This is a genomic window from Halomonas denitrificans (assembly GCA_019800895.1).
GTDB lineage: Bacteria > Pseudomonadota > Gammaproteobacteria > Xanthomonadales > Wenzhouxiangellaceae.
Map to the genome: position 1 here is coordinate 917,930 of JAHVKF010000002.1, position 57,671 is coordinate 975,600.

General features: G+C 69.0%; 52 protein-coding genes (2 of these 52 running past the window's edge). 33 read left to right on the forward strand and 19 right to left on the reverse strand.

Features of this window, described 5'->3' with window-relative positions; translation table 11 throughout:
• The 8 genes from katG to aceK all read left to right on the forward strand — a co-directional run.
• Nucleotides 1-1,546, forward strand: partial view of a catalase/peroxidase HPI gene (gene katG / locus KUV67_08105; protein ID MBY6204840.1) — the 3' portion only. Its footprint begins 692 nt before the window's first position; only the last 1,546 of its 2,238 coding nucleotides appear in the window; the start codon falls outside the window, past its left edge; its stop codon occupies nt 1,544-1,546.
• Between the two features lie 210 nt (nt 1,547-1,756).
• Nucleotides 1,757-2,395 (forward strand): class I SAM-dependent methyltransferase, encoded by a 639-nt coding sequence (locus KUV67_08110; GenBank protein ID MBY6204841.1) that lies wholly within the window; start codon nt 1,757-1,759, stop codon nt 2,393-2,395.
• Nucleotides 2,392-2,769, forward strand: coding sequence for a VOC family protein (locus KUV67_08115; GenBank protein ID MBY6204842.1), 378 nt, complete (start codon nt 2,392-2,394; stop codon nt 2,767-2,769). The genes KUV67_08110 and KUV67_08115 overlap by 4 nt, the downstream gene beginning before the upstream one ends.
• Before the next feature lie 90 nt (nt 2,770-2,859).
• Nucleotides 2,860-3,309 carry a nuclear transport factor 2 family protein gene (locus KUV67_08120; GenBank protein MBY6204843.1) on the forward strand — a complete coding sequence of 150 codons (450 nt, stop codon included), beginning with the start codon at nt 2,860-2,862 and terminating at the stop codon, nt 3,307-3,309.
• A gap of 45 nt (nt 3,310-3,354) precedes the next feature.
• Entirely contained in the window at nt 3,355-5,760 is a 2,406-nt protein-coding gene (locus KUV67_08125) for an SUMF1/EgtB/PvdO family nonheme iron enzyme (protein ID MBY6204844.1), read from the forward strand.
• 146 nt (nt 5,761-5,906) lie between these two features.
• The gene (locus KUV67_08130) at nt 5,907-6,560 is read left to right on the forward strand and encodes a hypothetical protein (GenBank protein MBY6204845.1); all 654 of its coding nucleotides are present in this window, start codon (nt 5,907-5,909) and stop codon (nt 6,558-6,560) included.
• Between the two features lie 163 nt (nt 6,561-6,723).
• Nucleotides 6,724-7,323, forward strand: coding sequence for a DUF805 domain-containing protein (locus tag KUV67_08135; protein MBY6204846.1), 600 nt, complete (start codon nt 6,724-6,726; stop codon nt 7,321-7,323).
• Nucleotides 7,320-9,044, forward strand: a complete 1,725-nt coding sequence (gene aceK / locus KUV67_08140) for a bifunctional isocitrate dehydrogenase kinase/phosphatase (GenBank protein ID MBY6204847.1) — start codon at nt 7,320-7,322, stop codon at nt 9,042-9,044. The genes KUV67_08135 and aceK overlap by 4 nt, the downstream gene beginning before the upstream one ends.
• Nucleotides 9,045-9,417: 373 nt before the next feature.
• Here the strand turns inward: aceK and crtY are convergent, their stop codons facing one another.
• From crtY to crtI, 3 genes are read right to left on the reverse strand one after another with little or no spacing between them, the layout of a single operon-like run.
• A complete protein-coding gene (gene crtY / locus KUV67_08145; GenBank protein ID MBY6204848.1) occupies nt 9,418-10,596 on the reverse strand; it encodes a lycopene beta-cyclase CrtY in 1,179 nt (392 codons plus the stop codon).
• A 37-nt stretch (nt 10,597-10,633) separates the two neighbouring features.
• Nucleotides 10,634-11,560, reverse strand: coding sequence for a hypothetical protein (locus KUV67_08150; GenBank protein MBY6204849.1), 927 nt, complete (start codon nt 11,558-11,560; stop codon nt 10,634-10,636).
• Nucleotides 11,557-13,089 carry a phytoene desaturase gene (gene crtI / locus KUV67_08155; protein ID MBY6204850.1) on the reverse strand — a complete coding sequence of 511 codons (1,533 nt, stop codon included), beginning with the start codon at nt 13,087-13,089 and terminating at the stop codon, nt 11,557-11,559. Before crtI ends, KUV67_08150 begins: the two co-directional genes overlap by 4 nt.
• A gap of 229 nt (nt 13,090-13,318) precedes the next feature.
• Here crtI and KUV67_08160 point away from each other — a divergent pair, with 229 nt between their 5' ends.
• The 11 genes from KUV67_08160 to KUV67_08210 all read left to right on the forward strand — a co-directional run bounded on the left by KUV67_08160 (nt 13,319) and on the right by KUV67_08210 (nt 23,741).
• Entirely contained in the window at nt 13,319-14,473 is a 1,155-nt protein-coding gene (locus tag KUV67_08160; GenBank protein ID MBY6204851.1) for a methyltransferase domain-containing protein, read from the forward strand.
• A 187-nt stretch (nt 14,474-14,660) separates the two neighbouring features.
• Nucleotides 14,661-15,617, forward strand: a complete 957-nt coding sequence (gene bchC / locus KUV67_08165) for a chlorophyll synthesis pathway protein BchC (GenBank protein ID MBY6204852.1) — start codon at nt 14,661-14,663, stop codon at nt 15,615-15,617.
• A complete protein-coding gene (locus KUV67_08170; GenBank protein MBY6204853.1) occupies nt 15,614-16,642 on the forward strand; it encodes a chlorophyllide a reductase iron protein subunit X in 1,029 nt (342 codons plus the stop codon). Before bchC ends, KUV67_08170 begins: the two co-directional genes overlap by 4 nt.
• A 41-nt stretch (nt 16,643-16,683) precedes the next feature.
• Nucleotides 16,684-18,330 (forward strand): chlorophyllide a reductase subunit Y, encoded by a 1,647-nt coding sequence (gene bchY, locus KUV67_08175; GenBank protein ID MBY6204854.1) that lies wholly within the window; start codon nt 16,684-16,686, stop codon nt 18,328-18,330.
• Nucleotides 18,330-19,784, forward strand: a complete 1,455-nt coding sequence (gene bchZ, locus KUV67_08180; protein ID MBY6204855.1) for a chlorophyllide a reductase subunit Z — start codon at nt 18,330-18,332, stop codon at nt 19,782-19,784. Before bchY ends, bchZ begins: the two co-directional genes overlap by 1 nt.
• A 115-nt stretch (nt 19,785-19,899) precedes the next feature.
• Nucleotides 19,900-20,145, forward strand: coding sequence for a hypothetical protein (locus KUV67_08185; protein MBY6204856.1), 246 nt, complete (start codon nt 19,900-19,902; stop codon nt 20,143-20,145).
• Nucleotides 20,146-20,248: 103 nt separating this feature from the next.
• Nucleotides 20,249-20,473, forward strand: coding sequence for a light-harvesting protein (locus KUV67_08190; protein ID MBY6204857.1), 225 nt, complete (start codon nt 20,249-20,251; stop codon nt 20,471-20,473).
• A gap of 10 nt (nt 20,474-20,483) precedes the next feature.
• Nucleotides 20,484-20,681, forward strand: a complete 198-nt coding sequence (locus KUV67_08195) for a light-harvesting protein (GenBank protein ID MBY6204858.1) — start codon at nt 20,484-20,486, stop codon at nt 20,679-20,681.
• A gap of 97 nt (nt 20,682-20,778) precedes the next feature.
• A complete protein-coding gene (gene pufL, locus KUV67_08200) occupies nt 20,779-21,597 on the forward strand; it encodes a photosynthetic reaction center subunit L (protein MBY6204859.1) in 819 nt (272 codons plus the stop codon).
• A 21-nt stretch (nt 21,598-21,618) separates the two neighbouring features.
• Nucleotides 21,619-22,596: a photosynthetic reaction center subunit M gene (gene pufM / locus KUV67_08205; GenBank protein MBY6204860.1), complete on the forward strand. Its 978-nt coding sequence runs from the start codon at nt 21,619-21,621 to the stop codon at nt 22,594-22,596.
• Nucleotides 22,593-23,741: a photosynthetic reaction center cytochrome c subunit gene (locus tag KUV67_08210; GenBank protein MBY6204861.1), complete on the forward strand. Its 1,149-nt coding sequence runs from the start codon at nt 22,593-22,595 to the stop codon at nt 23,739-23,741. Before pufM ends, KUV67_08210 begins: the two co-directional genes overlap by 4 nt.
• Before the next feature lie 145 nt (nt 23,742-23,886).
• Here the strand turns inward: KUV67_08210 and KUV67_08215 are convergent, their stop codons facing one another.
• Genes KUV67_08215 through bchF form a run of 14 tightly spaced genes read right to left on the reverse strand, consistent with a single transcriptional unit; the run spans nt 23,887 to nt 39,402 of the window.
• The gene (locus KUV67_08215) at nt 23,887-24,867 is read right to left on the reverse strand and encodes an alpha/beta fold hydrolase (protein ID MBY6204862.1); all 981 of its coding nucleotides are present in this window, start codon (nt 24,865-24,867) and stop codon (nt 23,887-23,889) included.
• A 54-nt stretch (nt 24,868-24,921) separates the two neighbouring features.
• Nucleotides 24,922-25,824 carry a DUF3623 domain-containing protein gene (locus KUV67_08220; GenBank protein ID MBY6204863.1) on the reverse strand — a complete coding sequence of 301 codons (903 nt, stop codon included), beginning with the start codon at nt 25,822-25,824 and terminating at the stop codon, nt 24,922-24,924.
• 17 nt (nt 25,825-25,841) lie between these two features.
• On the reverse strand, nt 25,842-26,906 hold the full coding sequence (gene acsF, locus KUV67_08225) for a magnesium-protoporphyrin IX monomethyl ester (oxidative) cyclase (GenBank protein MBY6204864.1): 1,065 nt from the start codon (nt 26,904-26,906) through the stop codon (nt 25,842-25,844).
• Nucleotides 26,903-27,208, reverse strand: coding sequence for a hypothetical protein (locus tag KUV67_08230; protein MBY6204865.1), 306 nt, complete (start codon nt 27,206-27,208; stop codon nt 26,903-26,905). The genes acsF and KUV67_08230 overlap by 4 nt, the downstream gene beginning before the upstream one ends.
• Nucleotides 27,205-27,696 (reverse strand): hypothetical protein, encoded by a 492-nt coding sequence (locus tag KUV67_08235; protein MBY6204866.1) that lies wholly within the window; start codon nt 27,694-27,696, stop codon nt 27,205-27,207. The genes KUV67_08230 and KUV67_08235 overlap by 4 nt, the downstream gene beginning before the upstream one ends.
• A gap of 7 nt (nt 27,697-27,703) precedes the next feature.
• Nucleotides 27,704-28,384 (reverse strand): PH domain-containing protein, encoded by a 681-nt coding sequence (locus tag KUV67_08240; GenBank protein MBY6204867.1) that lies wholly within the window; start codon nt 28,382-28,384, stop codon nt 27,704-27,706.
• The gene (puhA, locus tag KUV67_08245) at nt 28,381-29,193 is read right to left on the reverse strand and encodes a photosynthetic reaction center subunit H (GenBank protein ID MBY6204868.1); all 813 of its coding nucleotides are present in this window, start codon (nt 29,191-29,193) and stop codon (nt 28,381-28,383) included. Before puhA ends, KUV67_08240 begins: the two co-directional genes overlap by 4 nt.
• Nucleotides 29,194-29,220: 27 nt before the next feature.
• On the reverse strand, nt 29,221-30,606 hold the full coding sequence (locus tag KUV67_08250; GenBank protein MBY6204869.1) for a BCD family MFS transporter: 1,386 nt from the start codon (nt 30,604-30,606) through the stop codon (nt 29,221-29,223).
• Between the two features lie 50 nt (nt 30,607-30,656).
• Complete coding sequence (gene bchM, locus KUV67_08255; GenBank protein ID MBY6204870.1) at nt 30,657-31,352, reverse strand: magnesium protoporphyrin IX methyltransferase; 696 nt, start codon at nt 31,350-31,352, stop codon at nt 30,657-30,659.
• A gap of 4 nt (nt 31,353-31,356) precedes the next feature.
• Entirely contained in the window at nt 31,357-32,271 is a 915-nt protein-coding gene (gene bchL / locus KUV67_08260; GenBank protein ID MBY6204871.1) for a ferredoxin:protochlorophyllide reductase (ATP-dependent) iron-sulfur ATP-binding protein, read from the reverse strand.
• Entirely contained in the window at nt 32,268-36,023 is a 3,756-nt protein-coding gene (locus tag KUV67_08265) for a magnesium chelatase subunit H (GenBank protein MBY6204872.1), read from the reverse strand. The genes bchL and KUV67_08265 overlap by 4 nt, the downstream gene beginning before the upstream one ends.
• Nucleotides 35,998-37,557, reverse strand: a complete 1,560-nt coding sequence (locus KUV67_08270; protein MBY6204873.1) for a ferredoxin:protochlorophyllide reductase (ATP-dependent) subunit B — start codon at nt 37,555-37,557, stop codon at nt 35,998-36,000. The genes KUV67_08265 and KUV67_08270 overlap by 26 nt, the downstream gene beginning before the upstream one ends.
• 1 nt (nt 37,558) lies before the next feature.
• Nucleotides 37,559-38,848: a ferredoxin:protochlorophyllide reductase (ATP-dependent) subunit N gene (locus KUV67_08275; protein MBY6204874.1), complete on the reverse strand. Its 1,290-nt coding sequence runs from the start codon at nt 38,846-38,848 to the stop codon at nt 37,559-37,561.
• The gene (gene bchF / locus KUV67_08280) at nt 38,845-39,402 is read right to left on the reverse strand and encodes a 2-vinyl bacteriochlorophyllide hydratase (GenBank protein MBY6204875.1); all 558 of its coding nucleotides are present in this window, start codon (nt 39,400-39,402) and stop codon (nt 38,845-38,847) included. The genes KUV67_08275 and bchF overlap by 4 nt, the downstream gene beginning before the upstream one ends.
• Nucleotides 39,403-39,644: 242 nt before the next feature.
• On the opposite strand from bchF, the gene chlG reads away from it, so the two are divergent.
• The 7 genes from chlG (at nt 39,645) to KUV67_08315 (ending at nt 47,253) form a co-directional block, all read left to right on the forward strand.
• Complete coding sequence (gene chlG / locus KUV67_08285) at nt 39,645-40,547, forward strand: chlorophyll synthase ChlG (protein ID MBY6204876.1); 903 nt, start codon at nt 39,645-39,647, stop codon at nt 40,545-40,547.
• Nucleotides 40,544-41,908: a BCD family MFS transporter gene (locus KUV67_08290; protein ID MBY6204877.1), complete on the forward strand. Its 1,365-nt coding sequence runs from the start codon at nt 40,544-40,546 to the stop codon at nt 41,906-41,908. The genes chlG and KUV67_08290 overlap by 4 nt, the downstream gene beginning before the upstream one ends.
• 3 nt (nt 41,909-41,911) lie before the next feature.
• Nucleotides 41,912-43,123, forward strand: a complete 1,212-nt coding sequence (locus tag KUV67_08295) for a geranylgeranyl diphosphate reductase (GenBank protein ID MBY6204878.1) — start codon at nt 41,912-41,914, stop codon at nt 43,121-43,123.
• Nucleotides 43,124-43,210: 87 nt separating this feature from the next.
• The gene (gene bchI / locus KUV67_08300; protein ID MBY6204879.1) at nt 43,211-44,248 is read left to right on the forward strand and encodes a magnesium chelatase ATPase subunit I; all 1,038 of its coding nucleotides are present in this window, start codon (nt 43,211-43,213) and stop codon (nt 44,246-44,248) included.
• A complete protein-coding gene (locus KUV67_08305) occupies nt 44,245-46,077 on the forward strand; it encodes a magnesium chelatase subunit D (protein ID MBY6204880.1) in 1,833 nt (610 codons plus the stop codon). The genes bchI and KUV67_08305 overlap by 4 nt, the downstream gene beginning before the upstream one ends.
• The gene (locus KUV67_08310; protein MBY6204881.1) at nt 46,074-46,952 is read left to right on the forward strand and encodes an alpha/beta fold hydrolase; all 879 of its coding nucleotides are present in this window, start codon (nt 46,074-46,076) and stop codon (nt 46,950-46,952) included. Before KUV67_08305 ends, KUV67_08310 begins: the two co-directional genes overlap by 4 nt.
• A 7-nt stretch (nt 46,953-46,959) precedes the next feature.
• The gene (locus KUV67_08315) at nt 46,960-47,253 is read left to right on the forward strand and encodes a hypothetical protein (protein ID MBY6204882.1); all 294 of its coding nucleotides are present in this window, start codon (nt 46,960-46,962) and stop codon (nt 47,251-47,253) included.
• Here KUV67_08315 and KUV67_08320 read toward each other — a convergent pair.
• Both KUV67_08320 and KUV67_08325 read right to left on the reverse strand, forming a co-directional pair.
• Entirely contained in the window at nt 47,250-48,320 is a 1,071-nt protein-coding gene (locus tag KUV67_08320) for an NAD(P)H-binding protein (GenBank protein ID MBY6204883.1), read from the reverse strand. The genes KUV67_08315 and KUV67_08320 overlap by 4 nt on opposite strands.
• A complete protein-coding gene (locus KUV67_08325) occupies nt 48,298-48,459 on the reverse strand; it encodes a hypothetical protein (protein ID MBY6204884.1) in 162 nt (53 codons plus the stop codon). Before KUV67_08325 ends, KUV67_08320 begins: the two co-directional genes overlap by 23 nt.
• Nucleotides 48,460-48,651: 192 nt before the next feature.
• Between KUV67_08325 and KUV67_08330 the strand changes: the two genes are divergently transcribed.
• The 7 genes from KUV67_08330 to KUV67_08360 all read left to right on the forward strand — a co-directional run.
• Nucleotides 48,652-50,484 carry a DUF885 domain-containing protein gene (locus KUV67_08330; GenBank protein ID MBY6204885.1) on the forward strand — a complete coding sequence of 611 codons (1,833 nt, stop codon included), beginning with the start codon at nt 48,652-48,654 and terminating at the stop codon, nt 50,482-50,484.
• 44 nt (nt 50,485-50,528) lie between these two features.
• Nucleotides 50,529-51,389 (forward strand): sulfotransferase, encoded by an 861-nt coding sequence (locus KUV67_08335; GenBank protein ID MBY6204886.1) that lies wholly within the window; start codon nt 50,529-50,531, stop codon nt 51,387-51,389.
• Nucleotides 51,390-51,434: 45 nt separating this feature from the next.
• The gene (locus KUV67_08340; GenBank protein ID MBY6204887.1) at nt 51,435-51,788 is read left to right on the forward strand and encodes a carboxymuconolactone decarboxylase family protein; all 354 of its coding nucleotides are present in this window, start codon (nt 51,435-51,437) and stop codon (nt 51,786-51,788) included.
• A 60-nt stretch (nt 51,789-51,848) separates the two neighbouring features.
• Nucleotides 51,849-53,207, forward strand: a complete 1,359-nt coding sequence (locus KUV67_08345) for an aminotransferase class III-fold pyridoxal phosphate-dependent enzyme (GenBank protein ID MBY6204888.1) — start codon at nt 51,849-51,851, stop codon at nt 53,205-53,207.
• Nucleotides 53,208-53,296: 89 nt separating this feature from the next.
• Entirely contained in the window at nt 53,297-54,004 is a 708-nt protein-coding gene (locus KUV67_08350) for a CPBP family intramembrane metalloprotease (protein MBY6204889.1), read from the forward strand.
• Nucleotides 54,005-54,104: 100 nt separating this feature from the next.
• The gene (locus KUV67_08355; GenBank protein MBY6204890.1) at nt 54,105-55,139 is read left to right on the forward strand and encodes an efflux RND transporter periplasmic adaptor subunit; all 1,035 of its coding nucleotides are present in this window, start codon (nt 54,105-54,107) and stop codon (nt 55,137-55,139) included.
• 3 nt (nt 55,140-55,142) lie between these two features.
• Nucleotides 55,143-57,671: the 5' portion of an efflux RND transporter permease subunit gene (locus tag KUV67_08360; protein MBY6204891.1), read on the forward strand. The gene runs 582 nt beyond the window's last position; only the first 2,529 of its 3,111 coding nucleotides appear in the window; its start codon is at nt 55,143-55,145; its stop codon lies off the right edge, out of view.

Genomic DNA, 57,671 nt, shown 5'->3' on the forward strand with positions numbered 1-57,671 from the left:
TCCGGGCGGTGTGCCCGATCCGGAAGCAGCCGCAGTGGCCATCCGCGAGAGCTTCGGCCGCATGGCGATGGACGATGAAGAAACGCTGGCGCTGATCGCCGGAGGCCACACCTTCGGCAAGGTGCACGGCGCGCGCGACCCGGTCGACTGCGTCGGACCCGAACCGGCCGCCGCCGGCCTCGAGGAGCAGGGCCTGGGCTGGAAGAACGAGTGCGGCACCGGCAACGGGGCCGACACCATCACCTCCGGCCACGAGGGCGCATGGACCCAGCAGCCGACGCGCTGGACCATGCTGTACCTGACCAACCTGCTCGGCTTCGAATGGGAGCTGTCGGAGAGCCCGACCGGCGCCCCGCAGTGGGTGGCCAAGGACGGTGCGCTCGACGGGTCCGTGCCGGAAGTGCAGGCAGGCGCCGGCCGCACGGCGCCGATCATGCTGACCACGGACATCGCCCTGAAGCGCGACCCGGCCTACCGCGAGATCGCCGAGCGCTTCCTGAACAACCCGGACGAGTTCGAGGATGCGTTCGCGCGTGCGTGGTTCAAGCTGACCCACCGAGACATGGGCCCGCGCGCTCGCTACGTCGGCGACGAAGTGCCGATCGAAGTGCTGAGCTGGCAGGACCCGGTGCCCGCGTGGGACGGTGACGTCGTCAGCGACACCCAGGTCGCCGAGCTGAAGGAGACGATCCTCGACTCTGGTCTCACGGTGCCGGAGCTCGTCCGCACGGCCTGGGCCTCGGCCTCGACCTACCGGGCCAGCGACATGCGCGGCGGCGCAAACGGCGCGCGCATCCGCCTCGAGCCGCAGATCGGCTGGGAGGTCAACGACCCGGACGAGCTGACCCGCGTGCTGGGCGTGCTGGAAGACATCCAGCTGGACTTCAACGAGGGCGGCGGTGCCGACATCTCGATGGCCGACCTGATCGTCCTCGGCGGTGCCGCAGCGATCGAGAAGGCCGCGGCCGATGCCGGTCACGACGTCGATGTGCCCTTCGTGCCGGGTCGCGGCGACGCCACGCAGGAGATGACCGAAGTCGACTCCTTCGCCTGGCTGGAGCCGCACGCCGATGCGTTCCGCAACTACTACAGCGACGAGCACTACTTCGCGCCGTTGCCGGCGATGGTCGACAAGGCCGCGCTCCTCGACCTCACCGTGCCGGAAATGACGGCGCTGATCGGCGGCTTGCGTGCCCTGGACGCGAACCGCGCCGGTGCCGAGCATGGCGTGTTCACCGATACGCCGGGCCAGCTGACCAACGATTTCTTCGTCAACGTGCTGAGCATGGACTACGCCTGGGCGAAGTCCGACGACATGGACGGCGTCTACGTCGGCCGCGATCGCGACTCGGGCGAAGTCCTCTGGACCGCCACGCCGATCGACCTGGCCTTCGGTTCGAATTCGGAGCTGCGGGCCGTGTCCGAGGCCTATGCGTCGGCCGATGGTGAAGCCGAGTTCGTTGCCGACTTCATCGCCGCCTGGGTCAAGGTGATGAACGCCGACCGCTTCGATATCGATGAGGAAGCCATGATGGCGAGCAACTGAGCGCCTCCGGGCACTCGAGGACAGGAAACGGCGCCGCCCCGCGGCGCCGTTTTCGTTGCTGCGTCTTCCATTCGCGCCGCTCCGCGTGAACAGCGGGCGCCCCCGATCGACCCGTGCCGGACGGTCATGCTCGACAGCCGTGGCGAATGGCCCATGCGTCGCTGCCGCTCCTCGCGTAGTGTCTTGGCCGAGCCTCCAGCGAGACCGACCATGGCCGACCCCGCTCGATTCTGGGACCGCATCGCCGACAAGTACGCCCGGAGCCCGGTCGGCGACGAGGCTGCCTACCGGAACAAGCTGGCCGAGACGCGGAAGCGCCTCGCGCCGGACATGCGCGTGCTCGAAGTCGGCTGCGGTACCGGATCGACGGCGATCGAACACGCGTCGCACGTCGATCGCATCCATGCCACGGACCTTTCGCCGCGGATGATCGAGATCGCCCGCGAGAAGGCCGGCAGGCTCGGCGTGACCAACATCGACTTCGAGGCGGCATCGCTGGCCGAGGTCGCTGGCCGGGGGAGGCGCTACGACGCCGTCCTGGCGCTGAGCCTTCTGCACCTGGTCGACGATCTCGACGAGGCGCTGGCGTCGATCCGCGACCTGGTCGAGCCGGGCGGGCTGTTCGTGTCGAACACGACATGTCTGGGCGACGGCATGAACTGGTTGCGCCCGATTCTCGCGGTCGGCCGATGGATCGGAAAGGTGCCGCCGGTCGCCTTTCTCAGGACACATGACCTGGTCCGACGCGTCCGGGCGTCGGGGTTCGAGATCGAGCACGAGTACCGCCCCGCGAGCGGCAAGGGACGCGTGGTGTTCCTGATCGCACGCCGCGTGGACTCCGACCGGTGAGGCTTGCAACGGTCATCCCGTCGCTGCTGTCATCCGACCTCGCGCGCACGACCGACTTCTACCGGCGACTGGGGTTCGAACGCACGGGAACGTACCCGGACCCGCTATCGCCCTCGTGGATCGAACTGGCTCGCGGCGACGTCGTCTTCCAGTTCTACCGCGAGCCGCCGATCGGCACACCGGAAGGCCCGGTCTTCAGCGGTACGCTCTACATCGCCTGCAGCGATGTCGACACGTTGGCCGGTCAGCTGCAGGGAAAGGTGGACTTTGAATGGGGTCCGGAGACGATGGACTACGGCCAGCGCGAATTCGCCGTGCGCGACCCGGACGGTTATCGACTCGCTTTCGCTCAGCTGGATCGTTCGCCGGACTGAGCGACCTTCCTCTAGCCGGAGCCCCGACGCTGGCCCTCGACCGATCCGCTGCGCTATCCTCGGCGCCAGATCGATTTCCGGGATATCACCATGCGTTTCTTCATCGTTGTGTTGATTGCGGTCCTGATGGCCCTGCCTGCAGCGACCCGGTCCGCCGTCGCCGATGACCAGGCGGAACTCGAACACCGATTGCGCACGTTCCTGGCCGGCGCCAACGAGCGTCCGGCGCACGAATCGTTCTGGGCCGACGACCTGATCTACACCAGTTCGGCGGGCGAGCGCTTCGGCAAGGCCGACATCCTGGCCGGCTTCGACGAGAAGCAACCGGCCGACGCATTCGATCCCGCCCCGCCTGCCTACGGTGCCGAGGACGTGACCGTCCGCGTGATGGAGGACATCGCGGTCGTGACCTTCCGGCTGACCGCCCACCTCGACGGGGAACGGATCGGCGAATACTTCAACACCGGGGTCTTCCGCAACGACGACGGCGAATGGAAGGCGTTCACCTGGCAGGCCACGCGGATTCCCGACGGCGACTGAATCCGTGTCGACGATCGACCGGGCCGACCGGGTATATTCCCGGACATGAACTATCGCTTCGGGCCGTTCGAACTGGATGACTCGACCGGGGCCCTGACCGGGCCCGATGGCCCGATTCCGCTGCGCCGGCAGACCTTCCGCCTGCTCGAGGTCCTGCTTCGACATGCGCCCGCGCTGGTCGATCGCGACACCCTGCTCGACGAGGCCTGGGGGCGGACCGCGCTGTCGGCGAACGTGCTCCCGCAGGCGGTCAGCGAGCTGCGCCAGGCGCTGGGCGATTCCGCGGCCGATCCGAAGGTGATCGAGACGCTGCACCGTCGCGGGTACCGGATATTGCCCGAGGTGGAGCGCGTCGAGCCCGGGCCGGCCGGGAACGCGGCCGCATCGGCGCCGGCTCCACCGCGGTCCGGCCGGATCGGGCCGACTACGATCGCGGTGGTCGTCATAGCCGCCGTCGTTCCGCTGGCGCTGGTGCTGGCCTGGTGGTGGCAGGGCGCCGATCGGCGCTGGGTCGAGAACGAGGTGCTCCCCGCCGTCGAGGCCGAGATCGAAACCGACGTGACCGCCGCCTGGCGTCGCGTGCGCGCCGCGCGCGAACGCGTGCCCGACGATCCGCGTCTCGAGCAACTCTGGCTGGACCTCTCCCTGCCCGTGTCGCTGACCAGCGAGCCCGAGGGTGCGCTGGTCGAGGTGGCGGGCTACGGCTCGGGACCTGCGGACTGGGTCGCGCTCGGAACCACGCCGCTCGAGGAGGTCCGCCTGCCGCTGGCCTCGCTGCGATTCCGGGTCTCGAAGGCCGGCTACGCGACGCGGGTCGTCGCGCCCAACGTGCTGCCGTTCGCCGAGCCGTTCCGGCTGCATGCCGAGGACGAAGCGCCCGAAGGCATGGTCTACGTCTCACCCGGTCCGGTTCGCTACACCAGCGAACGGCGTGAGGTGCCGGGGTTCTGGATCGACCGGTTCGAAGTCACCAACGCCGAGTATCTCGAGTTCATCGAGGACGGCGGCTATGCCGATCCTGCGCTGTGGCCCGAGCGGGTCGAGATCGACGGGGAACCACTCGACCGCGACGAACTGCTCGCACGACTGGTCGACGGCACGGGCATGCAGGGCCCGTCGACCTGGGCGCTCGGCCGCTACCCGGATGGCCGCGACGACCACCCGGTGGACGGAGTCAGCTGGTACGAGGCGGCCGCCTACGCGGCGTGGGCCGGCAAGCAGTTGCCGACCGCGTTCCACTGGTACCGAGCGTCCGGACTCGGCAGTCCGCAGCCGGCGTTGTTCTCCGACGTCCTGGTGGCCAGCAACTTCGGCGACGACGGCACGCGACCGGTCGGTGCGACGGGCGGTCTCGGGCCCTACGGGACCTACGACATGGCCGGCAACGTTCGCGAATGGAGCCGGACCACGGCCGGGACGCGGCGCTACGCGATGGGGGCGGCCTGGAACGAGAACAGCTACCAGTTCGTCGACTGGCAGGTGTTCGAGCCACATGACCGCAGCGCAGGTGCCGGCTTCCGCCTGATCGAGGTCGAGGCACCCGTCGAGGCGCCCTTGCTGACCGACGTGCAGCTCCTTCCGACGCCGAACGAGAAACCGGTCGACGACGCGACCTTCGAGATCTACGCACGGCTCTACGACTACGACGACACCCCGCTGAACGCCGAGGTCGTGGACCTCGACGACCGCCACTCCGACTGGCGGCGGGAGCGGATCGAGTTCGACGCGGCCTACGGCGGCGAGCGGGTCATCCTGGAACTGTTCCTTCCGGCCGACGTCGAGCCCCCGTACCAGACCGTGGTCCATTTCCCGGGCGGCGACGCGCGCCTGCTCGGCAACATCGACGAGGCCGGCCTGCTGCACGTCGAGCCGTTCCTTCGAACCGGACGGGCCGTCGCCTACCCCATCTACCAGGGCACCTTCGAGCGCAGTTCTGCGCCGCCCTCCGGCCCGCTCGGCCTGCGCGACCAGGTGATCGAACAGGTCAAGGATGTCCGGCGTACGATCGACTACCTTGCTACGCGGGAGGACATCGACCTGCAGCGGCTGGCGTTCCACGCCGTCAGCTACGGCGCGAGTCGATCGCCGTTCGTCCTGGCCATCGAGCCCCGGCTGCGGATGGGCATGATCGTATCGACCGGCCTGTCGCCCTCCACGCTGCTTCCGCCGGAAATCCACCAGATCGACTACCTGGACCGCGTCACCCAGCCGGTGCTGTTCGTGACCGGGCGCAACGACCTGACCATGTCCTACGACGAGTTCCAGCGGCCCTTCTTCGAGGCCCTGGCCACGCCCGCCTCCGACAAGCGCCACGTCGCGCTCGATTCCGGCCACCTGCCGCCGGGCTACGACGCGCTCTCGCGGCACCTGGTGCAGTGGATCGACCGCTGGTTCGGCCCGGTCGCCGACGGCCGCTATGCCCAGGTGGTGCCGGCCTCGCCGAACCCGTGACCCTCGCCAAGCCCATGATTTGATGAATATTTGAGGAGTTCTTGAGGCAAGTCTCAAGACTCGAACGTGCTCGAGATCCATGCTTTTCGTCAAGCGGACGGCACCCCGCCGGCCGCAGGTCCAGACGATACCGAGGAGCATGAATCATGAACGCACGAAACCACACCCGCCGCCGTTTCCTTCGACCCACTTCCGCCGCCGCTGCCTGTCTCGTGGTCGGCGCAAGTCTCTTCCTCGCCGCCGGCCTGGCCCAGGCCCAGGCCCATCACGGCGGAGGTCCGCCGGAGCGCATCTGCATCCTGCTCGGGATGCTCGGTACGGCGCCGCCGGCCTGCACCGGCGATGGGCACGGCGTCATCGATCCCGAAGTCGAAGCCCAGCTCGACGCGCTGACCTTGTCGGTCCTGCCCTTCTACAACTACGACGTCGCCGTCTCGGCGGGCTGGGACACGATCCTGGGCGAATGCGTGGAAAGCCCGATGGGCGGCATGGGCTACCACGTGCACAACATGGACCAGCTGATGAACGGCCACCTGAACCTGCTGCGTCCGGAAGTCCTGCTGTTCTCGCCGAACGAGGACGGCTCGATGCAGTTCCACGGCGTCGAATACATCATTCCCGCCGACCTCTGGAACGAGCCGAGCCCGCCGGAGTTCCTCGGCCAGGAGCTGCACTTCAACCCCAACGTTCCGCCGAACGGCATCTGGGCCCTGCACGTGTGGGTCGGCACGGAAAATCCGACCGGAATCTTCGCGGACTTCAACCCGGAGGTGAACTGCGACTTCGCGCTCGAGGACTGAGCCGGTCAGCAGGACCATGCGAGGGCCGGTTGCGACCGGCCTTCGCCGTTTCGTCGAACGCGTGTCGGGTCGGTGCCGTGATCCTGTCGTAGGATTGCCGTAGCGAAACCGCCGGTGCAAGCGCATCGTTGGTGCTCCGTCCACCGACCAAGGCGATCCCGACATGAGAATCGATCCCCACCGAATCCGCACGCTGCGCCAGGCGCGTCACTGGTCGCAGGAACAACTGGCGGATGCCTGCGGCGTGAACCTGCGGACCATCCAGCGCCTGGAATCGGGCGCCCGGGCATCGACCGAGACCGTACGCGCGCTCGCCGCGGTGTTCGAGGTGGACGTGGACTCGCTTCGGGTGAACGCCGGTGCCGCGCCGTCAGGTTCGTCGGAGCCGGACCGGCGAGCACTCGCGGCCATCCGTGCGGAGCTGCTGCGCTTCGACGACTTCGCCGGACGAAGCGGCCGCCACGACTACTGGTGGTTCATGCTGGCCGTGGTCCTGGTGCTGGCGGCCGGTGCAATGCTTCACCCGATCCTGCATGGCCTGCTCGCGCTGGTCCTGTTGGTGCCGCTCCTGGCGGCCGGTACGCGCCGCCTGCGCGATGCCGGCGAGAGCCCCTGGTGGCAGCTGTTCTGGCTGGTGCCGTTCGGAGTGTTCCTGGTGTTCTGGCTGCAGACCCGGCCGTCGGTGGCGCCGGTGGACGATGAGCCCGGGTCGAGACCCGGCGCGTCGCCGACGGCGTCGCCGGACACGAACGCCACCGGATGAACGCGACGTCGGACCGTCGATCGGCCACCATCGACGGCGCGGTCGCGCTGCTGGTCGACGCGTTCGACGACTACAACGCGCGGTTCTCCGACATCACCCGGCGCGCCGAACGGCACTTCCTGCGGCGCGACTGGCGCCGGCAGCAGCGCGACGCACGAGCCCGGATCGACCTCTACGACGATTGCATCGCCGAGACCATCGGCCGCCTCGAGGGCGTGCTGGCCGAGCGCCTCCTGTCGCGCCCGCTGTGGCTGGACATTCACGAGCGCTATGCCGAGCGGGTGGAGGATCGGCTCGACGCGGAGCTCTACAAGACCTTCTTCAACACGGTCAATCGGCGCCTGTTCAAGACCCGCGGCGTCGACGCCGGCGTCGAGTTCGTCGCGCTGGATATCGAGCCCACGGCGCACATCACGCGGCCGGTCGATCGGCGCATCTACGGCCTGACCGACGATGCCGTCGATGCCTGCCGGCGTCTCCTGTCGGATCCGGACCTGGGCCTGGACGAGCAGGCGCTGGACGCCGGCGCCCGACGATTGGCCGCGCGGCTGGCCGCGACCTTCGAAGCGGACGGCGGGCCGCTGGCGATCGAGCTGCTGACGGTCCCCTTCTTTCGCGACCGGCGCGCCTACCGCGTCGGCCGGGTCCTGGGCGACTCGACCTGGCGGCCGTGCATGATCGCGCTCGATCACCCGGAGGCTGGCGTTCGCGTCGATGCGGTCCTGCTCGACCGGACGGCGGTCAGCATCCTGTTCGGATTCACCTACAGCTATTTCCACGCCGACCTGCCGACCGTCGGCGACGCGATCGTGTTCCTGCGCATGCTGCTGCCGGACAAGCCGGTCGACGAGCTCTACACGGTGCTCGGCCGTGCCAAGCAGGGCAAGACCGAGCGCTATCGCCGCTTCTTCCGTCATCTGGCGTCGGCCGGCGACGAGCGGATCGTCGAGGCCGAGGGAAAGCGCGGGATGGTCATGGTGGTTTTCACGCTGCCCTCCTATCCGCTGGTCTTCAAGGTCGTTCGCGACCACTTCGCGCCGGGCAAGAAGATCGGTCGCGAGCACGTGCTGGCGCAGTATCGCTTCGTGTTCCATCACGACCGGGTCGGGCGCCTGATCGATGCCCAGGAGTACCGGCACCTGGTCTTCGAGCGGTCGCAGTTCGATCCCGAAACTCTGGAGGAACTGCTGAACGAGTGTTCCCGAGCCGTGGAAGTGCGGGGCGACACGGTGCTGGTCCGCCACTGCTTCGTCCAGCGACGCGTGCGACCGCTCGACCTGTACGTGCGCGAAGTACCCGCGGAGCGAGTGGAAGCGGCCCTGCTCGACTACGGCCGGGCGATCCGTGACCTGGCGCGCTCCAACCTGTTCCCTGGCGACCTGTTCCTGAAGAACTTCGGCGTGACCCGCAGCGGTCGCGCCGTGTTCTACGATTACGACGAGGTCTCCCGGGTGACCGACCTGAACGTGCGCCGGGTGCCCCCGGCCCGCAGCGAGGAAGAGGAATTCTCCGACCACCCCTGGTATCCGGTCGCACCGGGCGATGTCTTCCCCGAGCAGTTTCCGCGCTTCCTGGACCTGCCGGCCGGCTATCGAACGGCCTTCGACAACGCTCACGGCGAACTGTTCGACCCGGCCTGGTGGATGCGCCTGCAACGTCGCCTGATCGAACGCCCGGACGCCGACGTGCGGCCCTATCCGCTGGAAGCGAGGCTTTTGTGAGGAGAAGGGGACTAGGGGGAAGGGACTAGGGGCTAGTGACCCCCGCCTCCGGGGGCGCCGGGTGTAAACGTTCCTGGCCCTCAGTCCTGAGCCTCGGTTCGGGCCGAGATCTCGAAGTCGATGACTGGATAGACCGGGGCGGAAACGTTGTCCGAGGCGATCACCGGCGCCAGATGGCTGGGCTCCGGCCTGAGCGTCATCACTGTGGGTACTGTGGATCGCAGCGTCGTAGCCCGGGTAAGCGTAGCGCACCCGGGGTTCGTGGCTGGGCCGGTGGCGAAATAGCCCCGGGTGCGCTTGCGCTTACCCGGTCTACGGTACTAGGGGTCAGGGACCAGTCAAGCCCTCGTCCGTGCACAGGTTCTACCAGCCCCTAGTCCCTGGCCCCATCCCCCTCCTTTTCGAGAAACGCCTCCTCGTCGATGAACGTGAACGACCGGAAGAACGGCACCGGCGGCTTGCCGACCACCAGGCGGGCCTTGTCGCGCCAGCGCAGGTCGGCGGCGTAGAAGTGTTCGATCAGCGAACCGGACAGGCCGTAGAAGCGCTGCATGACGATATAGCGTTTCTCGGATTCCCCGGCGCGGAACAGCAGGCGGTTGAGCATCCGGAAGAAGCCGGTGGACTCGAAGAAGCGGCGCGCATGATCGCGGGTCAAAGCCGCGAGTTCGGCGCCGTTCATCGGCCACCGGGAGGAGATCGCGTCGGCCAGGGTCAGGGCCTGCGGCAGCGAGTAGCCGGTCGTCGGGTGGAACAGGGCGGCCCTCAGGCCGCTGCGGGCGACCGGATCGTCGACCGGCCAGAAGGCGTCGAAGTCGCCGGCCAGCAGGATCGGCAGCACGCCGCGCTCCTCGCGCAGGGTCTGCGCGATGTCCCAGCCGTTCGCCGCGGCGTAGTCGTCGATGGCCGCCGACAGCTGCGAATCGTCGAGTTCGGCACCGTCGCTGTAGCGCGTGTCCTCGATCAACAGCGTGGTCTCGTCGAAGGGCAGCAGGTAGATGAAGCGATAACCGTCGGCCTGGGAGACTTCGGCATCCATGATCACCGGAACATCCACGCCGTGCGGCGCGGCGGTCCGGACCTCGCGGCCGAAGAACTTCTGGAAGCCGAGAACCAGGCCCTCGGAGCTGGACGGTCCTCTGCCGTCGATCACGGCGCTGCCTTCGATGCGGCCCCGATCCGTGTCGATGAAATCCGGGCCGATAAGCATGGCCCGCGTGTCGGTGTGGATCTCGACGGAAGCCTCGTGCATGTGGTCGCGCAGCGCGTCGGAGGTGATGCTGAGGTAGGCGGCGTCCAGGCGGCGACGGTATTTCGGGAAGCGCACCTCCTGCGCCGGCCAGCGGTGCTGGACCACCGGCGCCAGGACCTCGTGCTGGTCCGGGGACAGGTCGCCGGCATGGAACGACCAGGTGTGGTTGCCGCACAGCGCCGGACCCGCTTCGACGATCGTGATTCGTGCGTCCGGATGCGCGGCGCGGACTCGCAGCGCGATCAGGCAGTTGGCCAGGCCGCCGCCGGCCAGCAGCAGGTGATTCGGGGAGGATGCCATCGGCCTATTGTGAAGCAACGAAGTGCCGGCGGCAGCGTCAACGGACGCGTCGCGGCATCCGGAACGGCAGCATCTGCTGGACCCAGTAGTTGGTGAATCGGGGCAGCACCAGGCTCTCATGGACCGCGGTGACGGGCTCGCCGAGCAGCCGGGCGCCGACCCGCGAACGGGTATAGAACGGCGTGTCCTCCCAGACCGCTTCGATGCGCGCCCGTCCGTCCTCCGAGCGCGTCGGCCGGGCCACGCGCCAGCGGCTGCGCGGCAGGTCCACGGGGGCGGGGGAGGGCAGGTCGTGGAGGCGGCCGTCGCGGTCGAAATGCAGCGCGACGGAACCGTGCTGCCCGTCGCGCTGGCGCGTGTCGTAGAGCACGACCGGCCCCCGTGCGGTCGACGCGCGGAGCCAGTACCAGCTGTGGAAGCAGCGCTCCAGCGCTTCGACGCCGCGGTTGTGGTCGAGGTAGCCCGCGCCCGACCAGCGGGTCGCGGGCGACGCCAGGTCGACTTCGACCCGGGCGGCCGGCCAGATCGGCGTCCAGCGGTGTCGGCCGTGCGGATCGAGGTCGATGCTGCGGTCGTTGCCGACGGCGGGATGGACGCGAATCCGGCCGCGCACCCGCCGGGGCAGGGGCGCGGTCCATTCGTCGAGGTCGATGTCCAGCGATTCCCCGGTCCAGTGCAGTCCGCTCGGTCCGATCGTGAGCGTCGCGGCTTCGCGGACCAGCGACGAACGATTCCGTTCGGTCATGGTCCAGCGCGTCCGCGGCCCGTAGAGCGCGACGTTGATCGCGCAGTGGTCGAGCGGATCGGCCTCGCCGTGCGCGCGCGCCCAGAAGTAGTACGGCGAGAAGACGCTGCCGATGAATGCGATCAGGGTCAGTCCGTACCGGCGGTCGTCGCTGATCGCGTCGACGTACCACCACGCGTAGCCGCCGTCGGCAACGGGACCGTCGAAGGTCGGGATCATGATGCGGCGCCCCGGGCGGCGGGCGTGCGCTCCGGCGCCCCGAGTCCGAGGTCGGCTGCCGCAGCGCGGGCGGCCAGGCGACCCGACAAGGCGACCATCGGAACGCCGGCGCCCGGATGAACACTGCCGCCGGCCAGGTACAGGCCGGCCATTCCGCTGACCGCGCCGGGCCGGGTGAACGACGAACGCCAGCCGTGGGCAGCGGAGCCGTAGAGCGCGCCGCCCGTGCCCGGGAAGCGCGCTTCGAAATCCGCCGGCGTGGTCGCGCGCGAGCAGCCGGCTTCGACGTTGGCTTCGAGGCCGCACGCGCGCAGCAGGTCGAACGCGGCGGCCTCGCTGGCGGCGATGGCGGACGCCTCGAACGGCTCTCGATCGCCGGTGGCCGGGGCGTTGGTGATCAGGAACAGCCGCTCTGGACCGTTCGGCGGGGACTGGCCCGTGGCGCGGTCCTGGGCGCAGACGTAGACCGCGGGCCTCGCGGGCAGGCGGTGGTGGTCGAAGATGTCCTCGAACTCTCGCGGGTAGTCGGCCGGGAAGAACACGTTGTGGTGGGCCAGCTCGAAGCCGGCCGGTCGGGCCAGCACCGACCAGGTCAGCGCCGAAAGCGAACGGTCCGGCGTGGCCACACCGGGCACCGCGTCGGCCGCGGCCGCGCCCAGCAGGCCCCGCGCGATGGCGGCCCGGTCGCAGTTGGCGATCACCGCGTCGGTGGGCACCCGCTCACCACTGTCCAGGACGACGCCGCAGGCGCGTTCGCGGTCGACGAGCACCTCGGCCACCGGCGTGTCGTAGGCGATGGTGCCGCCGCGCTGGCGGACGAGCTCGGCGAGGGCTTCGGCCAGCCGCTGCATGCCGCCCTCGATCTGCCAGACGCCGAGCTGCTCGGCATGCGCGATGAGCATCAGCGTGGCAGGAGCCTGTAGCGGGCTGGAGCCGCAATAGGTGGCGTAGCGCGCGAACAGTGCGCGCAGGCGCGGGTCGCGGAAACTCGCGCCCAGGTGGCGCCAGAGGCTGTCGAAGGGCCGGATGCGCCAGAGGTCGATCAGGCCGCGCAGACCGGACGCCGCAACCAGGGAAAGCGGTCCCGGTCGCTGGCTGCGCATGAAGGGTTCGTACAGCGTGTCGAAGACCTCGCGCGCCCGGCGGCAGAAGGCGCGGTAGCGCGCCGCCTCGGCTTCGCCGGCGAAGTCGGCGACGGCGGCGAACGATCGGTCCGGGTCGGCGAACAGGTCCAGCCGCGAACCATCGGGCCAGGCATGGCGGGCGAGCAGGTCCGCGCGACGGATCGCGACGTGCTCGTCGAGCGCGCTGCCCGCGTCGCGGAAGAGTTCCTCGAAGATCCAGGCCATCGTGAACACGGTGGGGCCGGAGTCGATGGGCCGGCCGTCGATCTCGATCTCGCGCATCTTCCCGCCCGGTGCGCCCGCGCGCTCGAACACCGTCACGCGCAGCCCCCGGCGCGCCAGGTCCACGGCGGCGACCAGCCCGCCGATGCCGGCCCCGATGACGACCGCGTGCCTCGCGCTCACGAACCTCGAGCAGCCGCGGCGCTGCCGGCATCGGCATGGAGGGCGATCGTCGAACGAGCTGGCAAGGATTGACTCCCCGGGAACCGCCTGCGTAGTCTACATAAGCGGTGGCCGTGGCCGATTCGGCGCGTCCGGGCGACGCGTTCCACGAATCGTGACCGGGAGGAGAGATCGAGATCATGGAGGTCGCCGAAGCCTGCAGGCCGCGGGGCCCGATCGAGGGCCGGCCTTGAGCCGCCGGGCGGCGTGGCTCGACGTGCTGCGGGCCCGGCGTGATCGCCTGCTGGCCGATCCGCGGTTCCAGCGATGGTCGCTGCGCCTGCCGATCGCTCGCTGGATCGCGCGACGCCGCATGCGCGCGCTGTTCGACCTGTGCAGCGGCTTCGTCTACTCGCAGGTTCTGCTCGCCTGCGTCCGCCTGGACCTCTTTCGACGGCTGGCCGACGGGCCGCGCACCCCTTCCGACCTGGCCGCCGCCACCGGCGTCCCGCGAGCCTCGCTCGATCGCCTGCTCGAAGCGGCGGCCTCGCTGCGGCTGGTCGAGACACGCAGGCCGGACCGTTACGGGCTCGGGCCGCTGGGCGCCGCGCTGCTCGGCAATCCCTCGGTCGCGATGATGATCGAGCACCACGATGCCCTGTATGCCGATCTGCACGACCCGGTCGCGCTGCTGCGCGGCGAGGTCGAGACCACGGAACTCGGCCGCTTCTGGGCCTATTCATGCCATGCGGGCGATACGGCCCTGGACGCCGAACAGACCGCCGCCTACAGCGACCTGATGGCCGCCTCCCAGCAGATGATCGCCGACCGGGTGCTCGCGGCCTATCCGCTGCGCGCGCATCGGCGCCTGCTCGACGTCGGCGGCGGCGCGGGCGCCTTTGCGGTGGCGGCGCTCGAGGCGAACCCGGACCTCCAGGCCACGGTCTTCGACCTGCCGTCGGTGGCCGAACGGGCGCGTCGGACCTTCGACGAGCACGGCCTGGCCGATCGCGCGCGAGCCTTCGGCGGCAGTTTTCTCGACGACCCCCTGCCCACGGGCCACGACGTGATCAGCCTGGTCCGCGTCCTGCACGACCACGACGACGCGGCGGTGCTGCGCCTGCTTCGCGCCGCCCGGCGTGCCGTCACGGACGACGGGCGCGTGCTGGTCGCCGAACCGATGCGGCACACGCGAAGCGCCGAACCGGTCACCGCGGCGTACTTCGGCTTCTATTTCCTGGCCATGGGGCAGGGGCGCGCGCGCAGCCCGCGCCGCTTGGAATCGCTGCTTCGACAGGCCGGCTTCACGGCGATCCGGATGCATCGAAGTGCTGCGCCGTTGCTCGTTCGGGTGCTCACTGCAAGGCCTTCCAGGACGGCCGATCCCGGCTCCGATCCGGGTTGACGCGACGGCGCAACGCAGGCCGGACCGCCTGACGGCACCGCTGCCGCAGGGGCTCCCGGCGTTCCTTGACAAAACTTTCACACGGTGTATTGTCGAGGGTGGGAGAGAAGTCGTCGTACGACGGCTTGAGTGAGGGAGATCAATTCGATGGATGGACCAGCGCACGAATCGATCGATTGTGTAGCGGGTGTCTGACCTGACCGCGCACGCAGTCGTCGTCGAAGCCCCCGAGCGTTCGGATTTCAGGAAGCTGGAATTGACGCCACCGGGCGACGAGGATGTCGTGGTCGAAATCGACTTCAGCGGCATCAGCACCGGCACCGAACGGTTGCTATGGTGCGGAACGATGCCGCCCTTCCCGGGCATGGGGTATCCGCTGGTCCCGGGGTACGAATCCGTAGGTCGAATCCTTTCCGCTGGCCCGCTGTCGCAACGACAAGCGGGCCAGTTGGTTTTCGTGCCCGGCGCCCGGTGCTACGGCGAGGTGCACGGCCTGTTCGGCGGTGCGGCATCGCGCGTGGTGGTGCCGGGCGTGCGCACCGAACCGATCGACGAGAGCCTGGCCGAACGCGGCGTACTGCTGGCGCTCGCGGCGACCGCCTTCAATGCGATCCGGGCACCGGAGGGCGGCTACCGCATCCCCGAACTGATCATCGGTCACGGCGTGCTCGGCCGCTTGCTGGCACGCCTTGCGCTGGCCCTCGGTGACGCACCGCCGACGGTCTGGGAACTCGACGCCGCGCGCCGCGCGGGCGATCACGGCTACCCCGTGACTACTGCGGACGACGATGCGCGCGCCGACTACGGCGCGATCTACGACGTCAGCGGCGATTCGGGGCTCCTCGACACGCTGATCGCCCGACTGGCTCCCGGCGGCGAGGTCGCTCTCGCCGGCTTCTACAGCCAACCCCTTTCGTTTTCCTTTCCGCCGGCCTTCATGCGTCGCGCCCGCCTGCGCGTCGCGGCCGAGTGGCAGAAGGAAGACCTGGCCGCGGTCCACCGGCTGGTGCTCGACGGCGAACTCTCGCTCGATGGATTGATCACGGATCGCAGGCCGGCCGACCAGGCCCAGGCCGCGTATCACACCGCGTTCAACGATCCGGCGTGTCTGAAGATGATTCTGGATTGGAGATCCTTGCAATGACCGATACTGCTCGAGCAGCATCCGCCACCGCCCCGGTCGATCGCCTCAAGGTGACGCTGCGGGACGAGGCCGCGCAGGAACCCGATCCGGTTTCGACGTCGCCAGCGGCGAAGAAGACCCAGATCATCGCGATCTACGGGAAGGGCGGGATCGGCAAGAGCTTCACGCTCTCCAACCTGTCCTACATGATGGCCCAGCAAGGCAAGAAGGTCCTGCTCATCGGCTGCGATCCCAAGAGCGACACGACCTCGCTGCTGTTCGGTGGGCGCGCCTGTCCGCCGATCATCGCGACCAGCTCGGCCAAGAAGGCGGCCGGCGACCAGGTGACCATCAGCGACGTCTGCTTCAAGCGGGACGGCGTCTATGCCATGGAACTCGGTGGCCCGGAAGTCGGTCGCGGCTGCGGCGGGCGCGGGATCATCCACGGCTTCGAGACGCTGGAGAACCTGGGCTTCCACGATTGGGATTTCGACTACGTCCTGCTGGACTTCCTCGGCGACGTGGTCTGCGGCGGCTTCGGTCTGCCGATCGCTCGCGACATGTGCCAGAAGGTGATCGTCGTCGGATCGAACGACCTCCAGTCGCTGTACGTGGCCAACAACGTCTGCTCGGCGGTCGAATACTTCCGCAAGCTCGGCGGGAACGTCGGCGTCGCCGGCATGGTGATCAACAAGGACGAGGGCACCGGGGAGGCCCAGGCCTTTGCCAGGGCGGTGGGTATCCCGGTGCTGTCGTCGATCCCGGCCAATGACGACATCCGTCGCAAGAGCGCCAACTACGAAATCATCGGCTTCCCCGGCGGCGAATGGGCGCCGATGTTCGACGAACTGGGCAGGAACGTGGCCGAGGCGCCGCCGGTCCAGCCCAGCCCGCTGTCGCAGGACGAATTGCTGAACCTGTTCGACGCCTCCGAGACCGGACGCGACGTCGAGCTGCAGCCGGCCACGATGGTCGACATGTGCGGCTCGAACGCGGCCGCGCTGGAGAAGGAATCGCTCGAAGTCGTCTACGACGAAGACGTCTGAGCATCGAGAACAGGGGACCGGGAACCGACCGAGGGAGCGCATTGACCGATCGATCCGACAATTCGCTGGAAACGACCGAAGTCGTGTATGACGAAGCCGCGGCTGCGCCGATGGAGAACGACGGCGCGCAGGATGCGGATCGTGCTGCCGTGGACGCACGAGCAGCAGAGTCGATCCCCATGAACGTGGTCGCCGACGACGGCGACGCATCGGACGGCGGATGTCACGGCGGCAAGGCGCGGTTGGCCGAAGCGGCCCGTGCGGCCGGCAAGAGCGAAATCCTCGATCAGTACGCGAAGGACTACCCGACCGGACCGCATGATCAGCCGCAGGGCATGTGTCCCGCCTTCGGGTCGCTGCGGGTCGGGCTGCGGATGCGCCGTACGGCGACGATCCTGTCCGGGTCGGCCTGTTGCGTCTACGGCCTGACCTTCACGTCGCATTTCTACGGCGCCCGCCGAACCGTCGGTTACGTGCCCTTCGATTCCGAGAGCCTGGTGACGGGCAAGCTGTTCGAGGACATCCGGGAGTCCGTGCACGACATGGCCGACCCGGACAAGTACGACGCCATCGTCATCATCAATCTGTGCGTGCCGACCGCGTCGGGTGTGCCGCTGAAGCTGCTGCCGGAGGAGATCCGGGGCGTGCGCATCATCGGGATCGACGTACCGGGTTTCGGGGTGCCGACGCATGCCGAAGCCAAGGACGTGCTGGCTGGCGCGATGCTGCGCTACGCCCGGCGCGAGGTCGAGAGCGGACCGGTCAGCGCGCCGCGCGAGGGCCGCTCCAGCGAACCGACGGTGACCCTGGTCGGCGAGATGTTCCCGGCCGACCCGATCGGTATCGGCGCGATGATCGAACTGATGGGGCTGGCCGTCGGGCCGGTCGTGCCGACGCGCGAATGGCGCGAACTCTATGCCGCGCTCGACTGCAGCGCCGTGGCGGCGATCCATCCGCACTACACCTCGGCCTTCCGCGAGTTCGAGCGCGCCGGTCGGCCGATCGTGGGTTCGGCGCCGGTCGGCGTCGAGGGGACCGCCGCCTGGCTGCAGAACATCGGCGAGGCCTGCGGGGTCGAGCAGAAGCGCATCGACGAGGCAAGCAACAGGATCCTGCCCGCGATCCGCGGCGCCATGGCCAACAGCCCGATCAAGGGCCGGATCACGATGTCCGGCTACGAAGGTTCGGAACTGATCGTGGCCCGCCTGCTGGTGGAGAGCGGCGCCGACCTGCGTTACGTCGGTACCGCCTGTCCGCGCACGCCGTGGTCGGACCCGGACCGCGAGTGGCTGGAAAGCAAGGGCGTTCAGGTGGTGTACCGCGCATCGCTGGAACAGGACGTCGCGGCGATTCACGAATACCAGCCCGACCTGGCGATCGGCACCACGCCGGTCGTGCAGAAAGCCAAGGAACTCGCGATTCCGGGCCTCTATTTCACCAACCTCATTTCGGCACGGCCGCTGATGGGCCCGGCCGGCGCCGCGTCGCTCGCCCAGGTCGTCACTACGGCGATCGAGAACCGCAGCCGCTTCGAATCGATGCGTGCGTTCTTCGACGGCGTCGGCGAAGGCTACGCCTCCGGCATCTGGGAGGGCGTTCCGCAGGACGAGCCGAAGTTCCGGGAGCGCCAGCGCAGGAAGCTGGAACGCATCCGGGCCAAGGCACAGGACACGCAGGATCTCGGCTGATGCTGGTACTCGATCACGACAGGGCAGGCGGTTACTGGGGCGCGGTGTACGTCTTCACCGCGGTCAAGGGCCTGCAGGTCGTGATCGACGGCCCGGTGGGCTGCGAGAACCTGCCGGTGACCTCGGTGCTGCACTACACCGACGCCCTGCCGCCGCACGAACTGCCGATCGTCGTGACCGGCCTTTCGGAAGACGAACTGGGCGAGAAGGGCACCGAGGACGCGATGCGCCGCGCCCATGAGACGCTGGATCCGGACCTGCCGTCGGTGGTCGTGACCGGGTCGATCGCCGAGATGATCGGCGGCGGCGTCACGCCCGAAGGCACCGGCCTGAATCGCTTTCTGCCGCGCACGATCGACGAAGACCAGTGGCAGAGCGCCGACCGTGCCCTGAACTGGTTGTGGAAGGAGTTCGCGTCGAAGCGGCCGCGGCCGAAGAAGCGCCAGGACGGGGAGCCCCCGCGCGTCAACATCATCGGGCCGATCTACGGCACCTTCAACACGCCGTCGGATCTCGCCGAGATCCGCCGCCTGGTCGAAGGCATCGGCGCCGAAGTGAACATGGTGTTCCCGATGGGCAGTCACCTGGCCAACATCGACCGGCTCGTGGACGCGGACGTCAATGTCTGCATGTACCGGGAGTTCGGCCGGATGCTGTGCGAGGAACTCGATCGGCCCTACCTGCAGGCGCCGATCGGACTGCACAGCACGACGAAGTTCCTGCGCGCGCTGGGCCAGCTGCTCGACCTCGATCCGGAGCCGTTCATCGAGCGCGAGAAGCACAGCACGATCAAGCCGCTCTGGGACCTCTGGCGATCGGTGACCCAGGACTTCTTCGGCACCGCGAGCTTCGCGATCGTGGCCAACGAGACCTACGCACGGGGCGTGCGCCATTTCCTCGAGGAGGAGATGGGCATGCCGTGCACCTTTTCCTTCGCCCGGCGCGCCGGCGTCAAGCCGGACAACCAGGAAGTCCGTCGCATGATCGCCGAGAAGCCGCCTCTGGTGATGTTCGGCAGCTACAACGAGCGAATGTACATGGCCGAGCTCGGCGCTCGCGCGATGTACATCCCGGCGTCGTTCCCCGGCGCGGTGATCCGCCGCCACACGGGAACGCCGTTCATGGGCTACGCGGGCGCGACCTACCTGGTCCAGGAAATATGCAATGCGCTGTTCGATGCGCTGTTCCACGTCCTTCCGCTCGGCACCGAGCTCGACAAGGTGGACGCCACGCCGGCACGCCTGGCCGGCAGGGGCGAGCTGCCCTGGGATCGCGATGCCCAGCGTCACCTCGACCGCTACGTGGAACATCAGCCGGTGCTGGTCCGCATCTCCGCGGCCAAGCGCCTGCGCGACCGTGCCGAGCAGGCCGCGCGGGAAGCAGGCAAGGAGCGCGTTGCGCTGGAGCACGTCGAGTACGCGCAGAGCGTCCTGAAAGAGGAGCGGGCGGCATGAGCGCCGCGCCGCCGGAATCCGATACGCGTTGCCCCGGACGCCCCGGTGGCAGCCACGGCCCCCGAGATCATCGGGCCACGAGTGCAGCGACCGATCGCTGCGAGAGAGGAAAGCGATGAACCTGACCAAGCACGCCAGTGACCTTCCGTCCATCCGCGATCAACGGTTGCGCGTCGATCGACGGCATTTCAACCTGATCTTCGCCGCCGCCTTTCCGTTCTATCTCGCGACCTACGGTATTGCGCGAGTGCTGCCGAAGAAGTGGCGCTCCAGCGTGTTCGCGGTGGAGCTCGACGACGGGGTCGTCGAGCAGGCACGGCTCCAGGCCAGGCTGATCGCGTCCTACGCGACGATGGTCTGAGGTCGCCCGGCGCAAGAATTCGTCGACGACATGTCGAGAAAGCCCGCCGCGGGGCTGATGCGCGGCAACGTCCCGAGAGGGTCAATGTGAAGGAGAACGAAGTATGGACAACCAAGACCACAAGCAGTCGATATCGGGTCTGAGCGAGAAGGAGGCGAAGGAGTTCCACAAGATCTTCGTGGTCAGCTTCCTCGTGTTCACCGCGATCGCGATCGTCGCCCACATCCTGGCCTGGCAGTGGCGGCCGTGGATCCCCGGCCCCGAAGGCTACGCAATGATCGATTCCGCGCGGGCCGTCGTGGGTTCCGTCGTTTCATCACTGAGCTAGGAGAATCATCATGTGGCGTATATGGCTTCTGTTCGATCCGCGGAGAGTGCTCGTCGCACTTTTCACGTTCCTGTTCGTGCTCGCACTGTTGATTCATTTCGTCCTGCTGAGTACCGACCGGTTCAACTGGCTGGAAGGCGCGGCCTCGACCGATTCGGGCGCCCCGCAGAGCGTCAGCGCAGTGCATTCCCCGGAACACTGGGTGTAGGACCCCGGCGCAGCGGGGGGCCCGGCTCCCCGCTGGACCGGCTGGCGGCGATCGGTGACGTCCGATCGGCAATGACTTAGGAGGCGCAAGCATGTCGATGCTGAGCTATGAAAAGAAATACCGCATACGTGGCGGCACGCTGCTCGGGGGCGACCTGTTCGACTTCTGGGTCGGACCGTTCTACGTCGGCTTCTTCGGGGTCACGACGATCTTCTTCGCGGTCCTCGGTACCGCTCTGCTGGTCTACGGCGCGGCGATCGGCCCGACCTGGAATCTCTGGCAGATCAGTATCGCGCCGCCGGACCTCAGCTACGGACTCGCCCTCGCGCCGCTCAAGGAAGGCGGGTTGTGGCAGATCGTCACGGTCTGCGCGATCGGGGCCTTCGTGTCCTGGGCGCTGCGCGAGGTCGAGATCTGTCGCAAGCTCGGCATGGGCTACCACGTGCCGATCGCCTTCGGCGCCGCGATCTTCGCCTACGTCAGCCTGGTCGTCATCCGACCGGTGCTGATGGGGGCCTGGGGCCACGGCTTCCCGTACGGCATCCTGAGTCATCTGGACTGGGTATCCAACGTCGGATACCAGTACCTGCATTTCCATTACAACCCCGCCCACATGCTGGCCGTCACCTTCTTCTTCACGACGACGCTGGCGCTGGCGTTGCACGGCGGTGCGGTTCTGTCCGTGCTCAACCCCGGCGAGGGCAAGCCGATCGGGACCGCCGAACAGATCAATACCTTCTTCCGGGACATCCAGGGCTACTCCATCGGTGAGCTCGGAATCCATCGGCTGGGTCTCTACCTGGCGATCGCCGCGGGCTTCTTCAGCGCGGTCTGCATCATCATCAGCGGCCCGTTCTGGACCCGGGGCTGGCCGGAATGGTGGAACTGGTGGCTCGAACTGCCGGTTTGGTCGTAATCAGGACAGGGAGCAGCCATCATGGTCGACAACACCAATCTCTACACGCAGGCCCAGGTCCACGGGCCGCTCGATTACGGTTCGCCGCTACCGCAGGGAAGCTATCCGCGCGTCGGCAAACCGTTCCGCTCCTACTGGCTCGGCAAGCTGGGCGACGCCCAGGTCGGGCCCATCTACCTCGGCGGCTACGGCATCGCCTCGTTGATCTGCGGCTTCATCGCGATCGAGATCATCGGGTTGAACATGTGGGCCTCGGTGGGCTGGGATCCGATCGAGTTCGTCCGCCAGCTGCCGTGGCTCGCGCTCGAACCGCCTTCACCCGAATACGGCCTGAGCCTGCCGCCACTGAACGAGGGCGGCTGGTGGCTGCTGGCCGGATTCTTCCTGACCGCCTCGATCCTGCTGTGGTGGGTGCGCGTCTACACGAGGGCCCGGGCGCTCGGGCTCGGCACGCATGTCGCCTGGGCGTTCATGTCGGCGATCTGGCTCTACCTGGTGCTCGGCTTCATCCGGCCGCTGGCCATGGGCAGCTGGGGCGAGGCCGTCCCCTTCGGCATCTTCCCGCACCTCGACTGGACCGCGGCGTTCTCGATTCGCTACGGCAACCTGTTCTACAACCCGTTCCACATGCTGTCGATCGCGTTCCTCTACGGCTCGGTGCTGCTGTTTGCCATGCACGGCGGCACGGTCATGGCGACCAGCCAGTTCGGCGCGGAGCGCGAGGTGGAGCAGGCCTTCGACCGCGGCACGGCCTTCGAACGCGGCGCGCTGTTCTGGCGCTGGACGATGGGCTTCTGCGCCAACGCCGAATCGATTCACCGCTGGGCCTGGTGGTTCGCGGTGCTGGTTCCGCTCACCGGCGGCATCGGCATCCTGCTGACCGGGACCGTGGTCGACAACTGGTACCTGTGGGGCATGAAGCACGGCCTGGTCCCGCCGTACCCGGAAACCGGCGTGGTTGATCCCGCCGCGGCGCCCGTGCAGGGAGGTGGCCAATGAAGATCGTTGCCTGGTTCGTCGGACTCATCGCCCTGTTCCTGACCGGCTTCATGCTGTTCACGGCGGGCTGGGAGCGGCCGCCGGTGGAGTCCGAGCAGAGCGGCTATCGCGGCACGGGCATGGCGCAGATCATCAATCCGCGCGCCGATCCGCAGCGCCTCGAGGCGCAACTCGCCGACGTGCCCGAGGCGACCCCGATGGCCTCCGGTGCCGGCCCCCGCGCCGGCGACGTCTACCAGAACGTCCAGGTGCTCGACGACCTCTCGGTCGCGCAGTTCACCCGGGTCATGCAGGCGATCACGCAGTGGATCTATCCGGAGGAGGGCTGCGCGGGCTGCCACAACCTGAACAACCTGGCCGACGAGTCGATGTACCAGAAGGGGGTCTCGCGCCGCATGCTGCAGATGACCCGGCACATCAACGGCGAATGGGGCAGCCACGTCGGCAACGTCGGCGTGACCTGCTACACCTGTCACCGGGGCAATGCCGTGCCGCAGTACACCTGGTTCAACGCCGATCCGGCGATTCACGATGGCGCTGGCATGGTCGGGTGGCGAAACGGCCAGAATCTTCCCGCCGATGCCGGAGGCCTGTCGTCGCTGCCCGAGGATCCGTTCTCGGCGCTCCTCGAGCAGTCCGGGCAGATCCGGGTGGCCGGCGACACCGCGCTCCCCGACGGCGACGACGCGGCGAGCATCCAGGCCACCGAATGGACGTACTCGCTGATGATGCACATGTCCAACGCGCTGGACGTCAACTGCACCTACTGCCACAACTCGCGCGCGTTCAGCGCCTGGGAGGAAAGCAGCCCCCAGCGCCAGACCGCGTGGCACGGCATCCGCATGGCCCAGAACGTCAATGCCGAATACGTGGCCTCGGTCAGCGGGATGCTCCCCGAAGACCGCCTCGGGCCGACGGGAGAAGGCCGGAAGGTGAACTGCGAGACCTGCCACCAGGGCGTCAACAAGCCGCTTGGCGGACTGGCGATGGCCGAGAACTATCCTTCCCTGTGGGGTGACGGCGGCGCACCGCAGATGTCCCTGGAGGACGTCGCTGCTGCGCATGAAGCGCTGGTGATCGCGGCCGAGGCGGAGGCATCGAACGAGCCGGTCGAAGCCGGAGAAGCGCCCCCCGCGGAACTCTAACGGCGTCTGCCCCAGGCGGCCGCGGAAGTTCGTGGAAGATCGCCGACGTTTCACCCGGCCCTGTCGACCCGATCGCCAGGGCCGGTCTGCGTTCCGGGGTTCGAGTGCATCGTCAGCGGAGGGCGTCCGCCCGGTGGCGTCCGGCTTAGGCGTGCCGGTGCCGGTCCCCATCTTCGTGACCGTCCCGATCACCGGTCTTGTCGGTATCGGCTAGAAAGGCCCGGTAGTCGCGCACGAATTCGTCGGTGACCTCGAAGTACGGCAGGGCACCGGTCGGGTATTCGGTGATCCGCCAGTTCGGACGATCCCGGTAGTTCGACGCACGGGAGAAATCCGTGAAGTCTCCTCGCACGCCGTGCGACAACCAGACCGGCTGCTCGAGCTCGTCGTAGACCGCCGGAATGTTCGCGCTGAACAGGTAGCCCGAAAGGAAGTGGAACGGCGCGTAGCGGGCGTCGGGATGGCGGGTCATCCGCACCGACATGCGGAACAGTTCTTCATCGATGTCCTTTCGCCCGAAGGTCTTGCGCAGGAAGAAGCGCACGCTGAGGCGGGAGGTGAGTCCGCGGTACAGGGCCCGGCCGATGATCGGCAGGGTCAGGAAGCGGTAGACGGCGGCAACGCCGCGGTTGTCCTCCGGCGAGCCCCGGGTCCGGGTCTTGCGCGAAAAGCCGGTCGGGCTGACCAGCGCCACGCTCCGGATCGTCGCCGGGGCTTCCCGCGCCGCGCGAGCCAGGAACTCCGACGACAGGGAAGCGGCCAGCACGTCCACCGAGGCCACGCCGGTCTCGGCGCGAATGCGCTCCAGCAGTGCGTGGATCGCGTCGATCATCAGGCGCGGCAGGTAGGGACGGTCGCTGCGGTCGGAATGCCCGTAGCCGGGCAGATCGATCGCGTAGGTTCGCCGGTCGCCCCGGAAGGCGTCGTACAGCGGGCGGACCTCGTGCGCCGAAGCGGCGGCATTGACCGAGTGGATCAACAGCAGCGGCCGCGGCGGGCCGGTCGTTCGATCCCGGCCGCCCTCGGGGCCGGCAACGTAATAGCTCACCCGGCCGACGGACGAGTCGACCAGTGCGAGCCGCTCGCCGGTGAGCGTCCGCGGCAGGTCGGACGTTGCAGCGGTCACCGGCGCGGCCCGGCCGGCAGGATGTGCGGAATCAGGTCGTGCGCTGCAAAGGGTTCAGGCACTGGCCGAACCCACCGGTGATCGCAGCGCTGCGCGTTTCCCGGTGGGCGGCATTTCGGCGGCCCGGTTCGTGGCACCGGTTTCCGGTTCTGCCGGCAACGCGTCCGTGCCTTGACCCCCCGGCGCGTCGCCGGTCCCTGTCCGGTGCTTCAGGCTCCAGCGCCAGAGGGCGTCGGCCGGGATCGGCAGCACCATGAACCAGTGCTCCACGACGGCGAGTGCGACCAGGCTGGCGAGCAGGGTGAAGCCCGCGGTCGAGAAGGACGTGGCCTCCGCCGCGGCAGCGGAGTGCGCGAGCAGGATCGCCAGCGCGGTGCCGCCGGTGACCGAGAAGGGAAACAGCAGGTTCATCGGGCGCTCGCGGAAATAGCTGGTCAGGTACTGCAGTCGCTCGGGAATGAACTCCGCATTGAGGTTCCTGACGCCGAGGAACACGTTGAGCTTGGCGCTGACGTGCATCGCCCAGAGGGCCAGGAAGGTCCACAGCCCGAACCGGTTCGGCTGGCCCCAGGTCATGTAGAACAGGAGCGCCGCCGTGACGACTATGGCGAGTTCGTGATGGATGCTGGTGGCCAGCGCGTGGACGAAACGCCGGCGGCCGCTGCAGCCCGCCGGGCAGCGCGCGCGGCGCGGGCCGGTCACCACCCCCATGTAGTAGCTCATGGTGTGCCAGCCCCAGATCAGCAGGCCGCAGGAGAATGCCAGGAAGGCTGCGCCGACCGTTTCCTGTCCTGCCGTGGCCCACAACCCGTAGACGGCGCCTGTGAGCACCAGCGTGCCACCGGCCATGCTCCAGGCGAAGGTCCGGGGCGACCTCGAGTTCAGGAAGAAGATGACGCCCGTGCTGAACCACCAGAGAAAGGTGGAAAAGGCGACGGCGGCGAGAACGAGGTGCACGGTCGCGAACCGTCCGCTTACCAGACCGGCGCCATGCGAGCGCTTTCGGGCAGCTCGTGGCGCCTGGCGGGCAGCGTGTAGAGACGCAGCAGCGTCGCTCCGGCCGCCGCGGTCAACCCGACGCGTTGCAGGGCGCCGACGATGCCGCCGCGTTGCTTCGCCTCGTCGATCCGCACGGACAGGCGCCAGAGGCGGTCCATGCCCTTCTTGAATTTCGGGTGGTCGATGTCGAGCTGGAGCGGGAAGACCTGGCGGGAAATCTCGTTGGTGATCCGGAACACTTCCATGTCGTAGTCGTCGGGGTGCACGTCGAGCGCCGCGTGGAAATGCGGACGGTTGTGATCACGCACGTACATCGTTGCGTAGACCGCGAGCAGGAAGAACCGCACCCAGAGCTTGTTGTGGCCCTTGAGCAGCTTCGGGTTGGCGCGCATCAGCAGCGCGAAGGCCTCGCCGTGACGGAACTCGTCGTTGCACCACGCCTCGAACCACTGGAAGATCGGATGGAAGCGAAGCTCCGGATTGCGCTCGAGCTGGCGGAAGATGGTGATGTAGCGCGCATAGCCGATCTTCTCGGACAGGTAGACCGCATAGAAGATGAACTTGGGCCGGAAATAGGTGTACTTCTTGGCCCTGGTCAGGAAGCCGAGATCCACGCCCAGGCCAAAATCCTTCAGCGAATCGTTGATGAAGCCGGCGTGCCGGGCTTCGTCGCGCGCCATGTGCGTGAACAGTTCCTTGATGTCGGGGTTGTTGATCCGCTTCTTGATCTCCGAATAGAGCACGCAGCCGGAAAACTCGGCGGTGACGGAGCTGACCAGGAAGTCGATGAACTCCTCGCGAAGTTCCGGCGGCAACTCGTCTGCGGCGTCCTTGAAATTGCCCTGGCGCTTGAAGTGGCCCTTGTTGCGGTCCTCGCGGAGGTCCTCGATCAACGCGTCCCACTCGCGACGCACGGGCCCGACGTCCAGTCGATCCATGGCCTTGAAGTCGGTGGTGTAGAAATGCGGGCTGAGCAGCGTGTCCTTGCGCGCCTGTTCGGTCGTGTCGATGCTGCGCGAGTCCATCACGGACGTGTTCATGGTCGCCTCCTCGGCGTGAAGCTCAGATCGTAGAGTTCGTTGAATTCCAGCGCCCCGCGCCAGCGCGCCCACAGGCGGTCGAGCACGCCGCCCCGGATGACGGTGGCCGTGCGTCGGCAGCGTACCCGCTCGCCGAACGCGACCTCGGTGGGCGCTTCGTGGACCAGCACCTGGTCGCCGCCGTTGACCTCGACGCCGTCGAGTTCGACATGGGCTTCGAGCGTCTCGTTGCTGTGGACGATGGTGACCGTGCACGGCACCTCGTCGAAGCGTCGCCGGAAGATCGGGGACAGGCCGGTCATGACGGCGACTCGTGATCGACCAGCAACACCCGGAACGCCTCGATGTTGGTCGGTCCGAAGGCCTGGAGATCGATCCGCTGGCGGGTCTGCGGATCTTCGAGCAGCAGCGTGCCGCTGGGCTGCTGCCGCAGGATGAACGGGTGTTCGGGTCCGATGCCGCTGGCGGTGCGGGCACGCGCGAGGCTGCGCAGGATGCCGCGGATGAAACCGCCTTCGCCCGAATGGACCACGTGGATGACCCGGTCCGGGCCGTCGGGAACGGCGGCGTAGACCAGCACCGATCCATCGGCCCCGTCCTCGAAGCGGAGTTCGCGGCTCTGCACCGGCGGCTCCGCGGCCGGAATCCGGGCGCTGGGCTCCAGGCCGGCGATGCGGAATGCCGCGACCGCGGCGATGGTCAGGCCGATCAACAGGCCCGCGGCGATCAACGCCTGGCGCGGAACCTCGATCGAATGGCCGTGCGGGTGATCGTGGGGATGGGCGCTCATCACAGGCTCACGAGGCCGCGGTCCGGCGCAGATCGGGCTTGAACGGCGCCGCAGCGGCGGCAGGTGTGTCTGCGGCCTGCTGGTGGGCGGCCAGGGCCCGGCCCAGAATCTCGCCGGCCTGGCGCGGGTTTTCCAGGGCGCGCAGCACCGGCACCGGGCGTTTCAGCCGGAACAACCGGACGTTCGGCCACACCATGCTGTAGAGCAGGCGGGGGCCGTTCATCGGCAGCTCGATGTCGCCGGTGCCGTCGTCGAAACAGGCGAGGTCGGCGCGCGCAACGTTGACGAAGGGCAGGTTGACGGCGCTCGGCAGGGCCAGGCCCGACTGGATGATCACTCGCTTGTCGGTCACGGTGAAGACCGTCGTGCGGGCATACAGCCAGGCAAAGGCCGCAAGCAGTGCCAGCACGCCCAGCGCCGGCGGAACGGCCCAGACCAGCGCCCGGGCCACGGCGACCGCCTCCCCCGTGTCGAAATAGGCCGAGGCCGCGACCCACGCGATGATCACGAGAAAATAGAGCGCGATCTTGCCCAGCTGGAAGACCCGGCGTCCGTAGGCCTTCCACTCCGGCACCTGCTGCCAGAGCACACGCTCTCCCTCGGGCAAGGGGCCCGGCAAGGGCTTGATCGGCCTGACCCGGATCCCGCCCGGAGCGTTTCCGCTCGCGTCGCTGGCTTCGTGGCTCAAATCAGCGGCTCCTGCCGCTTCGGGTCGGCATAGAGATGGCCGCTGGAGAAGTAGGCCGTGATGCGGTCCTCTTCGAGCCGGGTGATCCGGTCGCCGCTGGCCGTGCGCGGCACGCCTTCGAACTGGTTCGACATGATCGAGGAGACCAGGATCCGGCCGGCACCGAAGCGGACGCGTGCGAAGCCGTAGGGAAGTAGCGGATTGTTGCGGGCCGCGACGTCGCGATCGGGCGTGTCCGAACCGGCAAGCGCCACTTCGAAATACAGCACCCGCGGCTCGGCCCGGTCGACCCACAGGTCCTTGACCGTGCCGACCGTGCGGCCGTCGGCGGCGACGACCGCCATGCCGCGCGGGTCGGGGTCTTCCGGCTCGACGATGAAGTTGTCGGCCACCCGCATCGGCACCACCTTGGGCACTCCGTCGATGGTCAGGTCCGGCAGGTCGTCGCGGTCGGCGTAGCTGGCCGGTCCCACGCCGTCACGCATCGGGTCGCCGGTGGGAACGAGCGGCGAGCCGTTCCACGGTGCGGTCGCGGTGGTCCCGGGGATCGGGCCCGGCGCCGGCTCGGCATGCGGTGCGAACTTGACGCCCTGGTCGCCCGGCAACAGGAAGGTCTTCGGTTCGGGCGGACGCGGAAAGCCGACGACCTGGACGCGCGGTGCCCGGTCGCTGCGGTCGGACTCGAGCGGATAGCCCTCGCGCTTGTCCTCGCGGCGCAGGTAGATGATCAGCCCCGCGAAGAAGATCCAGAATGCGTACAGCACGAGCTGTGCGACATCGATATAGCCGGTAATAGCACCTGTGGACATGGCGAGTCCTCCCTCGAATGCGCCGGGTCAGCCCGGCATCTGGTCCAGGCCGAATCCCTTGTCGCGCACCGCGAGCGAGGCGCCGCGCCGCCAGGGATGGGCCAATGGACCGGCAATGGCCAGCGTGATGAATAGTAGGATGATCTCAAGCTGGTACACAAATCCGTAGCCGACCGCCGGGCCGGACAATGCCGCGCCGAGCTGGCCCTGCATGGCGAGCCCGTCGACGACGTCGCGCAGGCCGCCGCCGATGGCGATGCCGGCGCCGATCGCGGTGGCCTGCACCGCGCCCCAGGCCCCGAGAACGAGGCCGTGATCGCTCGTGCCCGCCATGCCCATCGCCGCGGTCAGCGTGCTGACCGCAAACAGGCCGCCGCCGAAGCCGATCAACGTCGTCCCGATGCGGAACATCCATTCCGATCCGGTCGGACCGGCCAGCAGGACGGTGGTGAAGGCGACGATGCCGACCAGCAGGCCGGCCGCCGCCAGGCGGTGCGGATCGCCGCCCCGGCCCAGGGCGCGGGCGGCCCAGGCGAACGCGCCGAGCGCGCCACCGGCCAGCAGGGCGGTGAGAATCGTGGTCTGGCTGACGCTCAGCCCCAGGACCTCGGCGCCGTAGGGTTCGAGCAGGATGTCCTGCATGCTGAACGCCGCGCTGCCGAGGCCGACGGCGAGCAGGAAGCGGTGCATGCCGCGCTGGCGCATCAGCATGCGCCAGGCCTCCGAGAAGGCGGGCCGCGGCCGATCGGCGGCGGTGCGCGCCGGATTCCGGGTTTCCTGCTTCCACAGCGCCACGCAGTTCAGGATCATGGTGGCCAGGGCAGCGCCCTGGATCACCCGGATCAGGCGCAGTTGACCGAAATCGGCGAGCGTGAGCGCGAAGATCACCGCGCTGCCGACCATGCCCAGCAGCAGCATCACGTACAGCAGGGCGATGACCCGCGGGCGCGAGGCTTCGGGCGCCAGGTCGCCGGCCAGCGCCAGGCCGGCGGTCTGGGCGGTGTGCATGCCGGCGCCGGTCAGCAGGAAGGCCAGGGCCGCGCCGGCCGCGCCGATCCAGGCCGGGCCGTGCCCGCCGCCGGACAGCACCAGCAGGGCGAAGGGCATGATCGCCAGGCCGCCGAACTGCATCAGGGTGCCGAACCAGATGAACGGGACCCTGCGCCAGCCGAGCACCGAGCGATGCGTATCGGAGCGAAAGCCGATCAGCGCGCGCAAGGGCGCGAACACCAGCGGCAGCGAGACCATTACGGCGATCAGCCAGGACGGGACGCCGAGTTCGACGATCATCACGCGGTTCAGCGTGCCGGTCAGCAGCACCACGGCCATGCCGACCGAGACCTGGAACAACGACAGTCGCAGCAGCCGCCCCAGTGGCAGCTCGTCGCTGGCGGCATCGGCGAACGGCAGCATGCCGGGACCGAACTGGGTCCAGGCCTGGGCCAGGCTGCCGGCGCGGCGCTTCATCGGCGCAGCTCCATGGCCTGGGAAATGTAGAACGCGCTATGGACGCGTCGGGTGCGGGCGATGGACCAGTCGCGCAGGCCGGGGTTGCGTTCGATCATCGCGCACAGCCTGCGGTGTCGGACCGGCTCGATCATCGGTGCACGGTTACCGCGCGGGAACAGCTTGCCGGCCGCGTGCATCATGCTCAGCAGCACCGTGCGGGGGGCGAAGGTGAAAAGGATCGATCCGTCGACGCGCCGGCCGAGGTCGCCGAGTACGCGCACGCAGTCGTCGGGCTGGTAGTGGATCAGCGAGTCCATGGCGATCACCGCGTCGAAGCGGCCGAGCGCCGGGTCGAGGAGGTCGCCGACGCGGAAGTCGATCGTGCCGGGCAGATCGTCCGGGGCCCGGTCGGCCGCGAGTTCGACCAGCTTCGGGGCGATGTCCACGGCCAGTACGTCGGCGCCCCGACGCGCCAGCTCCACCGCGGTCGCGCCGGTGCCGCAGCCGGCGTCGAGCACCCGCTGGCCGCTGAGGTCCTCGGGCAGCCAGGCCAGCAGCGTTCGGCGCATTTCGTCCCGACCGGCCCGGACCGAGGCCCGGATCCGGCCGACCTCCTCGTCCGAGGTCAGGCGCCGCCAGGCATCGACCGCGGTGCGATCGAAGTAGGTCAGGAGCTGGCTGCGCTTGGCCTGGTAGGAGGTCGTGCTCATGGCGTCAGTCGAAACCGAGCAGGTCGAAGATGTCGCGGTCCTTCATCGGCGAAACCGTCAGCGGATCGACGCCGTCCCACAGGGCCTGTGCCATCGCGAGATAGCCATCGAGGACGGCGTCGAGCTCGGGGCTGGACTCCATCTCGAACAGGGTGGACTTCTTCAGCCGGCTCTGGCGAACGATGTCCAGGTCCGGGAAATGGGCCAGCGTCTTCATGCCGATCCTGCCGTTGAACAGGTCGATCTGGTCGGTCGCCGCGCTGCGGTTGGCGACCACGCCCCCCATGCGAACCTTGTAGTTCTTGGCCTTGGCCTGGATCGCGCCGACGATGCGGTTCATCGCGAAGATCGAATCGAAGTCGTTGGCGGTCACGCAGAGGCAGCGGTCGGCGTGCTGCAGCGGGGTCGCGAAGCCGCCGCAGACCACGTCGCCGAGCACGTCGAAGATCACCACGTCGGTCTCCTCGAGCAGGTGGTGTTCCTTCAGCAGCTTGACCGTCTGGCCGACGACGTAGCCGCCACAGCCGGTCCCGGCCGGCGGGCCGCCGGCCTCGACGCACATCACCCCGTTGTAGCCCTCGTAGACGAAGTCCTCCATCTCGAGTTCTTCCTTGTGGAACTCGACCGACTCGAGCACGTCGATGACGGTCGGCACCAGGGTCTTGGTCAGGGTGAAGGTCGAGTCGTGCTTCGGGTCGCAGCCGATCTGGAGGACCCGCTTGCCGAGCTTGGAGAAGGCCGCGGACAGGTTGCTCGAGACCGTGCTCTTGCCGATCCCGCCCTTGCCGTAGACGGCGAAGACCTTGGCGCTGTCGATGGTCAGATCCGGATCCATCTGGACCTGGACGCTGCCTGCGCCGTCGCCGGGCCGGCCGTTCCTGCCGATCGACTCGACCGGAATGTAGGTGGTTTCAGTCATGCATACGCCTCTGTGTGTACGTGTTCGAGCCGATCCTCCAGATCGGCTCCGGCCTCGCGCAATGCGTCGAGCATTTCCTCGCTGGGCGACCAGTAGTTGCGCTCCTGCGCCTCGATCAGGCGGTTTGCCAACTTGATCGAGGCGGTCGGGTTGAGCGCCGCGATCCGGTTGCGCATCTCCGCATCGAGCACGAAGGTCTCGGTGATCCGCTGGTAGACCCAGGGGTCGACCTGGCCGGTCGTTGCCGACCAGCCCATGGTGTTGGTCAGGTGTTCCTCGAGGTGACGGACCCCTTCGTAGCCGTGGGCGAGCATGCCCTCGTGCCACTTCGGGTTGAGCAGGCGGGTGCGCGTCTCGAGCGCGACCTGCTCGCCGAGCGTGCGTACCTTGCCTTCGCCCCGCGTCTGGTCGCTGATGTAGACCGGCACGTCGTTGCCGCCGGCGCGCTTGACCGCCCGGCTGATACCGCCGAGCGTGTCGAAGTACTGGCTGATCGTGGTCACCCCGAGCTCGACGGAATCCAGGTTCTGGTAGCTGAGCTGGACGCCGGCCAGCACGTCGTCGAGCAGCTGCCGCTGCTTCTTCGGTTGGCCGTCGCGGCCGTAGGCGAAGCACTTGCGGCTGGCGTAGGTTTCGGCCAGCTCGTCCTCGTCGTCCCAGCGGCCGTTGTCGAGCAGGTGGTCGACGTTGGCGCCGTAGGTGCCGTCGCCGTTGCTGAACACCCGGAGCGCGGCGGTCTCGAGGTCGCAGCCGTGCTTGTCCCGGTAGGCCAGCGCGTTGCGTCGAAGGAAATTCATGTCGGACGGCTCGTCGGCGCTGGCCGCGAGCCAGGCCGCGTCGGCCAGCAGGCGGGTCTGCAGCGGGAGCAGGTCGCGGAAGATGCCGGACAGGGTCATCACCACGTCGACCCGCGGCCGGCCGAGTTCCTCCAGCGGGACGAGTTCGGCGCCGGCCAGCCGGCCGAAGCCGTCGAAGCGCGGGCGGGCGCCCATCAAGGCCAGGGCCTGGGCGATCGGCCCGCCCTCGCTCTTCAGGTTGTCCGTGCCCCAGAGCACCAGGGCGATCGACTCCGGGAACGCCTGACCGTCGGCGAGGTGGCGCTCCAGCAGGCGTTCGGCCTGGAGCACGCCTTCGCGCACCGCGAACTGGCTCGGCAGCCGGAACGGATCGAAGCCGTGCAGGTTGCGGCCGGTCGGCAGTACTTCGGGGTTGTGCAGCAGGTCTCCGCCGGCCACCGGCGGAATGAAGCGACCGTCGAGCGCCCGGAGCAGGGCGGGGACTTCGTGGTCCTCGGCCAGGACGCGATCGCAGGCCTGCAGGCGCGCGCACAGCGCTCGGTGGTCCGTGTCGTCCGGCAGCCCGGCCGATGCCAGCGCTGCGTCCGCCGTCCGGCCTTCCATCAGGGCGGTGACCAGCTCGGGGGACGGCCGGTGACCGAGCGTCGCTTCGGCGACCGACTGCAGCATGTCGCGCCGGGCGTCGATCGACGACGGCCGGCCGACCACGTGCAGGCCTTCGGGAATCAGCGTCTCTTCCAGTTCCCGCACCCGATCGCCCAGCGCGGTCACGCGGGCGTCGGCGTCGGCGGCGCTCCAGGCCGGCTCGGCCGGCGCCAGGTCGAGCTCGGCGGCCTGGGCCTGGACCAGCTCGACGAGGCGCTCGCGCTCGCCGTCGGTGGCCGGGTCGAGGCGCCGGTAGCGGTCGATCGAGTCCTTCAGGTCGAGCAGGCCGCGATAGAGGCCGGCCTCGGCCATCGGCGGCGTCATGTAGCTGACCAGCGTCGCCGCGCTCCGCCGCTTCGCGATGGTGCCTTCCGACGGGTTGTTGGCGGCGTACAGGTAGAGATTTGGCAGGTCGCCGATCAGCCGATCGGGCCAGCAGGTGCGGCTCATCCCGGCCTGCTTGCCGGGCATGAACTCGAGCGCGCCATGGGTGCCGAAGTGCAACACCGCGTCGGCGTCGAAGTCCTCGCGCAGGAACCGGTAATAGGCCGAGAACGCATGGGTCGGTGCGAAGCCGCCCTCGAACAGCAGGCGCATCGGGTCGCCCTCGTAACCGAAGGACGGCTGGACCCCGACGAACACGTTGCCGAAGCGTTCGCCGAGCACGTGGATCGTGCCGCCGTCGGCCTGGTGCTTGCCGGGTGCCGGGCCCCACTGGGCCTCGATCTCCTCCAGATGGGGCTCGCGCTGGACGTGGTCGTCCGCCGGGATGCGGAGATGGACGTTGGCGTCGGAGCCGTAGCGTGTCCGGTTGCCGTCGAGAATCCTCGTGCGCAGCGCATCGACCGATTCCGGCAGGTCGACGCGATAGCCGTCCGCGGCCATCCGGGAGAGCACTTCGTAGAGCGACTCGAACACGCCGAGGTGCGCCGCGGTGCCGATGTTGCCGGCGTTCGGCGGGAAGCTGAACAGGGTGATCGCGACCCGGCGTTCGCTGCGGGCCTTGCGCCGCAGGCGGACCCAGCGGTCGACGCGGCGGACCAGGGTGTCGATCCGCTCCGGGTGGGGCCGCATGGTCCGCTCGCCTTCGCCGGCGCCGGCCCGGCCGCCGAACACGGTCGCACCGGTGGCGCCGTCGAGCTCGGGAATCGAGACCATCATGGTCGATTCGACCGGCATCAGTCCCTGCGGGGAGGCTTCCCACTGGGTCAGGCTCTGGAACTCGACCGCCTGGGCGGCGATGTAGGGCACGTCCAGTTGCGCGAGCACTTCGCCGGCGGCATCGGAATCGTTGTAGGCCGGACCGCCGACCAGGGAAAAGCCGGTCAGCGACACGAGCGCGTCGATCTGCGGCGCACCGTCCCGGTCCTGGAAGTACCCGCGGATGGCGTCGCGGGCGTCGAGTCCGCTGGCGAACGCCGGAACGACGCGATAGCCCTGCGCTTCGAAGGCCTCGATCACGCCGTCGTAGTGCTGCGTGTCGCCGGACAAGACGTAGGAGCGCATCACCAGCAGGCCGATCGTTCCGCGGCAGTCCCTGGCCGGCGCCGGCAGGTGGTCGAGGCGGTCCGTGATGCGTCCGGGCACGCCCGGGTGATACAGGCCCGTATCGGGATACTCCTTGGGTAGCGGCGCTTTCAGCGCGCCGCGGAGTGCCCTGCGGTCGCCGTCGGCGTAGCGATTGACCAGGAACTGGACCATTCGCGCCAGATTCTCGTCCGAACTGCCGAGCCAGTACTGCAAGGTGAGGAAGTAGGCGCGCACGTCCTGCGCCGTGCCGGGAATGAAGCGCAGGATGCGCGGCAGGCGCCGAAGCATGGCCATCTGCTTCGAGCCCTGGGTCTTGCCGCCGGGTCGTTTGTCGTCACCCCTGCCGTTGGCGCCGTCGCCCGGCTTGCTGCGCCCGCGAAGCCGCTTGAGCAGGGCCAGCGGTCCGCTCTGCGGTGCGCTCATGTCGAAGCCGCCGAGGCGCGTCAGGCGAACGACCTCGCCGGCCGACATGCAGCCGACCATCGCGTCGCAGTGGTCGCGCCGGGCCCGCAGCGCCGGCAGGATCGGCTCGACGTGCGGCTCCATGAACAGCATGCTGGCGACGATGATGTTCGATTCCGCGATGTCGGCCTTGCACGACTCCAGGGACGCCGCATCGTGATCCCAGTCCGCCGCCGCGTGGAGGTTCAACGACAGCCCCGGCACGGACGCGGCCAGCTGCCGCCGCGCGCGATCGGCGGCGGCGTTCAGGTGGCGATCCAGCGTCACGATCGTGACCCGGACCTCCGGGCGGTCAGCGGCCGAAGTGGGCCTTGGCATCGTAGAGTGTCTCCACGGTGATCCGCTCGAGGCCGCTTTCGGCCGCGTAGCGTTCGGTGTTCCGGCGCGCCTTTCCGCGCACGAAGAACGGGATCTTCTTGAGCTCCTGTTCGGCCTCCGGGTCCCAGCCGGGGCCCGCGTCGGGCGTCGTGGCCGCCGGGGCCTTGCGCTCGCCCTCCGCCGCGGCCGCGTGACCGAGGTGCGAGGGCGGTGCGTCGTCGTGGAATTCGAAGTCTTCCCGGAACATGCCGAGCAGGTGTTCTTCCAGGCCCATCGTGAGCGGATGGACCCAGGAATCGAAGATCACGTTCGCGCCCTCGAATCCCATCTGCGGCGAGTAGCGGGCGGGACAGTCCTGGACGTGGAACGGCGCCGAGATCACCGCGCAGCCGATCCCGAGGCGCTTGGCGATGTGGCGTTCCATCTGGGTGCCGAGCACCAGTTCGGGCTCGAGTGCGGCCACGTGGCGTTCGACCTCGAGGTAGTCGTCGGTGATCAGCGGCTCGACGCCGTGGCGATCCGCCGCGGCGCGCACCTCGCGCGCCAGTTCCCGGCTGTAGGTGCCGAGGCCGACGACCTCGAAGCCGAGCTCTTCGGCCGAGATCCGCGCCGCGGCGACCGCGTGGGTGGCGTCGCCGAAGATGAACACCCGCTTGCCGGTGAAATAGGTCGAATCGACCGACCGCGAATACCAGGGCAGGCGCGAGGCGGCCTGCTGCTTCATCGGACCCACGTCGACGCCGGCCAGCTCGCCGACTTCGTCGAGGAACTCGCGGGTCGCCCCGACGCCGATCGGGACCGTTTTCACCCACGGCTGCTTGAAGCTGCGCTCCAGCCACTTGCAGGTCGTGCGTGCGACTTCCGGATACAGGCAGATATTGAAGTCGGCCTCGGGAATGCGCAGCAGGTCTTCCGGCGTGGCGCCTTCCGGGGCCACGACCAGCACATCGACGCCGATCGACTCCAGCAGCCGGGAAATCTCGATGACGTCGTCGCGGCAATGGAAGCCCAGCGCCGACGGTCCGAGCAGGTTGGCGCGCGGCCGCCGGTCCGGGTCGCGTGCCGGGCGCTCGCTGCCCGGCGCCGGCACCTGGCCGGCGAGCAGGCCGCGAACCAGCTGGTAGAAGGTTTCCGACGCGCCCCAGTTCTCCTTGCGCGAATAGGCGGGCAGCTCCAGCGGCACCACCGGCACGGGCAGCCCCATGCCCTGGGCCATCGAGCCGGGCTGGTCCTGGATCAGTTCGGCGGTGCAGGATTCGCCGACCAGCATCGCGCGCGGCTTGAACCGTTCGTAAGCCTCGAGGACGGCGGTCCGGACCAGGTCGGCGGTATCGCCGCCCAGGTCGCGTGCCTGGAAGGTCGTGTAGGTGACCGGCGGACGCTTGTCGCGACGCTCGATCATCGTGAACAGCAGGTCGGCGTAGGTGTCGCCCTGGGGTGCGTGCAGGACGTAGTGCAGGCCGTCCATCGACGTCGCCACGCGCATCGCGCCGACGTGCGGGGGGCCTTCGTAGGTCCAGAGCGTCAGCTGCACGTCACACCGCCAGGCGCTGGGCGCGGTCGAGGGGGCGGGCGAACAGCTCGGCGAGGTCGCCGGCCTGGTCGAAGCCGTGAATGGGCGAGAACACCAGTTCGATCGACCACTTGGTGCGCAGGCCGATCGCTTCGAGCGGGTTGGCCAGGCCGAGTCCGCAGACCGTGAGATCGGGCCGGTCCGCGTGGACCCGGTCGAGCTGCCGATCGACGTGCTGGCCCTCGGAGATCCGCACGGAATCGCCGAGTTGTTCGAGTTCGCCCGCCAGCACCTGGCGGTCGAGGAACGGCGTGCCGACCTCGACCAGCTCCATGCCGCACTCCTGCTTGAGGAACCGGGCCAGCGGAATCTCGAGCTGGGAATCGGGCAGGAAGGTGATGCGCTTGCCGCTCAGCCGGTCCCGGTAGCGGTCGAGCGCGCGTGCCGCGCGGGCCCGGGCCGGCGCCGTGACCTCGTCGAGCTGTGAGCGGTCGATGTCCCAGGCGTCCGCGGCTGCAGCCAGCCAGGCGTAGGTGCCTTCGATGCCGAACGGGTAGGGCGCCTCGAGAAGCGTCGCGCCGCGCTGGGTCAGCGCGCGCACGGTCTCGCCGAGGAACGGCTGGGCCGGCAGGACGAGCGTTTCGGGCCCGACGCCCGGCAGCTCGCTCGCCCGGCGCGGCGGCAGGAAGTCCACCGGGCCGATGCCGAGCTGGTCGAACAGGCGCGAGAACTGGTCCTCGACCACGTCGGCCAGCGTACCGACGACCAGCAGCGAGCGTTGCCCCTGCGCGCGTCGCGGCATCTCGGGCACGAGCGACATCAGGCAGTTGTCCTCGCCCTGGGTGAAGGTGGTCTCGATGCCGCTGCCAGAGTAGTTGAGTACACGTACGCGGCCGGCGTAGGTGCGCGAGAGCCGCTGTGCGGCATTGTCGAGATCGAGCTTGATGACTTCCGACGGGCAGGAGCCGACCAGGAACAGGGTCTTGATGTCGGGCCGCCGTTCCAGCACCTGGTGGGCGACGCGGTCGAGCTCCTCGTTGCAGTCGGCCATGCCGGCCAGGTCGCGTTCTTCCAGGATTGCGGTGGCGAAGCGCGGTTCGGCGAAGATCATCACGCCGGCCGCCGACTGGATCAAGTGCGCGCAGGTGCGCGAGCCGACGACGAGAAAGAAGGCGTCCTGCATCTTGCGGTGCAGCCAGACGATGCCGGTCAGGCCGCAGAACACTTCCCGCTGGCCGCGCTCGCGAAGAACGGCGTCGGTGGAACACCCCGACACGGCCCGGGGCGGCGTGGCGACGGAGCCTTCGGTCATGAGATCGCCCCGGTGGTCGTCGCGCTCGTGGTCACGGAGGGTGCGGTTCGCGGGTCGCGGCCGGTCGGCGACGGAGTCGCGAGTCGTGCCGCGCGCAGCTTCAGCAGGAACTGGGCGGCATTGACCACGTAGGTGGCGTAGGCGACCAGCGCCAGTACCATCTGCGCTTCCACGCCCAGCGCGCCGGTGGCCAGCGCAACGAGGTAGGCCGTGTGCAGGGCCAGCACCAGCATGCTGACCACGTCCTCCCAGAAGAACGCGGGGGCGAACAGGTAGCGTCCGAAGACCTCTCGCTCCCAGATCGACCCGGTGATCATGATCGCGTAGAGCAGCAGCGTCTTGACCACGATCGAGACGGTGGCTGCGCCTTCACCGGCGCCGGTCGCCAGGAACCTGGCGACCAGCACGAGGCTGATCAGGAAGACCAGGAACTGCAGCGGAGCAAGCACCGCCTGGACGTAGGTCCAGACCGAGGCATCACGTCGACGACGCTGTTCCGGCGTGTAGAGAGGGTCGCCGTGGCGGCCCTCCCGAGTAGTGCGGCATCTTGCCAAGCTCCCTCGCTCGGGAAGAAACGGCGGAATTCGCTCGGCGACGTGCCGGTGGAATCGCTCTGTCTCCCCACTACCGACCCTAATCCCCGGACACGGCCGTGTCAATGTTGTTCACGCGACCTTCACACGCGTGAATCTAGGGGGGATCGCCGCAGCGGGTCTCCCGAACACGGTTCCGATCGCGATGGGGCCTGGATGTCGTCGCGGTTGACGCGGTGCGAGCGCGAGGCTAGTTTCCACCGATGCCCGAGTTCCCGTCACCGCGTTCCACCCTCGAATTGCTCAAGCCGGTGACGTGGTTCGCGCCGATGTGGGCGTTCGCCTGCGGTGTGGTTTCCTCCGGCGTCGCGGTCCAGGATCGCGTCCTGTTCGTGATCGGTGGCGTGCTGCTGGCCGGTCCCCTGGTCTGTGGCACCAGCCAGGCGGTCAACGACTGGTTCGACCGCCACGTCGATGCGATCAACGAGCCCGGCCGCCCGATTCCCTCGGGGCGGATCCCCGGTCGGTGGGGCCTCTACATCGGTCTGATCTGGACCGCGCTCTCGCTGCTCGTCGCACTGCTGCTCGGCGTCTGGGTGCTGGTCGCGACCGCCGTGGCGCTGCTGCTCGCCTGGTTCTACAGCATGCCGCCGATCCGATTGAAGCAGAACGGGTGGTGGGGCAACGCTGCGGTCGGCATCAGCTACGAGGGGATCGCCTGGTTTACCGGCGCCGCGGCCATGCTCTCGGCGCTGCCGGGCTGGCCGATCCTCGCGCTGGCCGGCCTGTACAGCCTCGGCGCCCACGGGATCATGACCTTGAACGACTTCAAGGCGGTCGACGGCGATCGGGCGATGGGCATCGCCTCGCTGCCGGTCCAGCTCGGCGTCGAGCGGGCCGCCCGCCTGGCCTGCGCGGTGATGGCCCTGCCGCAGGTCGTCGTGATCGGCCTGTTGCTTGCCTGGGACCGCCCCTACCATGCCGCCGCCATCGTGCTGCTGCTGGCCTGGCAGGCAGTGCTGATGGTCCGCCTGATGGAGCGGCCGCGCGAGCGCGCCCCCTGGTACAACGCCACGGGCACGTCGTTGTACGTGCTCGGCATGCTGGTCGCCGCCTTCGCGGTGCGTGACGTCGTGCCGCATCCCGCGGTACAGGTGGCCGGATGAGCGTCGGCGGCCTGGGCTGGTTCGGTATCTTCCGCCTCGGCCTGGTGCAGACCGCGCTGGGCGCGGTGGTGGTCCTGACCACGTCGACCCTGAACCGCGTGATGATCGTGGAATGGGCGCTGCCGGCGGTGCTGCCGGGCCTGCTGGTCGGACTGCACTACGCGGTGCAGATCCTGCGCCCTCGCTTCGGCTACGGTTCGGACGTGGCCGGACGGCGCACGAACTGGATCATCGGCGGCATGTTCGTCCTTGCCAGCGGCGGCGTTCTCGCCGCCGTGGCGACCGCGTGGATGGCGACGCGGCCCGGCCCGGGCATCGCCCTGGCCTTCGCCGCATTCGTCCTGATCGGTCTCGGTGTGGGGGCCTCGGGCACGTCGCTGCTGGCGCTGCTGGCCAAGCAGGTCGATCCGGCCCGGCGCGCCGGCGCGGCCACGTTGGTCTGGCTGATGATGATCGTCGGCTTCGTGGTGACCGCCGGCGTCGCGGGCCAGTTCCTCGATCCGTTCTCGCCGCAACGGCTTGTCGTCGTCTGCGGCATCACGTCGGCGGCGGCCTTCGTCCTCGCGCTCGTCGCCGTGATTGGTGTCGAGCGGAGCGCGGGACCGGCAGCGCCAGCGACCGGCACCGCGGCGCCGCGGGTCCGATCGCCCTTCATGACGGTGCTGCGGGAGGTCTGGTCCGAGACGCGAGCGCGCCGCTTCACGGTCTTCGTGTTCGTCTCGATGCTGGCCTACAGCGCGCAGGACCTCATCCTCGAGCCCTTCGCCGGGATCGCGTTCGGTTTCACGCCCGGTGAGTCGACCCGCCTCGGTAGCGTGCAGTACATGGGTGTGCTGCTCGGCATGATCCTGGTGGGGGTGGTCGGCGGCCGCACCGGCAGGACCCGCTTCGGGTCGCTGCGCGCCTGGACCATCGCCGGCTGCGCAGCCTCGGCGCTGTCGCTGCTGTGCCTGACCGCGGCCGGACTGGCCGGTCCGCCCTGGCCCCTGCATGCCTCGGTCTTCGCGCTCGGTGCCGCCAACGGCGCCTTCGCGGTTTCCGCGATCGGCATGATGATGTCGCTGGCCGGAGAGGGGCGCCGCGGTCGCGAAGGCACGCGGATGGGCCTGTGGGGAGCGGCCCAGGCCTTCGCCTTCGGCCTCGGCGGGTTCCTCGGCGCGGCCGGCGTCGACGTCACGCGCATCCTCGTCGGTTCGCCGACGGCTGCCTACGCGGTGGTCTTCGCCCTGCAGGCCGCCCTGTTCGGATTCGCCGCCCGCCTGCTGATCGTGTTCGATCGACGCGACGACGACGCGGACCCGGAGGGTCAACTTGCGCCGGCCGGAACCGACGGCTATCTTGCCCATCCCAGGGAGCGCTAGAGCGTGCAATCGAACCCGCAGGACCCACATTACGATGTCGTCGTGGTCGGGGGCGGGCCCTCCGGGGCCACCGCGGCGCATGAACTGGCTCGCCTCGGCCGTTCGGTACTGTTGCTCGACCGTGGCGGTCGCATCAAGCCCTGCGGGGGCGCCGTACCGCCTCGGCTGCTCGAGGAGTTCGACGTACCGGAATCGCTGCTGGTCGCTCGAGCGCACTGCGCGCGGATGATCTCGCCGTCGTCGAAGGAGGTCGACATGCCGATCAACGGCTTCGTCGGCATGGTCGACCGCGAGGAGTTCGACGAGTGGCTGCGCGAGCGCGCGGGGCGTGCCGGTGCCGAGCGCCGCACCGGTCGCTTCGTTTCACTGGAGGACGGCGACGACGGCCGGGTCGTCGTGACCTACACCACCCGGGGCGAGGACGCCTCGGATCGTCGGTCCCACCAGGTCACCGCGGCCCTCGTGATCGGCGCTGACGGTGCGCGTTCCGAAGTGGCGCGCCAGTCGATCCCCGAGGCGCATTCGATTCCGTTCGTGGCGGCCTACCACGAGATCGTGCGCTCACCGCCGCAGGGCGAGAAGGACTTCGACGGCACGCGCTGCGACGTCTACTACCAGGGCGAGCTGTCGCCTGACTTCTACGCCTGGGTGTTCCCGCACGGCGATTGCACCAGCGTCGGGGTGGGTACCGCGAACAAGGGCTTCTCGATGCGTGCGGCGATCACCCGCCTGCGCGAACGCACCGGCATGGGCGACCGCGAGACGATCCGGCGCGAGGGCGCGCCGATTCCGCTGCGCACGCTGAAGCGCTGGGACAACGGACGCAACGTCCTGGTCACCGGCGATGCCGCCGGCGCGGTCGCGCCGTCGTCGGGCGAGGGCATCTACTACGCCATGTACAGCGGTCGCCTCGCGGCCGAGGCGGCCGACGCCTTCTGCGCCAGCGGTGACCCGAAGACCCTGCGATCGGCGCGCAAGCGGTTCCGCAAGGCGCACGGCCGGGTGTTCTGGATTCTCGGCATCATGCAGCGCTTCTGGTACTCCAGCGACAAGCGGCGCGAGCGCTTCGTGCGCATCTGCGACGACCCCGACGTCCAGCACCTGACCTGGGAGGCGTACATGCACAAGCGCCTGGTCAAGGCGCGTCCGCTGGCCCACGTCCGCATCTTCTTCAAGGACATGGCCCACCTGCTGGGCATCGCGCCGACCAAATGATCCGCGCTTCGACAACCGCGCGCCGGGTTCCGGTGCCGGGCGGCGGCGCGCGAAGCGGGGACCCGGAATCCTGATGGAGAAGTCCGAATGAGCCTAACGGAGCCGTTTCCGTTCAACGCAATCGTCGGCCAGGACGAAATGAAGCTGGCCCTGCTGATCACATCGATCGACCCGGGCGTCGGCGGCGTTCTCGTGTTCGGGGAGCGCGGCACGGGCAAGTCCACGGCGGTTCGTGCGCTGGCCAACCTGCTGCCGAAGATCCGCGTCGTGAAGAATTGCCCCTATCGCTGCGACCCCGACCCGGCCGCGCACGGCGCGCTGTGTGAGGCGTGTCGCGCGACGCTCGAGCACGGGGAGCTGCAGTCCGGGCTCACGCCGGTGCCGGTGGTCGACCTGCCGCTGGGCGCGAGCGAGGACCGCGTGGTCGGTGCACTGGATCTCGAACGCGCCCTGACCCGGGGCGAAAAAGCCTTCGAGCCCGGGCTGCTGGCCCGAGCGCATCGAGGCTACCTCTACATCGACGAGGTCAACCTGCTCGAGGACCACCTCGTCGACCTGTTGCTGGACGTCGCCGCCAGCGGCGAGAACGTGGTCGAGCGCGAAGGCCTGAGCATCCGCCATCCGGCCCGCTTCGTGCTGATCGGAACCGGCAACCCCGAGGAGGGCGAGCTTCGGCCCCAGCTGCTGGACCGCTTCGGCCTGGCCGTCGACGTCACCACGCCGACCGACGTCGCGACCCGGGTCGAGGTCGTGCAGCGGCGGATGGCCTACGAACAGGATCCGGCGTCCTTCGTGGCCGGCTACAAGCGCAAGGACGGCCGCTTGCGAACCAAGCTGAACAAGGGGCGGAAGCGCCTGGCCGAGGTCGAGGTCCCGGGCGCTGTGCTGGAATCCGCCGCGGCCCTGTGCATGCGCCTGGGCACGGACGGACTGCGCGGCGAACTGACCCTGGTCCGCGCCGCGCGGGCGCTGGCGGCCTTCGAAGGCGCCGAGGCGGTACGCGACGCACACCTGAAGCGTGTCGCGCCGCTGGCGCTCCGCCACCGCTTCCGCCGCGATCCGCTGGACGAAGCCGGATCGACCGTGCGCGTCGAACGCGCCTTGCGCGAACACTTCGGCGAATGACCGTGACCCCGGGCGTGGCCGGAAGCGCCTGGGACGACGCGCTGCTTGCCGCGCAGCTGCTGGCGATCGACCCGAGCGGCCTCGGCGGTGTTCGCCTGCGGGCCCGCGCCGGCCCGGTCCGCGACCGCTGGCTGGACGTCCTGCGATCGCTCGCGCCGGCCCTGCCCCGGGTCCGCCTTCCCGCGCACGCCGATGCCGACCGGCTCCGCGGCGGCCTGGACCTTGCCGCCACGCTGCGGGCGGGACGGCCGGTCGCCGAGCAGGGGCTGCTGGAGCGGGCCGGCGGCGGACTGCTGCTGATTCCCATGGCCGAACGCCTCGAGTCCGAACCGGCGGCCGTCATCGGCCTGGCAATGGATACGGGCCGCGTTCACAGCGCCGTCGAGGCAGGCGATCGAGGGCCGGCCAGTGCACGCTTCGGCGTGGTCGCGCTCGACGAGGGTGTCGATGTCGACGAGGCCGTCCCGGCCGGACTGGCCGACCGGCTCGCGCTCCATGTCGACCTTTCCGCTGTGACCGTGCGCGACCTGGCCGAGCCGGCGATCGATGTCGCCACGGTATCCGCGGCGCGCTCGATCCTGACCGAAGTCCGCCCCGGTGATGCAACGATCGAAGCCCTGTGCGCCGCGGCGCTGGCGCTCGGCATCGCCTCCCTGCGCGCCCCGCTGCTGGCCGCGCGCGCGGCCTGCGGGCTGGCGGCGCTGGACGGGCGCCGGAACGTGTCCGAAGACGACCTGGCCGCCGCGGTGCGGCTGGTGCTGGTGCCGAGGGCGACGAGCCTGCCGTCGGCCGAGGCGGAAGAGGACCTCGCCGACGATTCGATGCAGGATTCGGCAGAGGATGCATCGGAGGACTCCGACGACGCATCACCGCCAGGCGAGCACCGGCACGACCAGAAAGGCCGGGACGAGTCGGACGACTCCCGGACGGACCTCGAGTCGATGGCCGATCGGGTGCTCGAGGCCGCGCTGGCGAGCATTCCGCCCGGGCTGCTCGAGGCGTCCCGCGCGGCGACGGCCGCCCGCTCGTCGGCCCGCAGCATGGGCCGGTCCGGCGCGCGCCAGGCCGCCGGACTACGGGGCCGACCGGCCGGCGTCCGGCGCGGCCGGCCCGGGCCGAACGCGCGCCTGAACCTGGTCGAGACCTTGCGTGCGGCGGCGCCCTGGCAACGGCTCAGGGCCTCGAACGATGCCGCCGATGCAGGGAGCGCGGGCGAGCATCGTGTGCAGGTCCGCCAGGACGATTTCCGCGTCCATCGCTTCAAGCAGCGCAAGCAGACCACCACCGTGTTCGTGGTCGATGCGTCGGGCTCGTCCGCGCTGCATCGCCTGGCCGAGGCCAAGGGCGCGGTCGAGCTGCTCCTCGCGGACTGCTACGTCCGCCGCGACAGCGTCGCCTTGATCACCTTCCGCGGCACGGCCGCGGAGGTGCTGTTGCCGCCGACGCGCTCCCTGGTCCGGGCCAAGCGCCGGCTGGCCGATCTCCCCGGTGGCGGCGGGACGCCGGTGGCGTCGGGGATCACTGCCGCGCTGGAGCTTTGCCATGGCGTCCTGCGCCGCGGCGCCACCCCGGTGGTCGTGATGCTGACCGACGGTCGCGCCAACGTGGCCGCCGACGGTTCGCCGGGCCGCGAACGGGCGCGCGAGGATGCCTTGACCGCGGCCGCCGGTCTGCGCGCCTCGCGGCTGGTCGCCCTGCTGGTCGACACGTCGCCGCGGCCGCAGCCCCAGGCTCGCGAGCTGGCCGACGCCATGGGGGCGCGCTACATTCCCTTGCCGCACGCGGATGCCGCCGGGCTGTCGGCCGCGGTGCGGGCGGAGACCGGGTGAGCGCGTCGCTGGACTGGTCGCACGAGAAGGCCTCGTGGCCCCACGCCGAGGCCAGCGAGTTTCGTACCGTCGGTGCGCGTCGCTGGCATGTCCAGCGGATGGGCCGGGGGCCAGTCGCGCTGCTGGTCCATGGAACCGGCGCGTCGACGCACTCGTTCAGGACCCTCGCGCCCCGGCTGGCCCAACGGTACACGGTCGTGATGCCGGACCTGCCGGGCCACGGCTTCACCGAACGCCGCCGGCACGAAGGCCTTTCGCTGCCGAACATGGCTCGCGCGGTCGCCGAACTGGCCGATGCGTTGGCGCTGGAGCCGACCCTGGTCGTGGGTCACTCCGCCGGCGCGGCAATCCTCCTGCGCTGCTGTCTCGACGGGACCCTCGCGCCCGAAGCGGCGGTCGCCATCAACGGTGCGCTGCTGCCGTTCCGCGGTGCGGCCGGCTTCCTGTTTCCGCCGCTGGCGAAGCTGTTGTTCCTGAACCCGCTGGTCCCGCGCGTGTTCGCCCGAAGTGCGCGGGATCGTGAACGGGTCGTTCGCCTGATCCGCGGCACCGGGTCGGTACTCGACGACAGCGGCATCGATCTCTACGCGCGACTGTTCGCCAGCCCCCGCCACGTGGCCGCGACGCTAGGCATGATGGCCAACTGGAACCTGCACCGGCTGACCGCCGACCTTTCGACGCTGACCTTGCCGCTGCTGCTGGTGGTCGGCGAGGACGACGAAGCGGTCGATCCGGCGGACGCCGAACGGGTCCGCAGGCGCCTGCCCGCCGCGCGGATCGCGAGACTGCCCGGCCTGGGGCACCTGGCGCACGAGGAGGATGCCGATGCCGTCGCCGAGGCCGTTCTCGACTTCGCCTCGGGCGCCGGCGGATGACGCGTCGATGATCGCCGGACTGTTCGAGAGCGGTCGCGCTGCGGACCTGGTCCTGGTCGTGCTGGTGGTCGAGGCGGTGCTGGTCTGCGTCCTCGGCGCGGCGAGCCGCGTCCGGCGTAGCGGCGGACTGCCGGTGGCCGGCCTGCTGTTCAACCTCGCCGCCGGGGCCTGCCTGGTGCTGGCCCTGCGCGCGGTCCTGACCGGTGCCGACTGGCGGGTGGCCGGCGCATGGCTCGGCGCGGCCCTGGCCGCGCACGTCGGCGACGTGGTCCAGCGACTCCGCGCGGCGCCGCGCGACTAGTCGGCGCGGTCGGTCCGGTCGGCGCGAGCGGGCGGGACGGCCCGGAACAGGGCCTGGTCGCCGAGCGCCTGCCCGTCCAGCCCGTCGACGAGCACGCGGCGGTAGAAGTCGCGCAGCGTGCGGGTTCCGTACTCGGGCGTCGACCCGTCGTCGTATTCGCCGGTTTCAGGGTTTCGCACCAGCATCGGTTCGGTGGCGTAGTAGCGCCCGATCCGGGCGAACTCCGCCTTGTCCTCGAGCTTCGGCAGCCACCGGGCCGCGGTGCCGAAGATCGCTTCGGCGGCGCCGAAGATCGCCAGCGGCAGCCGCCGGAACTTCGCCGGCCGGCCGGCGAGTTCGAACAGCAACTCGCCGCGCTGGCGCGGCGTCATCGCCGGTCCGGGACCGCCCACCGGCAGAATCCGGTTGTCCGGCGCACGCCGCTCGACCCGGTCGGCGATGAAGCCGGCCAGGTCGGCCTCGGCGATCGGCTTGCAGGCCGGCCCGTCGCCCGGGCCGAAGATCAGGAAGGGCTTGCCCGCCTTGATCCGCGGCACCTGGCCGGCCAGCGACTTGAAGAAGGCCGTGGGCCGCACGATCGACCACGGAAGGCCGGACCGCTCCAGCTCCGCCTCGAAGGCGAGCTTGGCGCGCTGGAAGGCCAGCATCGGATGCTGCACGCAGATGGCGGAGAGCAGCACGAATCGTCCGGCCCCGGTCCGGTCGGCGGCGGCGAGCAGGTTCGAGTTGCAGCGGTGATCGACGAGCTCGGCATCGCGGATGCCGCCGGTGCGCGAAGCGATGCAGGAAACCACCGCGTCGAAGGCCTCGCCCCGGAACCCGTCACGGTCCAGGGAGACCGGGTCGGCCGGATCGCAGCGCCGCAATTCGGGCGTGGGCGATGGGCCATCGGTACCGCTGCGTTCCGGCGTCGCGAGAGGCGTTCGCACCAGGCCCACCACCTCGTGGCCGCGGGCGGCGAGCTCGGTGACCACGTGGCGGCCGATGTAGCCGCTGGCGCCGGCGACCAGGATCCGCCGGCGCGGCGCCCCGGCATGGGTCGGCTCAGGGCTCTCGATCTGCGCCATCGTGGTCCTGCGTACGCGGTCGATCCGGGGCTGCGTCGCGGTCCTTCTTCAGCTCGCGGTTGACGTCCCAGAGTTGCCACAACCCAAGGCCCAGCGCGACGACCACGACGAGGATCAGTTCCAGGAAGATCAGGTCCATCCAGCGTGTTTCCCGCCCCGGAAGCCCGGTGCCGTTCGAGACGCTCCGGAGTCTAGCAGGCCGCTGCTTCACGAGCCTTCGAGCGGCCGGGCTCGCACGCGCCCGTCGCATGACCTCTGGCGCATGAACGGCGGGGCGCGGCGCAGTAGCCTGTGCGAGTCCCCCACCCGCGCCCGGGAGCTCCTTGCCGCGATGAAACGCTTGCTGAAATGGTCCGGTCTTGCGCTGGGCGTGCTGCTCCTGGTCGGCGGACTGCTGTTCGTCAACTTCTGGTTCTTCAAGCCCCTGTCGATCGACTGGTTCTACACCCGCGTGTTCGTCAAGTTCGCGCTGGAGCAGCCGGAGATGCTGACGTCCATGCGAATGCTCGAACCGATGGGCATCCGCGGCCACAACGCGAAGCTCAGCGACGCCTCGCCGCGGGCCGCCGAGGAACAGCTGGCCCGGTGGCGCGAGGAATACGAGGTGTTCCAGCGCTACGACCGCGAGGACTACGAAGGCCAGGATCGCCTGTCCTACGACGTGTTCGACTTCTTCATGGCCAATACGCTGGCCGAAGCCGATCGCTGGCGGCTGCACGACTTTCCGGTCAACCAGATGTTCGGCATCCAGAGCAGCCTGCCGAATTTCATGGCCCAGCAGCACGTCATCGAGGACGAACTGGGCGCCGAGCACTACATCGCGCGCCTGAACCAGTTCGACACCAAGTTCGATCAGGTGATCGAGGGTCTGCGACTGCGTCGCGAGGCCGGCATCCACCCGCCGGCGTTCGCGGTCGACAAGGTCATCGAGCAGATCGACGGCTTCCTCGAGCCGGCGCCGGAAGATCATCTCCTGACCGCGAGCTTCGATGAGCGGGTCGCCGGGATCGACGAATCGGACCTGTCCGCCGAGCGCCGCGCCGAACTGCGCGCCGAGGTGGTCGACGCGGTCGCCACGGTGGTCTATCCGACCTACCGTGAGCTGCAGGCCTACCTCGTCGATCTGCGGTCGGAGGCGACCAGCAACGACGGCGTATGGCGTCTGCCGGACGGCGAGGCCTTCTACCAGGCCGCGATCACCCAGCACACCACGACCACGATGAGCGCCGACGAGATCCACGCCATGGGCCTGGCCGAGGTCGAGCGGATCAGCGCCGAGATGGACGCGATCCTGCGCGCCGAAGGCCTGAGCGAAGGAACGGTAGGCACGCGCGTTCGGCAGATCGCCGAGCGCCCGGACCAGCTCTATCCGGATACGGACGAAGGCCGCGAACGGATCCTGGCCGACTACCAGGCCATGATCGACGAGATCGACGCGGCCATGGACGACTACTTCAACCTCCGCCCCGTGGTCGGCGTCGAAGTCGTCCGCGTTCCGGAGTTTTCCGAGGCCACCGCGCCGGGCGCGTACTACCAGTCGCCGTCGCTCGACGGCTCGCGGCCGGGCCGCTTCTTCGCCAACCTGCGCGACGTGTCGGAGATTCCGAAATTCGGCATGCGGACCCTCGCCTACCACGAGGGCGTGCCGGGGCATCACTTCCAGAACGCCATCACCCAGCGGCTCGAAGGCCTGCCGATGTTCCGCCGGATGCTGCCGTTCACGGCCTACGGCGAAGGCTGGGCGTTGTACACGGAGCGCCTGGCGTGGGAGATCGGCTTCCAGGACAACCCATTGGACAACCTCGGCCGGCTCCAGGCCGAGATGTTCCGCGCCGTGCGCCTGGTCGTCGACACGGGCATGCACGCCAAGCGCTGGAGCCGCGAGCGGGCGATCGACTACATGATGGCCCACACCGGCATGGGCGAGACCGAGGTCACCGCAGAGATCGAACGCTACCTCGTGTTTCCGGGACAGGCGCTGGCCTACAAGGTGGGCATGATGAAGATCCTCGAGCTGCGCGAGCGGGCGCGCCGTGAACTCGGCGCGGACTTCGACCTCAAGGCCTTCCATGACCAGGTGCTCGGCAACGGTGCGCTGCCGCTGGTGATTCTCGAGCGGGTGATCGACGACTGGATCGACGAGGTTCGCGGAAGCGCGGCCTGATCGATCCTGGCGGGTCGTGTGTGCGACAGGCGGGACCCGCCGGTATGCTCGGGAGTCCGTACAGGCTGCCCCGGACCGACGTGCTGCCCAATTTCCTGATCATCGGCGCCGCGAAGAGCGGGACCACCAGTCTCTACGAGCAGCTTCGACGGCACCCCCAGGTGTGCATGCCGGCTCGGCGGTGGAAGGAGCCGACGTTCTTCTCCGAGCGCGCCCACGGCCGATGGGCCCGGGGCCTGGACTGGTACCGATCCCTGTTCTCGCACTACCGCGGGGAGGCGGCGGTCGGCGAGGCGTCGACCAGCTACACCAAGGCCCCGGTCTACGGTGACGCGGCCGGCAAGATCGCCGAGACCCTGCCCGGGGTGCGCCTGATCTACCTGGTCCGCGACCCGGTCGACCAGGTGATCTCCCATTACCGCCACATGGTCTTCCACGACGGGCTCCGGCTGCCGTTCGATCGAGCCCTCGACGAAAAGCCCTTTCTGGTCGATACGGCGCGCTACGCCTTCCAGCTCGCTCCCTATCGTCGCCGGTTCCCGCGCGACCGGATTCTCGTCGTGCCCTTCGAACGCTACGTCGCCGACCCGGTGGCCGAGTGCAGGGAGATCTGCCGGTTCCTCGGCATCCACGATGGCCTGGAGATCGCGCTCGACCGACCGCGCAACGTGGGCTCGGCGCGCCGCCTGGTCCGGGGCATGCACTGGCCCCGGGCCTACCGGGCCTTCCAGCGGCTCGCGCCCGGTCCGGTGCGCCGCGCGTTCGATCGCCGGCTGACCCGCCCGCTGCCGCGGCCGAGCCGGGATTCAAGCGCAGCCCGCCGTCTGCGCGAGCGACTGCGGTCGGAGGTCGACGTGCTCGAGCAGGACTGTGGCATCGATTTTCGTCGCTGGTGGCGGTGTTGATGTACGCTTGCGCCCCCTCTTACACGCCTCGCAGGAGTTCCGCGCATGAGCGACCGCCTCAAGCAGTTCACCGAGTACCGCCGGAAGATGAACGAGCGCCTGCTGTCGGAGGACAATCGCGTGATCAAGCGGATGTTCTCGCTGGACTCGTTGACCTTCAGCCAGGACAGCACGCTGGACCGCAAGACCAAGGAACTGCTGGGCCTGATCGCGTCCCTCGTGCTTCGCTGCGACGACTGCGTCAGTTACCACATCGCTTCCAGCGTGGAGGCCGGCGCGACCAAGGACGAGATCATGGAGACCATGAGCATCGGCCTGGTGGTCGGCGGCACGATCGTGATTCCGCATCTCCGGCGGGCCACCGAGTTTCTGGACGAAGTGACCGGCGCGGACGCCTGACCCGCGGCGGCGGGTCGGCCGGTATGATCGAGCGCTGACTACCAGCCCCCGGATTGGACGATGGCCGATTCGCTCGAAGCGCTCGATCGCAGGTACCTGTTTCACCCCTCCAGCGATCTCCGCATGGTCCGCGACGGTGAGCCGTTGATCTGGACGCGGGGGCAGGGCATCCACGTCGAGGACCAGCACGGCCAGCGCTACCTCGAGGGCATGGCCGGCCTGTGGTGCACGGCGCTGGGGTACGGAGAAAAGGAACTCGCCAAGGCGGCTGCCGAGCAGATGGAGACCTTCTGCTACGGGCCGCTGTTCGCCGCCCGGGCCAACGAGCCGTCGATCAAGCTGGCGGCGAAGCTGGCCGAGTGGGTGCCGATCGACGGCGCGCGTTTCCTGTTCGGCTGCTCGGGCTCGGACGCCAACGATACGCAGATCAAGCTGGCGCGCTACTACTTCAACGCGATCGGCAAACCGCACAAGAAGAAGATCCTGTCGCGGACCAGCGGCTACCACGGCACCACGCTTGCGACGGCGGCCCTGACCGGTCTCGGGCCGTTCCATGCGCACTTCGATGTCCCCGGCGAGGACGTGGTCCACCTGACCGAGCCGCACCATTTCCGCCAGGCGCGCGATGGCGAGAGCGAAGAGGCCTTCGCGACGCGCCTGGCCGAGGAGCTCGAGCAGGTGATCGAGCGCGAGGGCGCCGACACGATCGCGGCGATGATCGTCGAGCCGCTGATGGGCGCCGGCGGCCTGATCATTCCGCCGAAGACCTACTACGAGAAGATCCAGCCGATCCTGTGCGAGCACGGGATCCTGTTGATCGACGACGAGGTGGTCTGTGCCTTCGGCCGCACGGGCAATCCCTTCGGCTGCCAGACCTTCGGCATGCAGCCGGCCACGATGACGATGGCCAAGGCGCTGTCCTCGGCCTACCAGCCGATCTCGGCGGTGGCGATTCCGCCGTTCATGTACGAGGCGATCGAGCGTGCGGCCGGCGAGGTCGGGATGTTCGGCCACGGCCTGACCTATTCCGGCCACCCGGTCGCGGCCGCAGTCGCGCTGCGCACGCTGGAGCTCTACGAAGAGCGCGGCCTGATGGACCATGCCGCCAGGATGGGCGACGCCATGCAGGCGAAGCTGGCCCCGCTGGCCGATCATCCCCTGGTCGGCAACCTGCGCGGCGTCGGCCTGATCGCCGGCCTGGAGTTCGTTGCCGACAAGGCCTCGGGCGCGCGCTTCGACGCCTCGGAGAAGATCGCCTTCCAGGTCCAGAACGCCTGCCTGGAGGCCGGCCTGGTCGTCCGCGCGCTGCCCGGCGATACCTGCGCGATCTGCCCGCCGTTGATCATCGACGAAGCCGGCATCGACGAGCTGATCGAAAAACTCCTGCGTGGCCTGGACGCGGTGCAGGCGAAGCGCTAGGCGCCGACGATCCGGCTCGGCTTCCCGGCCCCGCGTCTTGATCCGGGCCGCAGCCGCCCATCGATGAAACCCACCGAAAAGGACGTCCCATGCTCGGTGCGCTGATTCTGCTGCTTCTCAACCTGCTCGTCCTTCGACTCGCCGGCGCCGGACCGCGCGCGCTCGGCATCGATGCCCCGGTCCGTCGGTTGCTGGAGTTCACCGCCGGGGTGCTGCTGGCGGCCGGGTTCGCCGCGCTGCAACTCCTGGTGCTCGCGGGCCTCGCCGGCTTCGACTGGGTGCTGCGGCCGGGGTATGGCGTTTCGGACCTGCTCGGAGGACTGCGCTGGAACGTCGTATCGGTGCTGTTCGAGGAACTGATCTTCCGGGGTGCGCTGCTGTGGCTGGCGATCCGATGGCTGGGTCCGGTGCGGGCCTGCCTGCTGTCGGCCGCCGCCTTCGGGGTCTACCACTGGTTCTCCTACGGCCTGTTCGGCGACCTCGTCACGATGGCCTACGTCTTCGTACTGACCGGTACCTTCGGCCTGATGCTGGCCGCGGCCTTCGCCTGGTCACGTTCGCTCGTCCTGCCGATCGCGCTGCACCTGGGCTGGAATCTGGTGAACAACGAGGTGTTCTCGAAGGGGCCGATGGGCGAACGCTGGCTGACGGCCTCGGTAGAGGATGCCGCTCGACTCGGCGGGCTCGAACAGGTACTCGTCAGCATCGTCATCCCGCTGTCGATGCCTCTTCTGGTTCTGCTCGTGCTGAATCGGCTGCCGCAGGACGGGCCTCGCTCCGGGAGGATCGAGCAGTGATCCACATGCCTTCAGTCATTGCCACGAAGCATGATGTGTCTCGGCTATGCTCCGCTGAATGACGAACCGAATTCTTTCCCCGTTCCTTCCGCTTCTCCTGGTGGCGGCGACTGATGCCTGGTCCCAGCAGCCGGCGCCCGTGTCCGTGGCCGAGCCTGCGCTGGAGCCGGCGGTCGAGCAGGTCGAGCTGACCGGCTCGTTCAGGGCGCGCCGGGCGGCTTCGCTGTCGCCGCGCCTCGGCGGCCTGGTCGAGTCCATCGAATTCGAGGCCGGCGACCGGGTCGAGGCAGGCCAGCGATTGGTCCAGCTCGACGATCGGTTGGCCGAACTGGAGCTGGCCCAGGCCGAGGCGGACGTGACTCGAGCGCGGGCCGCCTACGACGAAGCGGTCCGCCTGCGCGACGAAGGCCAGCGCCTGGCCGAGGATCGCTTCCTGCCCGATACGGAAATCCGGGCCCGCGTGTCGGGCGCCGAGGTGGCGCGCGCCGAACTGGCGGTGGCCGAAGCGGCCCGCGACACCGCCGCCGAGCGGGTCGCCTTTCATCGGGTGCTTGCGCCCTTCGACGGCGTGGTGGCGCAGCGGATGATCGATGAAGGGGAGTGGGTCGAGACCGGCACGGCGGTCGGCGAGCTGGTGGCAATCGACGCGCTCTGGCTGGAGGTCCAGGCACCGCAGCGGCTGTGGCCCCGGCTGGGGCGCATCGACGGCGCCGAGGTGACCGTCGACGCGATCCCGGACCGCCGGTTTGCCGCCGAGCTCGTGGCCCGTGTCCCGGTCGGCGATCCCGACGCGCGCACCTTCCTGGTCCGGCTGGTGCTCACCGACGCCGATCCGGACATCACGCCGGGCATGTCGGCCCGGGCACGGTTCCGGCTGCTGTCGGATGGGGAGGTGCTGTTGGTCCCGCGCGATGCGCTGATTCGTTACCCGGACGGTACCGTCACGCTGTTCATCGTCGAGCGTTCCGTTTCGCCTCCGGTGGCGCGCCAGCGCGAGGTCGTGCTGGGCCGCGTCGACGGCGATCGCGCAGTGGTCGTGGAGGGGCTCGATCCCGACGCACCGGTCGTCGTGCGCGGCAACGAGACGCTGGTCGATGGGCAGCCGGTGCGCATCGTCGACCCGGCCGGGAGCTGAGGCATGTTCTCCGGCGTGATCCGCTACGGCACCCTCCTCGCGGTCGTGGTGCTGATCGTCTGCGTACTCGGTGTTCTGGCCGCGCTGCGGATTCCGGTGCAGATGATTCCCGATCTGGAAGTCCGCGTGGTCAACGTCGAGACGCGGTGGCCGGGCGCAACACCGCAGGACGTCGAAAAGGAAATCCTGATCGAGCAGGAAGAGTACCTGCGCTCGCTGCCGAACCTCGAGCGGATGATTTCCTCCGCGTCCTACGGCCGCGCGCGGATCGACCTCGAGTTCCCCTTCGGCGTCGACATCAACGAGGCGCTGATCCGGGTCAACAATGCGTTGAGCCAGGTCCCCGACTACCCCGAGAACGTCGATGAGCCGAGCCTGGAGGCCAGTTCCTTCTCGCAGAATTCCTTCATGTATTTCTACGTCCGTCCGCTCGAGGGCAACCCCTTCGACCTGGACATGACCCTGATGCGCGACTTCGTCGACGACAACGTGCGCGTACGGATGGAGCGCGTTCCGGGCGTGTCGCGGGTCAACGTGCGGGGGGGCGCCGAGCGGCAGGTCCGCGTGCTGGTCGATCCGGCCGCGGCCGCCGAGCGGGGCATCACGCTCGCGGAAATCCGCAGCGCGATCCGCGGGCGCAACCGCGACGTCTCGGGCGGCGACCTCGAGGCGGGCAAGCGACGCTACCTGCTGCGAACGGTTGGCCGCTACGACTCCGTGGAGCAGATCGAGGACACGATCGTCGCCGTGCGCGGCGATGCCATCACGCGGCTCGGCGACCTGGCCGCGGTGGAGCTTGGGCATTATGAATTGCGCGATCGCTCGGCGGTCGACGGTCGAGAGAACCTGTCGCTGGCCGTCAATCGCGAGCCCGGGTCCAACGTCATCGACATCAAGCGCGCGATGCTGCCGGCGGTCGAGCAGATCAACGAAGAGCTGATGCGGCCCAACGGCATGGAGATCGGCCTGACCGCCGACGACACGGTCTACGTCGAGGCCTCGCTGGCCAACGTCTGGCAGAACCTGGCGCTCGGTGCGCTGCTGGCCACCGGCGTGATGTTCCTGTTCCTGCGCTCGGGCCAGGCCACGCTGGTCGGCGTCATCGGCGTTCCGATCTGCACCGTCGCCGCGTTCCTCGGGCTGGTCGCCGCCGGCCGGACGATCAACGTGATCTCCCTGGCCGGCGTCGCGTTCGCGATCGGCATGACGCTGGACAACAGCATCGTCGTGCTCGAGGCGATCGAGCGCAAGCGCCGCCAGGGCATCGAGAAGATGGAGGCGGCACTGGCCGGCGTGCGCCAGGTCTGGCCGGCGGTGCTGGCCTCTACGATGACGACGGTGCTGGTGTTCGCGCCGATTTTCTTCATCAAGCAGGAGGCCGGTCAGCTCTATTCCGATGTCGCGGTCGCGATCTCGGCATCGATCCTGGCCAGCATGCTGGTTGCGATCACCGTCGTGCCGTCGCTGTCGGCGCGCCTGTCGTTCGGGCTGAAGAAGCATGCCGAGACCGGGACCGCGCTGCGCGAGCGCATCGTCGCGGCGGTGAACTGGCTCATCGGCTCGGCGCCCCGACGACTGGCCACGATCGGGGCCACGTTGACGGGCGTCGTGCTGATTCTTTGGGCGCTGACGCCGCCGGCCGAGTACCTCCCCGAGGGCGAAGAGCCCAAGACCTTTGCGCGGATGATCGCGCCGCCGGGCTACAACCTGACGGAGATGACGCGGATCAGCGAGGAGCTGGAAGCGTATTTCCTGCCGTATCTCGACGGCGAGCCCGAGGCCTTCGAGCGCGGCGAGATCCCGGTTCCGCCGATGAAGTACTTCAACCTGTCCGTCGACCCCGGCGGCCTGCGGGTGATCACCGAAACCAAGGACCCGGACCAGCTCGGCGCGCTGATGGAGATCCTGACCGAGCGCTACGAGTCCTATCCGGGCATGCGCGCCTTCGCCAGTCGCGGGTCGATCATCTCGGGAAACGACGGCGGCACCCGCAGCGTCAACCTCGACATCACCGGCTCCGACCTCGCCGAGTTGTACCGCGTGGCCGAAACCGCGTATCGCTACGCCGAGGACGCGCTGGAGAATCCGCAGATCAATTCCTCGCCGGGCTCGCTGTCGCTGGACCAGCCGCTGGTCGAGATCCGGCCGGACTGGAACCGCGCCGCCGAGCTCGGCTTCAGCGCCGACAGCCTCGGCTTCGCGGTAGCGGCGCTGACCGACGGTGCCTTCGTCGACGAGTACTTCCGCGGTGACGACAAGATCGACGTATTCCTGTACTCCTCGGCCGGCAGCGACCGCGACCTCGCCGGGGTCGAGAACCTGCCCGTCTACACCCCCTCCGGCGCCGTCGTGCCGCTGTCGGCGATCGCCGAGGTGGTCGAGACGGTGGACACCGACTCGGTGCGTCGCCTGAACGGTCGGCGGACGGTCACGCTGAACATCATTCCGCCGCGCTCGATCGCGCTGGAGACCGCCGTCGGCATCGTGCGCAGCGAAGTCATCGATCGCATGCGCGCCGACGGCGAGCTGCCG

Coding starts and splice junctions, on each gene's coding strand:
- KUV67_08110 (MBY6204841.1), top strand. CDS start 1,757: ATGGCCGACCCCGCTCGATTCTGGGACCGCATCGCCGACAAGTACGCC.
- KUV67_08120 (MBY6204843.1), top strand. CDS start 2,860: ATGCGTTTCTTCATCGTTGTGTTGATTGCGGTCCTGATGGCCCTGCCT.
- KUV67_08125 (MBY6204844.1), top strand. CDS start 3,355: ATGAACTATCGCTTCGGGCCGTTCGAACTGGATGACTCGACCGGGGCC.
- KUV67_08130 (MBY6204845.1), top strand. CDS start 5,907: ATGAACGCACGAAACCACACCCGCCGCCGTTTCCTTCGACCCACTTCC.
- KUV67_08135 (MBY6204846.1), top strand. CDS start 6,724: ATGAGAATCGATCCCCACCGAATCCGCACGCTGCGCCAGGCGCGTCAC.
- aceK (MBY6204847.1), top strand. CDS start 7,320: ATGAACGCGACGTCGGACCGTCGATCGGCCACCATCGACGGCGCGGTC.
- crtY (MBY6204848.1), bottom strand. CDS start 10,596: ATGGCATCCTCCCCGAATCACCTGCTGCTGGCCGGCGGCGGCCTGGCC.
- KUV67_08150 (MBY6204849.1), bottom strand. CDS start 11,560: ATGATCCCGACCTTCGACGGTCCCGTTGCCGACGGCGGCTACGCGTGG.
- KUV67_08170 (MBY6204853.1), top strand. CDS start 15,614: ATGACCGATACTGCTCGAGCAGCATCCGCCACCGCCCCGGTCGATCGC.
- bchZ (MBY6204855.1), top strand. CDS start 18,330: ATGCTGGTACTCGATCACGACAGGGCAGGCGGTTACTGGGGCGCGGTG.
- KUV67_08185 (MBY6204856.1), top strand. CDS start 19,900: ATGAACCTGACCAAGCACGCCAGTGACCTTCCGTCCATCCGCGATCAA.
- KUV67_08190 (MBY6204857.1), top strand. CDS start 20,249: ATGGACAACCAAGACCACAAGCAGTCGATATCGGGTCTGAGCGAGAAG.
- KUV67_08195 (MBY6204858.1), top strand. CDS start 20,484: ATGTGGCGTATATGGCTTCTGTTCGATCCGCGGAGAGTGCTCGTCGCA.
- pufL (MBY6204859.1), top strand. CDS start 20,779: ATGCTGAGCTATGAAAAGAAATACCGCATACGTGGCGGCACGCTGCTC.
- pufM (MBY6204860.1), top strand. CDS start 21,619: ATGGTCGACAACACCAATCTCTACACGCAGGCCCAGGTCCACGGGCCG.
- KUV67_08210 (MBY6204861.1), top strand. CDS start 22,593: ATGAAGATCGTTGCCTGGTTCGTCGGACTCATCGCCCTGTTCCTGACC.
- acsF (MBY6204864.1), bottom strand. CDS start 26,906: ATGAACACGTCCGTGATGGACTCGCGCAGCATCGACACGACCGAACAG.
- KUV67_08230 (MBY6204865.1), bottom strand. CDS start 27,208: ATGACCGGCCTGTCCCCGATCTTCCGGCGACGCTTCGACGAGGTGCCG.
- KUV67_08235 (MBY6204866.1), bottom strand. CDS start 27,696: ATGAGCGCCCATCCCCACGATCACCCGCACGGCCATTCGATCGAGGTT.
- puhA (MBY6204868.1), bottom strand. CDS start 29,193: ATGTCCACAGGTGCTATTACCGGCTATATCGATGTCGCACAGCTCGTG.
- KUV67_08250 (MBY6204869.1), bottom strand. CDS start 30,606: ATGCTGCCGTTCGCCGATGCCGCCAGCGACGAGCTGCCACTGGGGCGG.
- bchM (MBY6204870.1), bottom strand. CDS start 31,352: ATGAGCACGACCTCCTACCAGGCCAAGCGCAGCCAGCTCCTGACCTAC.
- bchL (MBY6204871.1), bottom strand. CDS start 32,271: ATGACTGAAACCACCTACATTCCGGTCGAGTCGATCGGCAGGAACGGC.
- KUV67_08265 (MBY6204872.1), bottom strand. CDS start 36,023: ATGCCAAGGCCCACTTCGGCCGCTGACCGCCCGGAGGTCCGGGTCACG.
- KUV67_08275 (MBY6204874.1), bottom strand. CDS start 38,848: ATGACCGAAGGCTCCGTCGCCACGCCGCCCCGGGCCGTGTCGGGGTGT.
- chlG (MBY6204876.1), top strand. CDS start 39,645: ATGCCCGAGTTCCCGTCACCGCGTTCCACCCTCGAATTGCTCAAGCCG.
- KUV67_08290 (MBY6204877.1), top strand. CDS start 40,544: ATGAGCGTCGGCGGCCTGGGCTGGTTCGGTATCTTCCGCCTCGGCCTG.
- bchI (MBY6204879.1), top strand. CDS start 43,211: ATGAGCCTAACGGAGCCGTTTCCGTTCAACGCAATCGTCGGCCAGGAC.
- KUV67_08305 (MBY6204880.1), top strand. CDS start 44,245: ATGACCGTGACCCCGGGCGTGGCCGGAAGCGCCTGGGACGACGCGCTG.
- KUV67_08315 (MBY6204882.1), top strand. CDS start 46,960: ATGATCGCCGGACTGTTCGAGAGCGGTCGCGCTGCGGACCTGGTCCTG.
- KUV67_08320 (MBY6204883.1), bottom strand. CDS start 48,320: ATGGCGCAGATCGAGAGCCCTGAGCCGACCCATGCCGGGGCGCCGCGC.
- KUV67_08325 (MBY6204884.1), bottom strand. CDS start 48,459: ATGGACCTGATCTTCCTGGAACTGATCCTCGTCGTGGTCGTCGCGCTG.
- KUV67_08330 (MBY6204885.1), top strand. CDS start 48,652: ATGAAACGCTTGCTGAAATGGTCCGGTCTTGCGCTGGGCGTGCTGCTC.
- KUV67_08335 (MBY6204886.1), top strand. CDS start 50,529: ATGCTCGGGAGTCCGTACAGGCTGCCCCGGACCGACGTGCTGCCCAAT.
- KUV67_08340 (MBY6204887.1), top strand. CDS start 51,435: ATGAGCGACCGCCTCAAGCAGTTCACCGAGTACCGCCGGAAGATGAAC.
- KUV67_08345 (MBY6204888.1), top strand. CDS start 51,849: ATGGCCGATTCGCTCGAAGCGCTCGATCGCAGGTACCTGTTTCACCCC.
- KUV67_08350 (MBY6204889.1), top strand. CDS start 53,297: ATGCTCGGTGCGCTGATTCTGCTGCTTCTCAACCTGCTCGTCCTTCGA.